Here is a 50,394-nt window from a genome sequence, read left to right as displayed (position 1 = left end):
GCCGCACACCATCATCGATGCGACCTACAAGTCCAAGTACCTGTGGTGGAACACCCTGGCCCAGGTCGAGCGCTACCAGGACTGCTCGGGCAAGAGTACGTACTACCGCTATGACGAACGCCAGCACCTAGTTGCAGTAACGGACGCGCTGAACCAGACCACCACGCTGGCGCGCAAGCCCGACGGCGAAGTGCTGCGCATCAGCCACCCGGACGGCACCACGGAAAGCTTCACCTACAACGTCTACGGTCAGGTGCTCAGCCACACCGACGGCAAGGGCCAGACCACCCGCCTGATGCGCACGGCCCGCGGCCTGCCGAGCAGCCGCCAGGATGCCAAGGGCCAGCGGGTTCGCTACGAGTACGACAAGGCCGCCTGACCGCACTGTTCAACGAAAACAACGCCACGTACAGCTTTACCTACGACTCCAGCTCCACACCCATTCCGCTTCTCCCCCCGACTGGTTCCGCTGGGCGGAACCACATTCGTTTGTGATCCCGCGTCACTCGCGCTTATCTGTGAGCCAAGCACGACCTGCCTCACCTGTCGTGACCTGAAGGCGAACAACAAGAACGGGAAACCACCCGCGCGAGGAGACTCCACATGTCCCGACATCAGCATATCCAGGCCTGGCTCGCTGACGTGGCCAGCGACCTGCACGCGATTCGTCACGATATCCACGCTCACCCGGAACTGGGCTTTGAAGAAAGCCGCACCTCGGCATTGGTCGCCCGACTGCTGGAGGCATGGGGCTATGAAGTGCACACCGGTATCGGCAAGACCGGCGTGGTCGGCGTGCTGCGCAACGGCAGCAGCCCCCGCCGGCTGGGCCTGCGCGCCGACATGGACGCGCTGCCCATCCACGAAGCAACGGGTGCGGCATACAGCAGCCAGCACCCAGGCTGCATGCACGCCTGTGGTCATGACGGGCACACCACCATGCTGCTTGGCGCCGCGCGCTACCTGGCGGCCACCCGGCAGTTCGACGGCACGCTGACACTGATCTTCCAGCCGGCCGAGGAGGGCCAGGGCGGTGCCGAGGCGATGCTGGCCGACGGCCTGTTGGAGCGCTTCCCATGTGATGCGCTATTCGGCATGCACAACATGCCAGGGCTGCCGGCCGGGCACCTGGGGTTTCGTGAAGGGCCGATGATGGCTTCGCAAGACCTGCTGACGGTGACCCTGGACGGGTTGGGTGGCCATGGCTCGATGCCGCACCTAGCCGTCGACCCGCTGGTGGCGGCCGCCAGTGTGGTGATGGCGCTGCAAACCGTGGTGGCGCGCAATATCGATGCGCAGGAGGCGGCAGTGGTCACCGTCGGCGCGTTGCAGGCCGGCGAAGCGGCCAACGTGATCCCGCAACAGGCGCTGTTGCGCCTTAGCCTGCGCGCGCTGAACGCCGAGGTGCGGGCGCAGGCCCTTGAGCGAGTGCGGGCAATCATCGTCAGTCAGGCCGAGAGCTTTGGCTGCCGCGCCAGCATCGAGCATCGCCCGGCCTACCCGGTGCTGGTCAACCATGCCGCTGAAAACGCCTTCGCCACCCAGGTAGGGGTCGAGTTGCTGGGCGCCCAGGCAGTGGATGGCAACACCCGCAAGCTGATGGGCAGCGAAGACTTCGCCTGGATGCTGCAGCGCTGCCCGGGGGCCTACCTGTTCATCGGCAATGGTGTATCGCGGCCGATGGTGCACAACCCGGCCTACGACTTCAACGACGACATCCTGCTGACCGGCGCCGCCTACTGGGGCGCGCTGGCAGAGCGCTGGCTGGCACCTGCCTGATTGTCCCTTTTTGACCACTGCCGCTGGAACCCGGGCGCGACTGCGCCTGGGCGATCACCCAATCATTGTGTGGAGTGTTCCCTATGCAGACTTCGAGCACCGGCGTGTCGCGTACCCGGCAAGTGGTGGCCGCCGTTATCGGCAACGCCCTGGAATGGTATGACTTTATCGTGTATGGCTTTCTGGCCAGCATCATCGCCCGGCAGTTCTTCCCGTCCGACGACGCGTACGCCTCGCTGCTGATGGCCCTTGCCACCTTCGGCGTCGGGTTTTTCATGCGCCCTGTGGGCGGCGTGCTGCTGGGCATGTATTCCGACCGCAAGGGCCGCAAGGCGGCCATGCAGATGATCATCCGCCTGATGACCGTGTCCATCGCCATGATCGCCTTCGCACCCGACTACCTGGCCATCGGCATGGCTGCGCCGCTGCTGATCGTGGTGGCGCGCATGCTGCAGGGCTTTGCCACCGGTGGTGAATATGCCAGCGCCACGGCGTTTCTGGTGGAAAGCGCGCCTGCCCACCGCAAGGGCCTGTATGGTTCGTGGCAATTGGTAGGGCAGTGCCTGGCGGTGTTTTCCGGGGCGGCAATGGTGGCGTTGGTTACCCACCTGTGCTCGCCTGAGGCGCTGGAAAGCTGGGGCTGGCGCATCCCGTTCGTGCTGGGCCTGCTGATCGGGCCGGTCGGGCTGTGGATTCGCAAGCATATGGAGGAGCCTGAGGCGTTTGTCGAGGCGCGTCGCCATGCCAAGGGCCAGTCGCCCAGCCTGTGGCAGGTGCTGCGTGAACACCGGCGCAGCCTGCTGGTGTCGATGGGGTTGGCCTGCGGCGCGACGGTTTCGTTCTACGTGGTGCTGGTGAACATGCCGACCTTCGCCCACAAAAGCCTAGGCCTGCCGCTGGACCAGGTGCTGCTGGTGCAGATGCTCGCCGTGGGGCTGATGACCCTCGTGATTCCGTTGTCCGGGGCGCTGTCTGACCGGCTGGGGCGGCGCCCGGTGCTGATGGCCTTCACCCTGGCGTTCTTCGTGATGGTTTACCCACTGTATGTGTGGGTGGCCGCTGCGCCTTCCCTGGAGCGCCTGTTGGTCATGCAACTGCTGTTGTGCACGGCCATCGGTGGTTTCTTCGGCCCGGCACCTACTGCCCTGGCCGAACAGTTCCCGGTCCAGGTGCGTTCCACCGGCGTGTCGGTGGCCTACAACGTGGCGGTGATGGTGTTCGGTGGCTTTGCCCCGTTGATCGTGACCTGGCTCACCCAGGTGCTCGGCACCCCAGTGGCGCCGGCGTTCTACGTGCTGTTTGCCTGCCTGCTGACATTGCTGGGCACCTATTGCCTGAAAGAAGCACCGCGGGCAGTCAAGCCTGCCGCCTTCAACCTTGGAGTAAAACCGTGAAGCCGCTAGCCATCGACCCCATTGTTGCCCTCGATGCCGAAGCACTGTCCCAGGCCATCCATGCCCGCCAGTTGTCATGCCGGGAAGTGATGCAGGCTTACCTGGGGCATGTCGAGCGCTTCAATCGGCAGGTCAATGCACTGGTCTCGCTGCGCCCGGCCGAAGTGCTGCTGGCCGAGGCCGAGACGCGTGACCGCGAACTGGCCTGTGGCCATTCGCGCGGCTGGATGCATGGCATGCCGCAGGCAATCAAGGACCTCGCCGCCACGGCCGGGCTGCGTACCACGCTCGGCTCGCCGCTGTTTGCCGAGCAGGTACCCGAACAGGATGCGATCAGCGTGGCGCGGGTGCGGGCGAGCGGGGCATTGATCATGGGCAAGAGCAATGTGCCTGAGTTTGGCCTGGGCTCGCAAAGCTACAACCCCTTGTTTGGCACCACCACCAACGCCTACGACCCGTCGCGGGTGGCGGGTGGCAGCAGCGGTGGGGCTGCAGCGGCGCTGGCCATGCGCTTGCTGCCGGTGGCCGACGGCAGCGACATGATGGGCTCGCTGCGCAACCCGGCGGCGTTCAATAACCTGTTCGGCCTGCGCCCATCGCAGGGCCGCGTGCCGCATGGGCCGGCGCCCGAGCTGTTCGTGCAGCAGCTGGCCACAGAAGGGCCGATGGGCCGCAGTGTGGTCGACGTGGCGCGGCTGCTGTCGATACAGGCGGGTGTTGATGCCCGGGCGCCGCTGTCGCTAAGCGAAGGCTGGCGCGATTTTACCGTTGGCTTGCCGCGCGATTTTCGCGGTGTACGGGTGGGCTGGCTGGGCGACTACAACGGCTATCTGCCGATGGATGACGGGGTAATGAGCCTGTGCGAGTCGGCGCTGGCCGACTTTGCCGAGCTGGGCTGCCGGGTCGAGGCCTGCCAGCCGGCATTCGACCTGGCGCGCTTGTGGCAATGCTGGCTGACCCACCGCCACTTCCTGGTGCATGGCAACCTCGGCGCAGCCTATGCCGACCCTGGCAAGCGCGCATTGCTCAAGCCCGAAGCACAGTGGGAGGTGGAAGGTGGCTTGCAGCTGAGTGCGGCGGCGCTGTACCAGGCTTCGTTGGACCGCAGCGACTGGTACCGCGCCATGGGCAAGCTGTTCGAGCGTTACGACTTCCTGCTGTTGCCCTCGGCCCAGGTGTTCCCTTTCGATGCACGCCAGCCATGGCCGGCGGTGGTCGGGGGGCGGGCAATGGACACCTACCACCGCTGGATGGAAGTGGTGATCGGGCCGACCTTGGCCGGCTTGCCGAGCATCAGCGTGCCGGTGGGGTTCAATGCCGCCGGGTTGCCCATGGGCCTGCAAATCATCGGCCCGGCGCAGGCCGACCATGCCGTGCTGCAGTTGGCATATGCCCATGAACAGCTCACCCGCTGGGTGGCGCGCTGCCCGCCACAACGCCTGCTTGCGCCATGAAAGCATGGGCAGGCGCGGATCTTGCTGGCTATCCTGACCATCCCGCTACAAGGAGGTCATACCCATGGGCATCACGGCAGACAGCGGCGGCGTGCGTTCGGTGGAGCGGGCGCTGGCCATTGTCGACCTGCTGGGCGAACACCAGGCGTTGGGCCTGGAAGAACTGCACTACCTGACGGCGCTGCCCAAGGCCACGGTGTCGCGCATGATCGCCACCTTGCAGGCGCAAGGCTGGGTGTACCGCGGCCTTGCCGACCGGCGCTACCGGCTGTGCGCGCGACGCCTGTTCGGTGACCGCCAGTTGCGTTTCAAGCGGCGCCTGGTGGAAAGCGCAGCGCCCATGCTGCTGGAGCTGAGTGAGCGCACCGGGCTGGTCGCTGACCTGTCGTGTTTCGACGGCCAGCGGCTGGAGGTGATGGAAAGCGCCATCCCCCAGGTGCTGCGCAAGCGCTATCCGCTCACCAGTCAGATCGTTGGGCAGCATGCCAGCCTGTTTCATTCGGCGATGGGGCGGGCGTGCCTCGGGGAGCTGGCGGTGGACGAAGTGCAGCGCCTGGCGGCCCATGAGCGGCTGGGTGACGACGGGTTGTTGCGCGATATCGAAGAACAAGCGCACAAGGGCTTTGGTCAGCGCACCGAAGGCTACTGGGAATACCCGGTGCGCCTGCCGTTCCTGATCCGCGCCATTGCCTTGCCAGTACATGCCGAAGGGCGCCTGGTCGGCAGCATTGCCTTGCAATGGCCGCTGGATCAGGCGCCGGTGGAGCGGGTGTCGAGCCTGCACCTGAGCAGTTTGGCGACCACGGTGGGGGAAGTGCAGCGGGCCTTGGCTGTTTGATGTTTCCTGCACGGGTTTCTTCGCGGGTAAGCCACAGACGCGTGCATTGCCAGTACCGCCCACAGAACCTGCGGGCGTTACTGGCCCTCCCGAAATCCGCTAGGGCTCACCCCCGCCTGCTTGCGAAAGAACCGGCTGAAATACCCCACATCGGCAAACCCCAGCTCATGGGCGATCTCTTTCACGCTCAGGCTCGAATGCCCGAGCATGCGCTTGGCCTCCAGCACCAGTCGGGCATTGATCACATTCATCGGCGTCATGCCCAGGTGTTCCTGGCACAACCGCCCCAACGTCACCAGGGTCATGCCCAATTCGGCGGCGTATTCCGCCAGTGGCCAGTGCGCGCGGTAGTGCATGTCTACCAGCTCGCGAAAAGCCGTCAGTTGCTGGCTGCGTCTTGATACTGGGCGCTGCTCACCTGCGGGCATGTACGGCTCATGGCGCAGGACATGGATCATCAGTGCCAGCAATAGCGCCATGCTGCTGGCCACATGCTCGCGGGCGCGGTTGTGGTATTCCTCGCGCAGGGCCCGAAACAGGGGCAACAACGGGTCTTCATCGGCGGCCCAGTGGGGCAGGGCAATTACCTGTGGTTTGCGCAGTTGCACCCGCACGCTGGGTGCCAGCACCTGGGCGATGCTATCCAGCGGGTGCTGTGCAGCCGTGATTACCTGGCCTTCTACCTGGCTGGCCCAATGAAATCCATGCACCACCTGCGCCGGGACGTACACCACGCAGGGTGCATGAACCTGAAACCGGTCACTGTCGAACAGCACCTCGCCGCCACCGCTTTGCAGGTACAACAGCTGCAGCAAGCCTTCGTGACGGTGTGCGGCAATCTCCCAGTTGTGCGCGCCAGAGCGCTGGGATATCTGCTCCACATGCAAGGCTTCGTGCCACACCGGCTGCGCGGTTTCACCGTACAGGGCGTAATTGGGGATCTTGTTCATGGTGTTGTAATTGTTCTGTTCACTGCCCGCTACTGTGCCATAGCTGCACGCAGGCTTCAGGGCGCAGTGGGCAAATTGACGGGAATGTGGGGCTGGTTGCAGGTTTTGTCCATTCTGCCGGTGGGCCTGCCGGCCATAGCCTGTTGCCCAGAACAAGCAACGCTCTGGAGAGCAGCATGCACAACAACAAGATCCTTTCTCAGTGGCTAGGCCTGGAGTCGGCCGTATGCGTGGTGACCGGCGCGGCCGGCGGCATTGGCGCAGCGTTGGCCGCAGCCTTGGTGGAGCAGCAGGCCCACGTGGTGCTGCTTGACCGCGACCTGGACAAATGCCGCGAACTGGCGGCCACCCTGGGGGAACACAGTGCAGGCGAAGTCATTGCCCTGGCCTGCGACATTGCCGACCCGGCCAGCGTGGAGCAGGCTGCGGCCCAGGTACAGGCGCTGCATGGGCGCTGCGATGTACTGGTCAACAATGCCAGCGTGCTGCGCCCCGGTGCGCTGGACACGCTAAGCCTGGAACAATGGAACCAGGTGCTGGCGGTCAACCTCAGTGGCTACCTTTTGTGTGCCCAGGCCTTTGGCCGTTCCATGCTGGACTGCGGCCAGGGCCGTATCGTGCATGTGGCCTCGATTGCAGCCCATTACCCGCAACCCAACAGTGGCGCTTACAGCGCGGCGAAGGCAGGCGTCAGCATGTTGTCGCGGCAGATCGCCGTGGAATGGGGGCCGCGTGGTGTGCGCAGCAACGCCGTATGCCCGGGTTTGATCCGCACGCCATTGTCGGCGGCGTTCTATGCCGACCCACAGGTGGAGCGCCGGCGTAGCGCCATGACCGCCAACCAGCGCATCGGTGAGCCGCAAGACATCGCCGAAGCCGTGCTGTTTCTGGCCAGCCGTCGCGCCGACTATATCAACGGCGCCGAGCTGACCGTGGATGGCGGATTGGAAAGCATGCCCATGGCATTGATCCCGCGCCCTGGCTTCGAGGGGGCAGGCCAATGAATACGCGTAGCTGCGATGTACTGGTCATCGGTGCGGGTGCTGGCGGCCTGGCGACAGCCATCACGGCGAAAAAGCTTGGCCTGGATGTGATCGTCATCGAAAAGGAGGCGTGCTTCGGCGGCACCACGGCGTTTTCCGGCGGCGTGCTGTGGGTGCCGGGCACCCGGCACGGGGGCAATGACAGCCAAGCAGCGGCCATGACCTACCTGCGCAACGAAACCGGTGCCTGCTTCGATGCGGCCGGGGTGGAGGCATTCTTGCGCTACGCGCCGCAGATGGTTGAGTTTTTCGAGCGCGAGACGGCAGTCAAGTTCGTGCCCACGCTGTACCCCGATTATCACCCGCAGGTGGAAGGCGGCGTCGATGTGGGCCGCTCGATACTGGCCGCACCTTACGACATCCGTGGTCTGGGGCCCGACATGGCGCGGCTGCGCCCGCCGCTGAAGACCATCACCTTCATCGGCATGATGTTCAACTCGTCGAATGCCGACCTCAAGCACTTCTTCAATGTCACCCGTTCGTTGACCTCGTTCGCCTACGTGGCCAAACGCCTGCTGACCCATTTGAAGGAGCTGGCCTTGTACCGACGCGGCACCCAGGTCACCAGTGGCAATGCCCTGGCGGCACGGCTGGTACGCTCGGCACTGGACCTGGGCATTCCGATTCTCACAGGCACCCCGGCGCGGCAGTTGCTGCGCGAAGGGGCGCGGGTAGTGGGGGCGGTGACCGGGCAGGCCGGCAGCGAGCAGCGCATCGAGGCCCGGCGTGGGGTGGTGCTGGCCTGTGGCGGTTTCTCCCATGACCTGCAACGGCTGCGCCAGGCCTACCCGCATGTACGGCGTGGCGGCGAGCATTTTTCACCGGTGCCAGCGGGCAACACCGGCGATGGTGCGCGCATGGCCGAGGCGCTGGGAGCAAAGGTCGATATCTGCCTGCAGGCACCTGCAGCCTGGATGCCGGTATCGAAGGTGCCGGTGGGTGGTGGGCGGCATATTGCCTTTCCGCACTTGCTCGACCGCTACAAGCCGGGTGTGATCGGCGTGCTGCGTTCGGGGCAGCGATTCACCAATGAGTCGAATGCCTACCACGACGTGGGCGCAGCGCTGATCGAGGCGTGTTCCGACCAGGCAGAAACCGCCATGTGGCTGGTATGCGACCGCCGCACCCTGGCCAAATACGGGCTGGGCTTTGCCAAGCCTGCGCCGATGCCGCTGGGGCCATTGCTGCGCAACGGCTACCTGCTCAAGGGCCAGACCCTGGCGGAGTTGGCCGGCAAGGCCGGTATCGATGCGCAAGGGCTGGAGCAGACTGTGCGCGAGTACAACCTTGGCGCTGTCCACGGCGAAGACCGTCAGTTCGGCCGCGGCAGCACCAGCTTCAATCGCTACCTGGCCGACCCGCAGCAACAACCCAACCCGTGCGTAGCGCCGGTTGGCGAGGGACCGTACTTTGCCGTGAAAGTGATCATGGGCGATCTGGGCACTTTCGACGGGCTGCGCACCCGTGTGACCGGTGAAGTGTTGGCGGCCGACGGGCAAGTCATCGACGGTCTGTATGCGGTGGGTAACGACCGCGCCAGCATCATGGGCGGCAACTACCCCGGGGCGGGCATCACCCTGGGGCCGATCATGACCTTTGCCTACATCACCGGGCGCCATCTGGCGGGTGTCGAGCAGGGGCTGGCGGCGGGCAACGCACGGGAGGTGGCGTGATGGACAAGCCTGTGGTCGACCACCGCATCTACACCATTCGCCCGCGCGGCATGGCGGCCTTTCTCGAGGCGTTCGACCAGCTGGCGATGCCGATCCTGCTGCGCCACCTCGGTGCACCCCTGGCGTTTTACACCAGCAGCATCGGGCCGTTGAACCAGGTGGTGCACTTGTGGGGCTATGACAGCCTCGATGACTTCGAGAAGCGCAGCGCAGCGCGGGATGCCGACCCGGACTTTGCCGCGTACCTGCATGCCACCCGCGACCTGGTAGTGGCTCAGGAAACACGCATCATAAGGCCTGTGCGCTTACCCAGCCTTTTCCACTAGGGCTGCGACAAACACCGTCATAAAAACAACAACAGGTGATACCTATGAACAACACACTCGACGTGCGCCAACTGATCGACCAGCAACCCATCGGCCGTTACCAGAAATGGGTGGTGTTCCTCGGCTTTCTCATCATCGCCCTGGACGGCCTGGACGTCGCCATCATCGGCTTCATTGCCCCGCAATTGAAAAGCGATTGGGGCCTGGATGCGCAAAGTCTGGGCCCGGTATTGAGCGCCGCGTTGATCGGCCTGGCACTTGGCGCCTTGATTGCCGGCCCCTTGGCGGACCGTTATGGGCGCAAGGCGGTGTTGCTGTGCAGCGTCCTGCTGTTCGGCCTCTGGACACTGGCCTCAGCCTTTTCACCCAACCTGGAAGCCCTGGTCGCGTTGCGCTTTCTGACCGGCCTGGGCCTGGGCGCAGCCATGCCCAATGCCAGCACCCTGGTCAGCGAGTATGCCCCGGCACGCAGCCGCTCGCTGCTCATTACCCTGGCATTCTGCGGGTTCTCCCTGGGCGCGGCGGCAGGTGGCTTCGTCAGCGCCTGGATGATTCCGAACCTGGGCTGGCGCAGTGTCCTGGCATTGGGTGGGGTGTTGCCGCTGATGGTCCTGCCGTTGCTGTATTGGCGCCTGCCGGAATCGGTGACGTTCCTGGTCAGCAAAGGGGCGGACCGCAAGCGCATTCTGGCCATTGTCCGTCGCCTGGCACGTGAGCATGTCAACGCCGACACGACCTTTGTCTTGCCTGGTAAAGCCCAGGCTGCAGGCGGTGCAATCGGCACCATCCTCTCTGCGCGGTATCGCTTTGGTACCTGCATGCTCTGGGGTGGGTACGTGCTGGCGCTGTTCCTGGTCTATCTGTTCAGCGGCTGGTTGCCGACGCTGGTAAAGGAGGGGGGCGGGTTTTCGGTGGCCGAAGCGGCCATCGTCACCGCCTGTTTCCAGATTGGCGGCCCGTTGGGCGCGATTTCGGTGGGTTGGGCCATGGATCGCTACCCGGCGCAGCGCGTGCTGGTACTGACCTTCCTGTTCAGTGGTGCGGTGATTTTTGCAATTGGTCAGGTCGCTGCGGACTTCGCCTGGTTGTGTGCGGTTGCGAGCGCTGTGGGCTTTGGCCTTAATGGGGCAAGTGTTGGCATGAATGCACTGGCGGCGGCTTTTTACCCGACTGAAGCACGGGCGACCGGCGCCAGCTGGATGAGCGGCATCGGGCGCCTGGGTGCGATTCTCAGTGCCTTTGCCGGGGCACAGATGCTGGCACTGGGCTGGAGCTTTGCCCAGGTATTCGCTTCGTTGTTGCTACCCGCAGGGTTGGCGGCTTTGGCGGTATGGCTGCAAGGGCGAAATGCGGCGTCACGGCTTAGCGTTCCCGGTTGTACATCCGGCACCCCGGCTGCAGCGCCAGCAGGTTCGGCTCCCACTCCTTAGCCTTCGGGAACACAGCCCCTGTCTGAAGCCATACGCTCGATCAACGCCCATAACGCCGCATCATTGAAATCGTCGACAACCAGCCTGGCGCCCGCCGCCAGCAACCGCTCCGGGGTCTGCGTCGTGGCTACGCCCACGGTAAAGATCCCCGCGCCACTGGCCGCGGCCGTCCCCGGCAATGAGTCCTCGAAGGCCAGCGCTTGCCCGGCCTCGGCACCCAGGCGCTGCAGGCCGGTGAGGTAGGGCAGCGGGTCCGGTTTGGGCCGTGCCAGTTCTTCGGCCACCAGCACATGTTCAAAGTGCTGGCCCAGGCCCATGGCGTTCAGCATGTGCTCGGCGTTCAGCCGCGGTGCGTTGGTCACCACGCACATGCCGATGTCCTGGGCCTGGGCATGCTCCAGCAGGCGCAACAGGCCTGGCATTGGCTCAAGCGACGGCGACATCGCGCGAAACAGCGCTTCCTTGCGGTCGGCCAACGCCTGGCACTGTTCGACGCTGGCGCCGCTGAACAGCTCGGCGAACAGCTCGCCGTTGGCGCGGCCGCTGACCTGGGCGTCGAACTGCGCCTGGCTCAGCTCGCGGCCGTCGTGTTCACGCAGCAGTTGGCGAAAGGCCTGCAGGTGCAGGGTGTCAGTGTCGGTGAGGGTACCGTCAAGGTCGAACAGCAGGGCGGTCAGCATGGGATATCCAGATGAAAAAACACAAGCCAGGGGATCATAACCAAAGCTGACGACGAAGGGGGCTGTTCAGCGTGCTCCGAAAAGAGTACAAATGTGCTCCATGGACACTCTTACCCCCAAACGCCGCGCCATTTTCGAATTCATCCGTGAGCGCATTGCCGAGCATGGTCAGCCGCCGAGCCTGGCCGATATCGCCACGCGCTTCGGTTTTGCCTCGCGCAGCGTTGCGCGCAAGCACATCACCGCCCTGTGCCAGGCCGGTTACATCGATGTCACGCCAAACCAGGCCCGGGGCATACGCCTGGCCGAACCGCTGCGCCGGCCAGAAATCCTCGAAATACCCGTGCTGGGCCAGGTGGCGGCGGGTGCCCCCATCGGCCCGGACCTGGACATCCACGAGCAGTTGCTGCTCGACCCCAGCCTGTTCCGCCGTACCCCCGACTACCTGCTGAAGGTGCGGGGCGACTCGATGATCGACGACGGCATCTTTGACGGTGACCTGGTCGGCATCCTGCAACAGGCTGACGCCCGCGACGGGCAAATCGTGGTTGCGCGCCTGGACGGCGAAGTGACCATCAAACGCCTGCAACGCCAAGGCGGCACTTACCGGCTGTTGCCACGCAACCCGGCCTATGCGCCGATCGATGTGCAGCCCGAACAGGACTTTTTCATCGAAGGCGTGTTCTGCGGCTTGCTGAGGCGCGACTGATGGGCGCCGTGGTCGACCTCGACAGGCTGCTGGAACAGCGCCGGGTATGGCGCGGCCGGCAGGCCCAGGCGCGGCCACTCGGGCTGCAGCCCACCGGCCATGCGGCCCTCGACGAACGTTTGCCGGAAGGTGGCTGGCCGGCGGCAGCACTGAGCGAGCTGTTGCTGGCCAACCCCGGCTGTGGCGAATTGCAGTTGCTGTGGCCAACCCTGGCCCGGCTGAGTGCAGAAGCCAGCAGAGTGGTGCTGGTGGCTCCACCCTTCATCCCTTTTGCACCGGCCTGGCAGGCAGCGGGGGTGGACCTGCGCTGGCTGGTACAGGTGGATGCCGAGCCTGCCGATGCCCTCTGGGCTGCCGAACAGTGCCTGCGCTCGGGCAGTTGCGCGGCGGTGCTGTGCTGGCCGGAACGTGCCGATGACCGCGCCCTGCGGCGCTTGCAGGTAGCGGCCGAAACCGGGCAGGCACTGGCGTTCGCCTGCAGGCCGCAGCAGGCGTCGCACAACCCTTCACCCGCAGCGCTGCGCATTGCAGTCGACACGCGCCCGGCGCAATGGCGCGTGCTGAAAAGCCGGGGTGGCATGCCTCCAGCGCTGCCTATTCCCTGCCCGGGGCGGGGCTGATGCACCATGCTCTGGGCCTGCATCCTGCTCCCGCAGCTTGCGCTGGACACCGTCCTGCGGGAGCGTGACGACCCTGATACACCCTTGGTGCTGATTGGCGGGCCGACCCAGCGTCGCGTGTTGCAGGCAGTCAACCCGGCGGCCGCTGCACTGGGCCTGCGGGCCGGGCAAACCCTGACCGCAGCGCGTGCCCTGGCCGATGGCTTCACCTGCGTCGAAGCTGACCCCAAACGCATCGATCAGGTGCAACAGTTGCTGGCGGCCTGGGCCTACCGCTTCAGTGCCCAGGTCAGCCTGCATTACCCTCGGGCGCTGCTGCTGGAAGTGGGCTCCAGCCTGCAACTGTTCGGGCCCTGGCCCTTGTTCGAGGCACGTCTGCGTCAGGAACTGGCAGATCTGGGCCTGCGTCAACGCATTGTCCTGGCCAGCAACCCGGTGGCTGCTCGCATGCTCGCCAATGGCCACGATGGCCTGGCCGTGGGCGATGTCGACGCCACCCGAGCGGCGCTGCTTGGCATGCCCATCACGCGCGTCGGCCTGCCGGCAGAGGCGGCCGAAGCGTTTGCCCGCATGGGCTTGCACCAGCTGGGCCAGGTATTGGCCTTGCCGCGCGATACCTTGGCCAGGCGCTTTGCGGCCCAGGTGCAGCTGCACCTCGACCAGTTGCTCGGCCTGCGCAACCTGGGGCTGGATTTCTACCAGCCACCGGACCGTTTCGAAACCCGGCTGGAACTCAATTTCGACGTCGAGTCGCACCAGGCGCTGTTGTTCCCGCTGCGGCGCATGCTCAACGACCTTGCTGCATTTCTGGCCGGGCGAGACTGTGGCGTGCAGCGCTTCTGCCTGCATCTGGAGCACGCCGAGGGGCCGGATACCCTGCTCAAGGTGGGTTTGCTGGCGGCCGAACGCGATGCTGCGATGCTGTTCGAGCTGGCCCGTGGGCGCCTTGAGCCGCTGCGCATACCCGCACCGGTGCGCAACCTGCGGCTGGTTGCCGAAGACTTGCCACCCTTTGTGCCACAGCATCAGGCGTTGTTCGACCCGCGGGCGCAACAGGCGCAACCCTGGGCGCAATTGCGCGAGCGGTTGCGCGCCCGCCTGGGGGATGAGGCCGTCAAGGGGCTTGGCGCAGCCGCCGATCACCGCCCCGAATGCGCCTGGCAGTTGGCGGAGCAGGGTGCCCAAGGCAACATGCCGGTTGCACCGGGCAGCCGCCCGGGGTGGCTGTTGTCGGCACCGATCGCGCTGGATGACGCCGCCTACCAGGTGCAGGGCTACGCCGAACGCATCGAATCAGGTTGGTGGGATGGCGGCGATGTGCGTCGCGACTACTACCGCATCGAAACCCGTGACGGCCTGCGCGGCTGGGCCTACCGCGACCTGAGCCAGGCCGGCCCGCTTTGGCTGCAGGGTTGGTTCGCATGAACACCCCGGGTTATGCCGAGCTGCATTGCCTTTCCAACTTCAGCTTCCAGCGCGGTGCATCGAGCGCCGACGAGCTGTTCCGGCGTGCGCGCGAGCAGGGCTACCAGGCCTTGGCAATCACTGACGAATGCACGCTGGCCGGTATCGTGCGCGCCTGGCAGGCAGCCAAGGTGCACCAGTTGCGGCTGATCGTTGGCAGCGAGGTGCAATTGTGCGACGGGCCCAAGCTGGTGCTGCTGGTCGAGAACCTGACCGGCTACCAGAACCTCTGCGCGCTGATCACCCGTGCCCGGCGGCGGGCAGAGAAGGGTGCGTACCAGCTGTTTCGTGATGACCTGCTGCTGCACCACCAAGGCCTGCTGGCCTTGTGGGTGGCCGCTGACAGTGGCGATACCGCTACCGGCGCGTGGCTGCGCAGTGTGTTCGCTGAGCGCCTGTGGCTGGCCGTGCACCTGCACCGGGGCAGTGACGATGCCATGCGCCTGCAACGGTTGCGGGCACTGGCGGCTGATGTGGGTATCCGCGCCGTGGCCTGTGGCGACGTGCACATGCACGTGCGTGGTCGCCGTGCCTTGCAGGACTGCATGACTGCCATCCGCCAGCATTGCCAGGTGAGCGAGGCCGGGCGCTTTCTGTTTGCCAATGGCGAACGGCACCTGCGCAGCCAGGCGCAACTGGCCGAGTTGTATCCGCTCGACCTGCTGGCCGAGACCCTGGTCATTGCCCGGCGCTGCCAGTTTGACCTGAGCGAACTGAACTACCAGTACCCACGCGAACTGGTGCCCGAGGGGCATACCCCGGCAAGCTGGCTGCGTGAATTGTGCGAGCAAGGCCTGCCGCTGCGCTGGCCAGGCGGGCCGAGTGGCAAAGTGCGGGCTGTGCTTGCCAAGGAACTGGGGCTGATCGAAGAGCTGGGTTACGAAAGCTACTTCCTGACGGTGCACGACATTGTCGCCTTCGCCCGCAGCCAGCGCATCCTATGCCAGGGCCGGGGGTCGGCAGCCAACTCGGTGGTGTGCTTCGTACTGGGCATCACCGAGCTTGACCCCATGAAACACCACCTGCTGTTCGAGCGCTTCCTGTCGCGCGAGCGCAACGAGCCGCCGGACATCGACGTGGACTTCGAACACGACCGGCGCGAGGAGGTGATCCAGTATGTGTTCCGTCGCTATGGCCGGCACCGGGCGGCGCTCACTGCGGTAGTCAACACCTACCATGCCGCCGGTGCGGTGCGGGATGTGGCGCGGGTGCTCGGGCTACCTGCCGACCAGGTGGATGCCCTGGCCAAATGTTGTGGCCGCTGGAGCGATCGCATACCCGATGACCAGCGCCTGGCCGAGGCCGGTTTCGAAGCGGGCAGCCCTTCGCTGCGGCGGGTGCTGGTGCTGGCCGGCGAACTGATCGGCTTCCCTCGGCACCTGTCACAGCACCCGGGCGGTTTTGTCATCTCCCAGCAACCGCTTGACCAGCTGGTGCCGGTGGAGAATGCCGCGATGCCGGAGCGTACGGTGATCCAGTGGGACAAGGATGACCTGGACATGGTTGGCCTGCTCAAGGTCGACGTACTGGCGTTGGGCATGCTCAGCGCCTTGCGTCGCTGCTTCGACCTGCTGCAGCACCACCGTGGCCGGCACCTGACCCTGGCGACCATCCCCAGCGAAGACCCGGCCACCTACGCCATGATCAGCCGTGCCGAGACCATGGGCGTGTTCCAGATCGAGTCACGCGCGCAAATGGCCATGTTGCCGCGGCTGCGGCCCCAAAAGTTCTACGACCTGGTCATCGAGGTCGCCATTGTCCGCCCAGGGCCGATTCAGGGCGACATGGTCCACCCGTACCTGCGCCGGCGCCTGAAGCAGGAGCCGGTGACGTATCCGTCGCCGCAACTGAAGGAAGTGTTCGAACGTACCTTGGGCGTGCCGCTGTTCCAGGAGCAGGTGATGGAGCTGGCGATGGTCGCGGCCGACTATACCCCGGGCGAGGCCGACCAGTTGCGCCGCAGCATGGCAGCCTGGAAGCGCCACGGCGGTCTTGAACCGCACCGCGAACGGCTGGTGCAGGGCATGTTGCGCAATGGTTACACGCTGGCGTTTGCCGAGCGCATCTTCGAGCAGATCAAGGGGTTTGGCAGCTATGGCTTCCCTGAGTCGCATGCGGCCAGCTTTGCCTTGCTGTGCTATGCCAGCAGTTGGCTGAAGTGCCATGAGCCGGCGATCTTCACCTGTGCGTTGGTCAACAGTTGGCCGATGGGCTTCTACAGCCCTGATCAGCTGCTGCAAGAGGCTCGCCGCCAAGGTATCGAGGTGCGGCCGGTTGATGTCTGCCACAGCGACTGGGACTGCACCCTGGAGCCTGATGCTGAAGGCACCCTGGCCATTCGCATGGGCCTGCGACTGGTGCGTGGCCTGGCCGAAGCCGATGCCAGGCGCGTGCAGCAGGCGAGGGCGCAGCGGCCGTGGCGCAACGTCGAAGACCTGTGCCTGCGCGCCGGCCTGGACGCACGGGCCCGTGCCCGCCTGGCTGATGGCGGGGCGCTGCGCGCCTTGGCCAGCGATCGGCATCAGGCGCGCTGGCAGGTGGCGGCGGTGCAGCCGCAGCTGCCGTTGTTCGCCGATGTGCAGGCCTTGCCTGAAGAACCGGTGCAATTGCCCGTGCCAACCGTGGGCGAGGACCTGATGGCCGATTATCAAACCCTCGGCACTACGCTTGGCCCACATCCACTGGCGCTGTTGCGTTCTCGCCTGAGGGCACTGGGGTGTCGCAGCTCCAGTGAATTGCAGGGTGTGGAGCATGGCGACAACATTGCCGTGGCCGGGCTGGTGGTGGGCCGGCAACGGCCTCAAACCGCCAGCGGTGTGACCTTCGTTACTTTGGAAGACGAACATGGCATGGTCAACGTGGTGGTGTGGCGTGCGCTGGCCGAACGGCAGCGACGGGCGCTGGTGGGTTCGCAGCTGCTCAAGGTCAGTGGGCGGTTGGAGCAGGAGAATGGGGTGCGGCACCTGATTGCGCGGCGGTTGGAGGATGTGAGTCCGCTGCTGCAAGGGCTGGATGTGCGCAGCCGGGATTTTCACTGACCCCCAACGCTCGGTACTTGCGTGGTTCCCTGTGGGTGCGGGCGAGCCCGCGAAGCAGCCACCGCGTTGCAGGGCACCGGCCTTGCCGGTGTTCGCGGGCATGCCCCACATTGACCGCCTGCAACCTTGAGCCTGCCCCAACCATTCATTGGCCACGGTGCGTTATTCCTTGGTCGACGGCCACGTTTGCCACAAGGCCGCTCCCACAGGGATCGCGCCGCCTTTTAGAAATTGAGCAAGACAGTTGCTCCCAAAGGTCGCGTCCTGGTCCCGCTTGTGCTCGCCTACACCATCGCCAACCGCTGCTTGCGCGTCGGTGCAGGGAACGCCCGGTCGATCGCCCGCAGGTCTTCACCGGTCAAGGTCAGCGCTCCCGCCGCCGCATTGAGCCGCACGTGCTCGGGCGCCACCGCCTTGGGGATGGCGATCACGCCGTCATCGCGGGTCACCCAGGCCAGGCAGACCTGGGCCGGTGTGGCGCCATGGCGCTCGGCAATTTCCGCCAGTACCGGGTGCTGCAACAAGCGCCCGGCCTGAGCCAGCGGGCAGTAGGCCATGGTTGGCAAGCCACGTTTTTCGCACCACGGTAGCAAGTCGAATTCGATGCCGCGCTGGGCCGGGTTATACAACACCTGGTTGGTGGCACAATCAGGGTTGCGCAGTTCGCGCAGGTCGTCGACGTCAAAGTTGGACACGCCCCAACGCTTGATCTTGCCTTGCTCGCGCAAGCGCTCGAAGCCTTCGACGGTTTCCTCCAGCGGGTGCTGACCCCGCCAGTGCAGCAGGTACAAGTCGATGCAATCAGTGCCCAGCCGGGTGAGGCTGCGTTCGCAGGCAGCCGCCATGCCGCGCAGGCCGGCATTGTGCGGGTAGACCTTGCTGACCAGAAATACCCGGTCGCGGCGCCCGGCAATGGCTTGGCCAACGACCTCTTCTGCCCCCCCTTCGGCATACATCTCGGCGGTGTCGATCAGGTTCAGGCCCAGCTCGATGCCCTGTTGCAGCGCCGCGACTTCGGCAGCCTTGCGACCTGGGTCTTCGCCCATGTACCAGGTGCCTTGGCCGATGGCTGGAACACTCGTGCCTGCCAGATTTACGTAACGCATGTCACCTCCGGGATCCGGGTATTGGAAAGAAGCACCTCAAGCAGTGCTTGCGCTGCGGTGGAAAGCTTGTGCTCGCTGAGGGCAATCACGCCGATGCGCCGCTCGACAGTGGGCTCGACCAAGGTTACGCAGCGGGCACCCAGCTCCTGCATCTGGTTGATGCACAGCGCCGGCACAGCACTGACCCCCAGGCCGCTGGCCACCATGCGGCCGATGGTCGTCAGCTGGTGGCTTTCGAACGCGACTGCCAGCTTGCCGTGGCGGGCCGCCACATTCTGCTCCATCAGCAGGCGCACCGCCGAAGGGCGCTGCAGGGCCACGAAATCTTCGGCCATCAACTGTGCCCAGCTGACCTGGGGCAGCAGCGCCAAGGGCGAGTCGGCGGCCACTACCGCAACGAAGCGGTCCATGTACAACGGGTGGAAGTCCAGCCCATCGATGTTATCCGGCTCGAAGCCGATGCCCAGTTCGACGCGGCGATGGCGTACCAGTTCCTGTACCTGTTCGTTGATCACGTCGTGCACCGTGACGTTGACCTTGGGGTAGCGCTGGCGAAACACCTTGAGCGCGTGGGGCAACAGGTTGCCGGCAAAAGCCGGCATGGCCGCCACTGACACACGGCCCAATTGCAGGGTAAAGCGCTGGCGCAGCATCTCTTCGGTGTCGTCCCAGTCGGCCAGCAGGCGGCGTGCCAGTGGCAGCAGCACTTCGCCTTCGGCAGTCAGGCTGACGCTGCGCGTGGTGCGGCTGAGCAGGGCGCCGCCGAGGTTTTCTTCCAGCGCCTTGATGGTCAGGCTCAGTGCCGGTTGCGAAACGTGCAGGTGTTCACCGGCCTGGGCGAAGCTCTGGTACTTGGCCACGGCAACAAAGGCGCGCAATTGTTTGACGTTCATGTCGGGCCTATCGTTTGTTTTGTAAAAATTATCAATCGATGACGAAAACAAAATTAACAAATCAGTCGCTTGCGGTGAAGATGTCTGCACACGCTCACCGACAGCCTCGTCGGTTAAACAACTACAAAAGGCGGATCAGCATGGCCGGACTGGACAAGCGCGTTGCAACCTATGAACAGGCCCTCGAAGGCCTGACCGACAACATGACGGTACTGGCCGGTGGTTTCGGCCTGTGCGGCATCCCGGAAAACCTTATCAGCGAAATCAAGCGGCGTGGCGTCAAGGGCCTGACCGTGGTTTCCAACAACTGCGGCGTTGACGGTTTTGGTCTGGGCGTGCTGCTGGAAGACCGGCAGATTCGCAAGATGATCGCCTCCTACGTGGGCGAAAACGCCGAGTTCGAACGCCAGTTGCTCAGTGGCGAGCTGGAAGTGGAACTGACCCCACAGGGCACCCTCGCCGAAAAAATGCGCGCAGGTGGTGCCGGCATTCCGGCGTTCTACACCGCCACCGGCTATGGCACCCCGGTTGCCGACGGCAAGGAAGTCCGCGAGTTCAAGGGCCGCAAGTACATCCTGGAAGAGTCCATCACCGGTGACTTCGCCATCGTCAAGGGCTGGAAGGCCGACCACTACGGCAACGTGGTGTACCGCAACACTGCGCAAAACTTCAACCCGCTGGCGGCCACCGCCGGCAAGATCACCGTGGTCGAAGTGGAAGAAATCGTCGAACCCGGCGTGTTGCTGCCAAGCGAAATCCACACCCCGGGCATCTACGTGGACCGTGTCATCGTCGGCACCTTCGAAAAACGTATCGAAAAGCGCACCGTCAAGGCCTGAGCGCCATCCACCCGAACAATAAAGAGATCCTGACCATGGCACTGACCCGCGAACAGATGGCGCAACGCGTTGCCCGTGAACTGAAGGACGGTTACTACGTCAATCTGGGCATCGGCATCCCCACCTTGGTGGCCAACTATGTACCCGCCGACATGGATGTGATGCTGCAATCGGAAAACGGCCTGCTCGGCATGGGCGAATTCCCCACCGAAAGCACCCTCGATGCCGACATGATCAATGCCGGCAAGCAAACGGTCACCGCCCGCCGCGGCGCCTCGATTTTCGATTCGGCACAATCGTTCGCCATGATCCGTGGCGGCCACGTCGACCTGACCGTACTGGGGGCTTTCGAGGTGGACGTGCAGGGCAACATCGCCTCGTGGATGATTCCGGGCAAGCTGGTCAAGGGCATGGGCGGGGCCATGGACCTGGTGGCCGGCGCCGACAACATCATCGTTACCATGACCCACGCCTCCAAGGACGGCGAGTCCAAGTTGCTGCCACAGTGCAGCCTGCCGTTGACCGGTGCGGGCTGCATCCGCAAGGTGCTGACCGACCTGGCCTACCTGGAAATCGAAGACGGCGCCTTCATCCTGCGCGAGACCGCGCCTGGGGTCAGCGTCGAGGAAATCATCGAGAAAACCGCCGGCAAACTGATCGTGCCGGATGACGTGAAGGAAATGACCTTCTAAGGCATGACGTGATCTCACCTGTAGGCGCGGGTTTACCCGCGAATGCGTCGGTACATTGACCGCCGCATTCGCGGGTAAACCCGTTCCCACAGGTTTTTTGCGTTGCCTGGCAATACCGCTTCATCCCATAAAACCAATAAAAGGAATTCAACCGTGGCCGCTGAAATTCAAGACAGCCGCTCCGCGCGCTTTGCCTTGCGCTGCTCCAACTGGGCTGAACGCTGGTTCCCCGACTCCTGGGTGTTCGCCGCGCTGGCGGTGCTGCTGGTGTGTATCGGCGCACTGGCCATGGGCGCCAAACCGACCGACACCGCCAAGGCGTTTGGCGACGGCTTCTGGAGCCTGATACCGTTCACCATGCAGATGGCCTTCGTGGTCATCGGCGGTTATGTGGTGGCCAGCTCGCCGCCCGCCGCGAGGCTGATCGATCGTTTGGCGCGCATCCCCGGCAATGGGCGCTCGGCAGTGTGCTGGGTAGCACTGATCTCGATGCTGGCCTCCTTGCTCAACTGGGGGCTGTCGCTGGTGTTTGGAGGTTTGTTGGTGCGCGCCTTGGCAAGGCGCACCGACCTGAAGATGGACTACCGCGCTGCGGGTGCGGCCGCTTACCTGGGCCTGGGTGCGGTGTGGGCGTTGGGCCTGTCATCCTCGGCGGCGCAGCTGCAGGCCAACCCGGCCAGCCTGCCACCTTCAATCCTGTCGATAACCGGAGTGATCCCGTTTACCGAAACCATCTTTCTCTGGCAGTCCGGCGTGATGTTGGCGGCACTGGTGGTGGTCTCGCTGGTGATTGCCTATGCCACTGCGCCGGGCCCGAACAGCGCACGTAGCGCAGAAGACTGCGGTGTCGACCCCAGCTTCACAGCGCCACCCGCGCCGCAACGCACGCGCCCGGGGGAGTGGCTGGAACACAGCCCAATCCTGATCCTGCTGTTGGTGGCCTTGGCTGCTGGCTGGCTGTATCAGGAGTTTGCGACAAAACCTGCGATTACCGCCATCTCGGGGCTCAACACCTACAACCTGTTGTTCATCATGCTCGGTGCTTTGCTGCACTGGCGCCCACGCAGCTTCCTTGACGCGGTGGCACGCGCGGTACCGACCACCACCGGTGTGCTCATCCAGTTCCCGCTGTATGGTTCGATCGCCGCTATCCTCACCCAGGTGAAGGGCGTCGATGAACAGACGCTGGCCCACCATATTTCACTGTTCTTCACCCAGATTGCCACCCATGACACGTATGCCGTGCTGATGGGCGTGTATTCGGCGGTGCTGGGCTTCTTCATCCCTTCAGGCGGCGGCAAGTGGATCATCGAGGCCCCTTACGTGATGCTGGTGGCCAACGACCTGCAGTACCACCTGGGGTGGGCCGTGCAGATCTACAACGCGGCCGAAGCCTTGCCGAACCTGATCAACCCGTTCTACATGCTGCCGCTGCTGGGCGTGCTGGGGCTCAAGGCGCGCGACCTGATCGGTTTCTCGTTCGTGCAATTGCTGGTGCATGTGCCGTTGGTGCTGGTGTTGCTGTGGGCGCTGGGTACAACGCTGCAGTATGTGCCGCCCGTGATGCCTTGATTCAAGGCCCCTGGAGACTTGGCGTCAGCTTTCAGACGCGTATCATGGCTGCCTCAGCCTGGGAAACCCGCGTCACATGTCTATCCGATTGAAACTGCTGCGTAAGAAACTGGGGATGACCCTGGAAATGCTGGCCGAAAAGACTGGCATGACCAAAAGCTACCTGTCCAAGGTCGAGCGCGGCCTCAACACGCCCTCGATCGCTGCGGCGCTGAAACTGGCGAGGGCACTGAATGTCAATGTCGAAGAGCTGTTCGCCGAAGAACAGACCGGGCAGAGCCGCTACAGCCTGGTGCGCCGTACCGAGCGCCAGGCCTTGGTAGGCGATGGGCAAGGGCCGGGGTACGCGGCCCTCACCAGTCAGGTTGGCCAGCGCAGCCTGCTGCCGTTTCTGATTCAGCCGCCGTCCGAGTTCAGCGACCCCACGTTCAAGGAACACCAGGGCGAAGAGTTCCTGTTTGTTCACGCAGGCCAGGTGGAAGTGGATTTCATGAGTGAGCGGGTGTTGCTGGAGCAGGGCGACGCCCTGCATTTCAATGCCCAGACGCCGCACCGCCTGCGCTCGGTAGGTGCGACACCGGCGCAGTTACTGGTTGTGGTTCACCACGCAGACGAATGAAACCGCAGGGGGCAATCATGCCCCCCACGTGTTCTCAGCTGTGAAACGCCATGTTCATCGCATCATCCCTCCCTTGCATAATCTGCATGCCGTTTTTTTGACGAATGCGCCCATCGCTCATTGAATTTTATTATGGTGTCGGATCATTGACGTAGTGTCATTGTGCCCATAAGCTCAAGTCAACAACGAAACAACTCCCGCAGCACAGCGCCAATAACTAATTGATTTTCCTGTTTTTAGGAGGGGAGTATGCGCACGACTCTGATAATCAAATCGATGTTCTTGCTGGTGATGCTAAGTGGTGCTGCCCGCGCAGCGGATTCGTATATAAATCAGAACAGTATCATTCCTGTTTCAACTGCAGGCTGGTTCTTTGCCTTTGCTGTGGTCGGTTTTGTTGCCGTTGCCAACCGCAGAAAGATCTGAGCCGTATACCGGGTACCTAAAGTGACCCATTGCTGCGAGGCCACAAGCATGGCTTGTGAATTCTCCAACCGTTGCTATATTCCCAGTAGCCCGTAGGACCAACATTTACAAGGCGTTGCAGCCACGTCTGCAGCGTCAAGGCAAGGGCCTCCAGGAAGGTCGAGGCCATCGCGGCAGCTGTGCGCCGTGAAGCGGAGCGAGAGTTGGTGTGTTGTTCTCATTCAGTGCTCTTTGTCGGGCCATTTGGCCGGAGGGACCCTCATGGTGCGTTCAATGTTTGCCGCTTTCTGCATGCTGACGGTGTGGTCTGGTGCCGGTAACGCCGACCAGAGCAGTGCTGCTTACCTGCTCAGCCCCGGCGATGTGGTGATGGTATCGGTGTGGCAGGAAGACAGCCTGCGTCAAGAAGCCACCGTACTTCCCGATGGTAGTATCACCTTCCCCTTGGCCGGGCGCATCAATGTTGCCGGGCTGGACGTGACGGCAGTCGAAAAGCAGGTCGCTGCCAAACTCGAAAAATTCCTCCCCGACCCTAACGTCAGCGTTGTCGTCAAAAGCATTGCCGGCAACATGGTCTATGTACAGGGCAAAGTGATCAAGCCCGGGCCTGTGCAAATGGCAGGCCCCACGGCCGTATTGCAGGCGCTGAGCATGTCGGGCGGCCTGGACAAGTTTGCGGATGAAAGCGAAATCAAGGTGGTCCGCGGCACCGGTGCTTCCCAAAAGATCCTGCCCGTGCGATATAAGGACCTGGTGTCTGGGCGGGACATGTCCACCAACATCCAACTTCAGGCTGGCGATACGCTGGTCGTTCCTTGATCTTGCCTTTAATAAGAACATTTAATGCCTCTTCTTAGAACAACTCGCATTGCAACGGCAATCTTGGTCTTGCCGTTCACGGACGCGGTACTGGCGGCAAATTGGCAGTCTACGGTGGTGGTACCGACATCCGTCGAATACGACAGCAACCCATTGCTGCTGACCTCGGGGGAAAAGGGCATAACGCGCACGATCATCGCGCCAGATTACACCCTGATCGGCACTTTTGACCGCGACGAATTGAGGTTGGGGCTTGGCATGAATCTGCTGCGCTCGTCCGATACGGATATCGTCGATGACCGTGAAGACCCTGATATCAGCCTGGGTTGGCAGCGCACCACCGAGCGGGGGCGGTTCGGCCTGGTGGGGCGCTACAACGAAAGCTCGACGTTGTCGGGGACAGTACTGGATACCGGGGTGATTACCACCGACGGTACGCAGAAGCTTTACACCTTGACTGGCAACTGGAGCCAGGCGGTGACCGAGCGCAGTACCTTGAGCAACGAAACCACCTACAGCCGTGCCCGTTACGACATCAGCACGCTGACGGGCTACGACGAACTGGCGAACGTCTTCACCTGGACTTACGCCTGGAGTGAGCGGGCTGACCTGTATACCCGTTTTGGTGCCCGGCGCTATGAGCCCGAAGAGGACCTTACCGCCACTGCTTCCAACAGCTACAGCCCGGCAGTCGGCATCAAATACCAGCTTGCCGAAGGCTTGAGCGCCGATGCCCATGTTGGCGTCAACCAAGTGTCAGGTGACGACGGCGGCCGGCGCGGGGAGGGTGGGGTTGCGTTGCTGTACACCGGCCCGCGTGCCGACGCCAGCTTCACCGCCGAGCGCAGCACGGTGGCAAGCGCTGAAGGCGGCTTCGCCGAACTGGACCAGGTGCGCGGTGTGTGGAGCTATGCGCTGACCGAGTTGTCCCGGGTCGGCGCAGACGCCGCGTGGCAAGACAGCAAAGGGCAGTCGCCCAACACGCTGCAGACGTACAGCGTATGGGCCAGCCGCCAGTTTTCGCCTTACTGGGACCTGCGCCTGTCGCTGATGTACAAGGAACGGCAGCAGGACCATGTACCGGATGCGACCGCTACGATCGTTGGTTTGACGTTGACGTACAGGTACCCCGACATCTGAACTGCAGGCAGGTGGCCCTATGAAGTCTGACTACGAGCTCTCCCTCAGAGATTACATCGCCATTATCAAGGACAGGGCCCTGGTGTTAGGGGTGAGTGCCGCAGTCATTCTCGCCGCGACCGTGGCCGTCGCGTTGATGGTGCCGCCGATCTACCAGTCGACCGGCACCATTCTGGTGGAGTCGCAGCAGATTTCGCCTGAACTGGTGTCGACCAACAACACCAGCTTTGCCGATGAGCGCATCGAGGTGATCCGCCAACGGGTGATGACCCGCGACAACCTGCTGCGCATCATCGGCAAGTACGACCTCTTCGCCGACAAGCGCTTCAGCGAAAGCGACAAGATCGACCAGATGCGCAACGCGATCGTGGTCGAAACCCTGACCACCTACGTGCGCGGTCGTGGTGAAGCGACCGTGGCGTTCAATGTGTCGTTCGAGCACAAACAGGCACAAGTAGCCAAGGAAGTCGCCGATGAACTGGTGACGCTGTTCCTCAATGAAAACCTCAAGCAGCGCACCGAACGGGCCAACGAAACCACCGAATTCCTCACCCAGGAAGCCAACAAGCTGGGTGCCGAGCTGGCCAGCCTGGAGAACCAGCTGGCCGATTTCAAGCAGGCCCATGCCAATGCCTTGCCCGAGCACCAGACCCTGCGCATGAACATGCTGTCGCGGGCGGAGCTGGAATTCCGTGAGGTCGACCGTGACTACAAGGCTGCCCAGGAAGAGCTGCGCTACCTGGAACTGGAGCTGTCTGCGGCCAATGCCGGCCTTGCCACCAAGGTTGTCGAGGGCGCCCGGCCAACCCGTGCCGACCTGCCCGAAGACCTGCCAAGCCTGAAAGCCGAATACGCGCAGCTGCTGACCCGCTACAAGGACGCCCACCCGGATGTCGTGGCGGTCAAGCGCAAGATCCAGGCGCTCGAAGCCAGTGGTGGTCGCACTGCGGCAGCGTCCACGGTCAGCCTCGACGCGGCCCGTGTCCGCGCCAAGATGAGTGCCGCGCAGGTGCGTATTGCCTCGCTGGCAGAGCAAAAGCGTGAGCTGACCCGGAAAATGGAAGGCTATGAAGCCGAGATCCTCGAGGCACCGCAAGTCGAGCGTGGCCTGGTGACCTTGATGCGTGACCACGACAACGCGCGCAAGAAATACGAAGAGATTCGTGCCAAGGAAATGGGTGCAAAGATTACCGAAAGCCTCGAGCAGGAAAACAAGGCTGAACGCTTTGTGCTGCTGGAGCCTCCTCTGTTGCCTGAGAAGCCGATCAAGCCTAACCGCAAGAAAATCGCTGCGCTGGGCCTGGTACTGGCACCGGCCGGTGGCGGTGCGCTGGTGATGCTGCTGGAAATGCTCAATCAGCGCGTGCGCGGCGTTGGCGCCCTGGAAAACCTGCTGGGCAAACGGGTGCTGGTGGCACTGCCCTATATCGATACCCGGGCCGACGTGGCCCGCCGCAAGCGCTGGCGCAATCGCCTGATCCTGGCGGCACTGGCGTTGGCAGCTATCATGATAGGGCTGGTGCACGTGTTCTACATGCCACTGGATGTGCTGTTGTACAAAGTCATGTCTCGGTTTGTATAGGGAAAGCAGTGATGGACAGGATCAAGCCGGCTGTTGGCAACAATATTCATCAGGTTACCCCGGGTACTCCCCAGGCACTGTCTCCCGCACCCGGTACGGCGCTGACCGAAGTGCCGGGTCAGTTCGATTACGTGAACACCAAGGTGGTGCCGCTGCGTGCAGACCACCTGGAGCGTAACCGCATCGTGGCGTACAACAAGAACTCCAACATGAACGGGCCGATCGACCTGTTGCGTACGCAGGTGCTCAGGGCCATGGACGAGAACGGCTGGCGCACCTTGGCCATCACCTCGCCAACGCCGGAAGCGGGCAAGACAATGCTGGCGATCAACCTGGCCATGAGTATTGCCCACCACACCACCAAGACTGCGTTGCTGGTGGACTTCGACCTGCGTCGGCCCAAGGTCGGCAGTTACCTGGGGCTGCCCATGGAGCAGGCACTGAACGAGTTTCTGACGGACAAGGCCGAGTTGCAGGACTGCCTGGTCAACCCCACCTTGCCGCGCTTCGTGGTGCTGCCAACGCGGGTACCTGTGCCCCTGTCGACCGAGATGCTGTCCTCGCCCAAGGTGAACAACCTGATTGGTGATTTGCGCAACCGCTACGAATCGCGCATCTGCATTTTCGATTTGCCACCGCTGCTCAGCTCGGACGATGCGATCACCGTGTTACCCAAGTTCGACTGCGTGTTGCTGGTGGTGGCCAACGGAATGAACAACAAGAAGGAAATCGAGGATTGCCTGCATCACCTGGGCACGGTGAACCTGATCGGGACAGTGTTGAACAAGGCTGACGAACAGCCGCGCACCTATTACTGAGCCTTCTGGCAATGCGCCTGTAGACGCCGCCTTGTGCTGCGCCTACAGGAAGCCGAGGGCAACTCAGCGCTCCCAGGGATACTGCAACTCCCACTGCCACGCATGCCGAACAATCTGCTCCAGCGAGGCGAATGCCGGACGCCAGCCCAGCACCTGCATGGCTTTGCTCGCATCCGCCACCAGCCGTGGCGGGTCGCCGGCGCGACGCGGTGCGTCAAGGGCATTGATCTGTCGCCCGGTCACTGCCCGGGCCGTATCGATCACCTGCTGCACCGAAAAGCCCAGGCCATTGCCCAGGTTGAACGCGGCACGCTCGCCACCGTCCAGTAAATAATCCACTGCCAGTGCATGGGCCGCCGCCAGGTCTGCCACATGCACGTAGTCGCGTATGCAGGTGCCATCCGGTGTGTCGTAGTCGCGACCAAACACTGTCACCGCCTCACGCCGGCCAGATGCAGCCTGCAGGATCAACGGGATCAGATGGGTTTCCGGTTCATGACGCTCGCCTAGCTGGCCTTCCGGGTCAGCGCCCGCTGCATTGAAATAGCGCAGGCATACCGACTTCAAACCATAGGCCCGGTCGAAGTCCTCAAGAATCTGCTCGACCATCCATTTGCTCAACCCGTACGGGTTGATCGGCCCCTTGGTGTGTGCTTCATCGATCGGCACGTACTGCGGGTTGCCGTATACGGCGGCACTCGAAGAAAACACCAAGTGCCTGATGCCGGCATTGACCATGGCCTGCAGCAGGGAAAGGGTGGCTGCGACGTTGTTCTGGTAGTACTTGCCGGGGGCACTGACCGACTCGCCCACTTGAATGAACGAGGCGAAGTGGAATACCGCATCGAAGCGGCACACGCCAAACAGCACATCCAGTGCGGCTTCGTCGGCGATGTCGAGCTTGGCCCACTGGATACCGGGGCCAGGTGAGACCAGGTCCGCCACCAGCACTTCATGGCCGGCGGCGAGCAGGTGCTTGACCATGTGCGAGCCAATGTAGCCCGCACCACCCACAACCAGATATTTCATCCCCACCTCCTGGAATCTGCTGTTTACAGACGCAGTGAACACTCCCTGACACGTGCAGGTGGGATGATCAGCTACAGGTGACCTGAGCGTAGATGGCCATATGCTCTATTTCAAGAATAGCCAATTGGACATGTAGGTTCCCTCGAAGGTAATGGTGTATTGCCCATCCTTGTAGGCCACTGGCAGCGGCTTCAGCTGTTCCCGTGCATCGCGGGCGAACAGTTTCAGGCCGGCGGGTGCCTTGATGTCCAGGCGGCCTTCAAGGGGCTCGACATTGAACGGCGTCTTGTCATCGGCCTTGGGCATGGCACGGGTGCCCAGAGACAGCAGAAGCTCGCGCGACTGGCCCAGTGGCTTGCCGTCCAGGCTCTGGACCACGACGCTGGCGTAAGGCGTTTTCGCTTGTACCTGAATGGCACCCAGGTTGACCGGGCGGCCGCCCAGCCAGCCGCTGGCGGCCTGGGTCAGTGGCGTGTCGATGGTGTAGATGCCTTGTTGCCAGTTGCGCCTGAGCTCGCCTGTATCGGTCACCGACTCGGTGGCATCTGCGGCCAGCAGCGATTGCCCCGGGTCATGCAGCACTTGCGCGCCTGCCGGGATGGGCGCGGGTTTTAGCCAGGGCAATTGCGGCGTGTGTGGCAGGGCGATCTGCAACTGGCCCTTTTCCATGGCCGTGCGCAGCAGCGGTGAGTTACGCGGGGTGATTTCCTGGTTGTACAGGGTGTCTGGTGTTGGTGCGAACACGTAGCGAGTGGTGGCGGGTTTTACGTCCGCACGGCGATAGAGCAGGGCAGCGGCGGGCAGGGTGGCGATCATCGCCGGGTCGTTGTACGCGTGCCAGTTGTCCGCCGTGCGCCAACCTGGGTTGAATGCTTGTTGGCTGTAGGCGTATTGCAGCATGGCGTCCCAGCCTTGGTGGCTGGCAGTGCCGGCGATGTAAATGGGGAGCGAGTGACGGTCCGGCAGCGGGAAGGGCTCGGCGTTCCACTCGGTGACGGTCAGCGGTTTGCCGACGACCTGGGCGGCAGCAATCCAGTCGATCATGCCGTCGCTGGTCAGCGGGTTCTTCTCCAGTTGGCCTGCGTCGCCGTAGCTGTGGGCGTCGATGACATCACCAACGCTCAGTGCCGGCAGTGCGCTAAGCCCATTGCCGCCCCAGGTGCTGGTGGTCGCAATGGGGACTTTCACGCCCACGCTGCGCAAGTGGGCGATCATGTCGGCATTGAAGCGTTGTTCCAGCTCGTTGAGCAACAGCTTCGACGGCCCATGCTCCCAGGCACGCCAGGTCAGGTCGGCGGGCAGGTCAAACTGTTTGGCAAAGGCCTTGGCCGCCGTCATGTAGCGTGCGCTGTGGCGCGGTACATCCTTGTTCGGCATCAGGGCGTTGCCGTAATGCTGGGTCAGGTCATTCTCGTTGGTGATCAGCACGGCGGCGATGGCCGGGTCGTCCTTGTAGGCCAGGCCCGTGTATTCGTTCACATGGGTCAGGTACTGCTCGGCGAAGCGTTTCATCGCTTGCTGGATACTGTCGTTCACGTAGGCGTAACCCTTCAGGTCGACGCGACCATCCTGCTCGGGCAGCTCCTTGAAGTCTTCGATATTGTCGTTGGCGGTAAACGCACGCTGCACATGCATGTCCAGCCAGATGTAGATGCCTTCGTCCTTGAGTGACTTGATCCACAGGTCGAGCTTGCGCAGCGATTCGGCGCTGAGCTGCTGGGTATCGCGCACCAAGGTGCCGTCGCCAAAGACGTTGGGGCTGACCCAGGGCGAGTCGTGGTGATGCAGGCGCACCAGGTTGAAGCCCAGTGCCGAAAGGCGTTTGGCCTGTTGGCGTATTTCGTCGTCGGGGCTTTTGAACAGCGAGTAGGCCGACAGGTTGGTGCCCCAGAAGCGTATCGGGGTGTTGTCGGCAAACATCAACTGGTCGCCGACCGCCTTGACGAAGCCACGCTTGCCGGCGGGTCTTTCCGCTGCGTTGAGAAACGACAGGTCCACCGGCGAGGTGCGCCAGTCCAGTTGGTCATCAGGCCACTTGGCGGGGTCTGCCAGGCCGAAGCGCTCGGTGGGCGTCGGGCCGAGTTCGATGTCGCCGGTCACGTTGAGCACAGCCTTGAGCTGCTGGCGGCCGGCGCTGATCGGGTCCTTGTAGAGGAATGCGCGCAGCTCGGACGGGTTGCCGCGCTCGAAATAGACCTTGGCCAGTGGCGGGTCGAAGCGCATTTCGATGCGTCGACCCTGGTCGGCCTTGCCCCACGTCCAGCCGCGGTTGTCGGGCAGCAACTGCGGGGCCCCCATGTCGCCGGCGATTTGTGCCGGATCGAACTGGAACACCATGCCGCCACCCATGACACCGTTCTGGCGGCTGTGGGCGTCGAGGTCGAAGGCCCAGCTCAGGTTTTGTGCCTGTTCCTTACGGATGTCAGCCTGCAGGTCGAAGTCCAGTTCCTTGTTCTTGCCCCGCAGCGTGTAGTGGTCAGGGCCATTGACCTTGAAGTCGGTATAGAAACCGGTCCAGCTCCAGTTGGCAGCCCAGAAATCGAATTTGGCCTTCATGACCGGGCCACCGCCGTGTGTCACGGTAGGCAAGCCATTTTGCTCATCGACACTGACCTGCCAGTCTGAAGCCCCGCTGGCCAGCGGCAGCAGGGCCAGGCCGGCAATGGCCGAAAGGCGCACGTAGTGACGCAGGGACAGCCTATTCATGAACATTACCTGGGTTGTAGGTCGGGTTCTGCCAGCTCCACGGCCGGGCTGTTGTGCAGGCGGCGAACCATCTGGATGTAGGCCACGCCCAGCCCTGCGATAGACCAGTACACCACCGGGATGAAGGTGATGCTGCTGACGGTGAAGATGATGACCAGAATGCCGGTCAGCGTTGCCAGCAACACCCGGCCGAGCTGTCGTCGCTCGTCATCCTTGTCGGCAAAACTGAGCATGGCCCTGCGGATACCCAGCAGCAGCACGGCAAAGAACGCCACGAACAGGCCTAGCCCGACCAGGCCGGCCCGCAGCGCCAGGTTGATGTAGGTGTTGACGATATCGATGATACCTTCGCCCTGGATCATCGCCTGCATTTCGGGTGTGTTACGGAAATCGAAGGAGCCGAACAGCGGGTTGCGCTGGATGACGATCCAGGCGTTGTCCATCAGCCGCTCGCGGTAGGTGATGTTCTCTTTCTCGAGGTTGCCGATGAACGGCAGCAGGTCCAGCACCTTGTCGCCGCCTGGCACGACGGTCAGCAAGGGCAACGCCAGCATGCCAGCCGCACCCAGCAGCGCCAGGCGCTTGACAGCGCCTTTGCCCAGGGCAATGAACACCACCACGATGACCACGGCGCCGATCCACGGGCCACGCGACAATGGCGCGAACAGCCCGGCGGCCAGCAGCAGGGCGCCCATGGCCCTGTGCAGCGGACGTTGCACATAGCCTTGCACGAACAGGAACAGGCCGATGGCCACGCTCATCACGTAACCCAGTACGATCGCCTGGCCGGTGGTGACGCTCGCCCGCAGCGCACCGCCGCGGCTCAGGTAACCGGACATGCTCCATGGCACGCCCATGGCGTCGACCAGCGCGCTGTACAGTAACCAGTGGCGCACATACTCGGCCACAGCGATCAGCGCCATGACGAAAGAGACGAGTACGAAGGCCAGCAGGGTGTCCTTGAAGTCGCTGATCTGACGCAGGCCACGGCTGGCCACGTAATACGGCAGGAGTACGTCGACATACAGGTACAGCGCCTGGCGCAGCGTGTCGGTAGGGGTGGTTTCGCGCAAATAGAGCACGCTCAGCAGCAGCAGGCCGGCCGCCAGCAACTTATCAGTCCAGGTGCGGCCAAAGCGCAGGGTGTCACCTTGGCGGCGCAGGTGCAGCGCGGCCGGCAGCAGCACGCACAGGCTCAGCAGGCGAATATGGTTCAGGTCAACGAGGTAATTGACCACGCCAAACCCGGGCACCTGTACCGACGCTGGCGGGATCAGGAACAGCAGCATGTAGAACAGCGCCATGGGGTTGTGCTCGCGGCGCCCGGCCAGCAACAGGACGACCGCGCCCACGCCCAGGTACAGCCAGAAGCTGTGCGAGAAAAAAGCCAGCAGGGTCAGCAGGAACCACAGATTACGCCGGCGCTTGTAGTCACTGAGCGGAATCAGGTCGGTGGCAGGCCGCCGGGCCATCAGGAAGACCACGCTCGCCAAAAACAGGATGACGATCAACGCACGAAAATGTTCAGGCATCGGCTATGTACACCTTTCCCTTGGTGGGCAACGGCTAGCATCGTGGCTAATTGAAACTATAGTGACTTTTAGCCAATCAGTCAGAGATTGAAGTCATGCCGTCGATTGATGTGTCAGCCGCCGCGAGCCTGCGCAAGCGGGCCCTGAGGGCCGGGTCATGGAACCTGGTCTCGCAGGTGGCTTCACAGGTGATGCGCCTGGGCGGCAATCTGATCATGGCCCGCTTGCTGCTGCCGGAAATGTTCGGCGTGATGGTCATTGCCACCACTGTTTCGATACTGCTGCATTTGCTTTCCGATGTGGGCCTGCGGCAGAACATCATCCAGAGCCACCGTGGTGACGATCCAGATTTTCTCAATACCGCCTGGACCGTGCAGATCATCCGCGGTTTCCTGCTGTTTGCCCTTACCCTGCTGCTGGCCCTGGGGGCTTGGTTGGCGCAACTGGCTGAGCTTTGGCCGGCAGACTCTACCTATGCCGCGCCCGTACTGCCGATGGTACTGGCGGTCACCGGCCTGTCGGCGGCCATCTGGGGTTTCCAGTCCACCAAGATAGATGTGGCGGTACGAACTTTCCAACAAAAGCGCGTGGTGTTGGTCGACCTTGCCTCGCAGTTGGCTGGCCTGGTGGTGATGCTGGTGCTGGGCTTGCTGACCCATTCGATCTGGGCGCTGGTGTTATCAGGCCTGGTTTCGGCGGTCGTCTGGACCGTGCTGGGGCATACCGCCCTGGAGGGGCCCAACAACCACCTGCGCTGGGACCGTTCGGCGCTGACCGAGCTGATTGTGTTTGGCCGCTGGATCCTGTTGTCGTCGATGGTCGGCGTGCTGGCGATGTACGGCGACCGCATATGGTTTGGCGCCAGCATGTCGGCGGCGCAACTGGGTGTGTATTCGATCGCCGTGCTGATCCTGGGTGCGGTGCAGACCGCGCTCATGAAAATTGTCGGCGCGGTGGCGCTGCCTGCTTTCAGCGAGGCGGCCAGGGCCGACGACAGGCCGCGCCTGAAAGCGCTGTATTTGCGCTTTCGGCTGCTGGTCGACCTGCTGGTGCTGTTCATCTGTGGCGGTTTCCTGACCGCCAGCCCGCTGCTGATCGGCTGGATGTATGACGATCGCTACCGCGAAGCCGGGCCGATGCTGGCGATTCTCTCGCTATCGTTCATCGTATTGCGCTATACCTTGGCTCATCAGGTGTGGATTGCCTTGGGCCTGACCAAGTACCAGGCCATGGACAACATTATCCGCCTGGTCTCGTTATGGGGGCTGTTGCCGCTGTTACTGGCGATTGGCGGGGTGGAGTGGGCTATCTGGGGGGTTGCCCTGCATGCTGTGCCAACGCTGGTGCTGGTTGTGTATGTGAACTGCAAACTGGATATCTTCAGCCTCAAACGTGAGCTGGTGGTACTGCCGATGTTGCTGGTCGGGGCGCTATGCGGGGCACTGTTGACGGCCTTTTTCAACTGGCTGTAGCGCAGTTTGCCGAGTGTAACTTTCATGGCTACAGGTCACGGGATCATGGGGAAGCTCACTTTTTGTACTGCGCAGTTGGGTCGTAGAGGTTTTCTCCAGAGTTGTGTCTTGCTTAGTGTGGGGGGCGCGGTATTTGGCGCCTCGGCGGCCGTTGCCAGCAAGACGGTCGAAAAGCCTGGGTTTGTGGTAATCAACGGTTGGGTATTGCCGTCCCGTTACTTCCGGAACGCGTCAGCATGATCAAGGACTTTCAGCAGCAGAAGGCGCTGCGCGACGACTATGATTTCTGCATCATCGGCGCCGGCCCGGCGGGTATAACCCTGGGCTTGCGCCTGGCAGCCGCCGGCTGGAGCGTCATGATCGCCGAAGGCGGGGGGCGCGAATATGCGCCGTATTCGCAAGACTTGTACGCGTGCTCATCCACCGGCCTGGAACTGTATGCCGAGGAAACCCGCCTGCGTTACCTGGGTGGCACCTCCAATCACTGGGCTGGCCGTTGCCGTCCATTCACCCCCTCGGATTTTGCCGTCGCCCCGCCAGGCGACTTGCCGGGTTGGCCAATTCCCTACTCGGAGATCGAAGGCTTCCTGCCGGCAGCGATGGAGATCGTCGATCTGGCGCCTGGCTCGGATTTTCGCGCGATGAATGCCGGCCTCAATGGTGGTGACTTCGAGGCGGACCGTTTTCTGCTCAGCACGCCGACACGCTTTGCGCAAAAGTACGCTTCAGCACTGGAGCAGACGCCAGGCCTGGACGTATTCATCCACTGTAATTGCGTTGACCTGGAGTTCGACAAGGCTTCCGGCCACCTGGCTGCGGTGGTGTTGTCCGACTATGAGCGCAATCGTCAACGCCTGGTGGCTGGCAATTTCATTCTGGCCACAGGTGCCATCGAGAATGCCCGGCAGTTGCTCAACAGCGAGACCTTGGTGGCCGCAGGCGTGGTGGGCAAGGAAGGGCTGGTCGGCGGGTGTTTCATGGAACACCTGAATATCGAAATGGGCACATTCATCCTTAAGTCCGGGCAGGACCCAGAGCCGCGCCAGTACTACACCACCGATGCTTTCGTCGACGAGTACAAGGCCGGTAAAGGCAATGTCACTGCTGTTTTGCTGGCCGATGTGCAGACCTATGGCCGCACTGCCGAGGTGAAGTATTTTCTCGAGAGCCTGGCCTGCGACATGGGGTTTGCCAACAAGGTCGCCTTCGTCGCCAAGTTCAGTTGCCCTGGTGACGGCGTGATCAGCACCATGATCGAGCAGTTCCCCAACCTGCACAGCCGTATTTCGCTGCTGGACGAGAAGGATGCGCTGGGCGTGGCCAAGGTCAATGTCAATTGGGTGCTGAGCGCCGAAGATCGGCACACCATCAAGTGCATTGGTAGCGAACTGGCCAAGCAGTTCGCCGACATGGATCTGGGGTTCGTCAAACTCAACGATTTCGTCTACGACACCTCGATTCCGCTGAAAATGGCGCCTCATGCCCATCACATGGGCACCACGCGTATGGCCGCCTCGCCACAGTTCGGTGTAGTCGATGCCAATTGCAAGGTGTTCGGTACCGAAAACCTGTATGTCGCCGGCAGCAGCATTTTTGCCAAGGGCGGCGCCTCCAACCCGACCATGCCGCTGTTGCAATTTGCCTTGCGGCTGGCCGACCACCTCGATAACAAGATGAAAGCGGCCAGCAGCGCCGCTGCTTGATGCAGGTTGTACACGGGTGAGTGCGATGCGGTCAGCACCTAGAAGAACGAGACCGGAACGCCTCAGGATACTCCAGATTGTTCAGATCGCGAGGCCAGGCAGTATGAAGGGATGGATACGCAAGGCAGTGGCGCACTACGCCCATGCAACCGGGCGAGGGGGCAAATTTTACAGGAGGTTCTGCAACCCTTCTGGTCTCGAATGGGGGGCGTATCTGGCCCGATGGGGCAACTTTCATTCGGTCGGCAGCAATTTCTACGTCAATACAGGCTGTAAGTTTCTCGACCCGTCGCTGGTCCGTATCGGTAACAGCGTGGGCTTGTCCGACTGTACGTTGATCGGTCATGACGGGGTGGTATTGCTGATCGAGCATCGCTTTGGCAAGCACCTGGATTCGGTCGGATTCATCGACATCAAGGACAATTGCTTCATCGGCCATGGTGCGATCGTGATGCCTCGCGTGACCATCGGGCCCGAATCCATCGTGGCCGCAGGGGCGGTCGTGACCAAGGACGTGCCGCCAGGCACCGTCTATGGTGGCAACCCTGCGGAGTTCATTTGTACCACCGAGCAGTTGATCAAACGGGTCGAGGCACGTTGCGAAGCCTACCCATGGATCGATCTGGTGAAGCAGCGCAACGGTGCCTACGACCCGGAAGTGGAGCCGTTACTGATGGCGCAAAGACGCCAGTATTTCTTCGGGGACAGCTGAAATGACTAGCAAACCTGTGGATGTCATGGTGGTCAACTTCAACACCGCTGGACTGCTGCAGCCGATGTTCGATGCACTGCGCCGGGCCGACAGCGAGCGGCTGGCCAGTTACCTGGTGGTCGACAATGCCTCGCGCGATGACTCGGTGCAGCGCATGGCCCAGGTATGCCCCGAGGCTCTGCTGCTGAGCAACAAGCAGAACGTAGGGTTCGGCCGGGCCAACAACCAGTTGTTGGCGCACCTCAAGGGCAAGTACGCCTTGCTGCTCAATACCGATGCCTTCGTTGCCGCCGACTCGCTGCAAAAAACGCTCGACTACATGGATGCCCACCCGGAGTGCGGCGTACTGGGGGTGCGCCTGGAGGGTCGCGATGGCGACCTGCAACCAAGCTGTCGCTACTTCCCCACGCCGCTCAATGTGTTCGTTGGGCGTACCGGGTTGGGGCGGTTCTTCCCAGGGGTGAAGATGGTTGACGACATGAACTGGGACCACGCCTCGGTGCGCGAGTGTGACTGGTTGCCCGGCTGCTTCTACCTGGTGCGCCGCGAAGTGCTCGACAGGGTGGGGCTGTTCGACCCGCGCTACTTTCTTTATTACGAAGAGGTGGACCACTGCAAGCGGGTGAAGGAGGCTGGCTGGAAAGTGGTGTTCTACCCGCATACCACGGTGGTGCATATCGGTGGCGAAAGCTCCAAGTCGGTGGCGGAGCTGGAGGCTGCCAGCCGGCAGATCTCGTCCTATCAGATCGAAAGCGAGTTGCTGTACTTTCGCAAGCATCACGGGGTGGCGGGGCTTGCCCTGCACATGCTGCTGGTGACGCTGGGCGACTTGGTGCTGGCACTCAAGGCGCTGTTGAAACGACGCGGCTGGGGCGCCATACAGGCCTGCTGGCGTCATTGCCGGGCAACCTGGTCTTTGCTGTTCAAGACCCGGTACGCCAGCCAACCGACAAGGTAGGTGGAGCCATGTTCGAGAATATTCGCGCCGACCTGCGTGCCCATGGCGGGGACTGGGGCGCCCAGGGCTTCTGGGTATTGCTGGTGTACCGCTTTGGTCGCTGGCGCTATACGCTGCGCCCGGCACTGCTGCGCAAACTGTGCTCGCTCATCTACAAGGTGCTGTTCAAATTCGTCCAGATCATCACCGGTATCGAACTGCCGTGCGAAGTGGTGATCGGGCGCAACTTCGTCATCGATCATTTTGGCGGCATCGTTGTCAGCGGCTATGCCCGCTTCGGCGATGACTGCCGTATCCGCAACGGCGTGGTGGTGGGCCTGAAGAATGTCGACGAGCCGATTGCCCCGGTGTTCGGCAACAACGTCGACATCGGCACCGGGGCCAAGGTGCTGGGCAGTATTCGCATCGGCAACAACGTGATCATCGGCGCCAATGCCGTCGTGCTGGTAGATGTGCCTGACAATTCACTGGCAGTGGGGGTGCCGGCCATCATCAAGGCCCGGCAACCGGCCGCCGTGGCATCGGTCGAGTGAGGCCTATGGCAACGGTGATCGGGGTGGTGGTAATCGGCCGCAATGAAGGCCAGCGCCTCGAGCGCTGCCTTGTTTCGCTGGCGCACGGGGCGGACAAGGTCATGTACGTCGACTCGGGCTCCACCGATGGTTCGCTGCAGTTGGCCGCCAACCTTGGCGTGGCGGTGCTGGCGTTGGACATGAGTATCCCGTTCACCGCCGCACGCGCCCGCAATGAAGGTTTTGCCGCCTTGCAGCGCCTGTTGCCATCGATGCAACTGGTACAGTTCGTCGATGGCGACTGCGAGGTGAATGCCACCTGGCTGGCCACGGCGCAGGCTTTTCTTGAGCAGCACCCCGCCGTGGCAGTGGTGTGTGGTCGCCGGCGTGAGCGTTTCCCGCAGCGTTCGGTGTACAACTTGCTGTGCGACCTGGAGTGGGATACCCCGGTCGGTGAGGCCAAGGCCTGTGGCGGCGATGCGCTGATGCGGGCAGACGCCTTTGCTGCTGTGGGTGGCTTCCGGCCTGACCTGATTGCCGGAGAAGAGCCTGAACTGTGCGTGCGTTTGCGGGCCAACGGCTGGAAAGTCTGGCGACTGGCTGCCGAGATGACCCTGCACGATGCCGGCATGACCCGTTTCAGCCAGTGGTGGCGGCGTAGCCTGCGTGCTGGGCACGCCTATGCCGAGGGCGCCTACCTGCATGGCCAGCCACCCGAGCGGCATTGGCTGCGTGAGTCACGTCGGGCCTGGTTGTGGGGCCTGGGCATACCCTTGGTGATCGCGCTGGCCTGCCTGCTGCTGGGCGGCTGGGGCCTGCTCTTGCTGTTGATCTACCCCCTGCAGGCCGTGCGCCTGGCCCGCCGCGGCGGCAAGTCGACGCGCGAGAACTGGCTGCAGGCTGTGTTTCTGGTGTTGGGCAAATTCCCGGAAATGCTCGGCCAGCTGAAGTTCCTGCGCCACCGCCTTGCGGCTGGCAAATCGGCTTTGATCGAGTACAAGTGAGAGAAACCCATGATGCTCGGCACCCTCGTGAAAAGCGTGTTTATCTTGCAACCGGGTTACTCGTTGCGGGCGATGCACAACAAGTACAAGTTGGCACGGCAGATCGCCAGGCAGTGGCCTGAGCTGAACGGGTTCATGCAGCGCATGACGGCGGCGCTGGGCCCACATGGTTTGCAGCGCCTGGGTGTGGATTGTATCGGTGTCGTGCAATGGCCTTACATCAGCCGATGCTGGGAGGCGCCACAGCGTCTGGATGTGGTGGCTTCGCACTTTGAACAGGTGGCTGGGCAGTTCCCGGCGTTGCTGTTGCTGGGGCGCGACGAAAACCTGAAGTTGTGTGACCTGTCCAGCCACTCGCCGGGCTGTTGCCTGGTACTGGACCGGCCAATCTGGTTCAAGCGCGAAGGCGAGCTGGTGCTGAACCTGTTCCAGGCCGACCTGCGTGTGGCATCCCTGGCCTTCACCCTGGGCTGCAGCCAAGGTGAGACCAGCCTGTTCATCGGTGCGGTGCAGGGTATTCACAAAGGTATCGACAGCGAAACCTCACTGGCTATCTACCGTGACCTGACCAAGGACTTCGAAGGGTTGCGGCCACGCAGCCTGTTGCTTGAAGCGTTGAAATGCCTGGGCAGGACCCTGGGTGTGACGCAGCTGTATGCCGTCAGTGACGCCTGCCGGCACCATCGCCATCCCTATTTTGGCAGCGACAAGGGCCAGGACCTGGCGGCCAACTACGACGCGATCTGGCAGGAACATGGCGCCACAGCGTCTGACCGTGAGGACTTTTTTACCCTGCCTCTAGCGCCGGCTCAACGGGCGGAAGCTGACATTCCGGCCAAGAAACGGGCGATGTACCGCCGCCGCCAGGCATTGCTTGACGATGTTTTCACCCGCTTGCAGGCAGCATTGCCAAGCAGCAACCACAACCTTGGACTACAAGGAAAACAGGGGGATGCATTTGCTGTGAGTGCATCGGCAGTAGACAGGCCGCCCGTAGTCGACAGCCTGAAGTGAAGGTTGCCAGGGAAGGTTGGTCATCAAGCGGGTTTGGATCTGGATTCGTATGCATATTGCTTACTTCATCAATCAGTACCCGAAAGTCAGCCACAGTTTCATCCGTCGCGAAATTCTGGCGCTGGAGCGCCAGGGGGTTGAGGTGCAACGTATAGCCCTGCGTGGGTGGGACGCCGAGGTGCAGGATGCCGAGGACGCAACCGAACGGGGCAAGACCCGCTACGTATTGCAAGGTGGGCTCAAGGGGTTGTTGGCACCGACGTGGCAGGTACTGCGTACGCAGCCGCGGCGGTTTTTCCAGGCGCTGGGGCTGGCCATGCGCCTTGGCCTGCGGGCCGACCGTGCCTGGCCCTACCACCTGGTCTACCTGGCCGAGGCCTGCCTGGTGCTGCAATGGTTGCAGGCCGGGGAGGCGACACATGTGCACGCGCATTTCGGCACCAACTCTACTGAAGTGGTCATGCTGGCCAACGTCCTGGGCGGGCCGGCATACAGCTTTACCGTGCACGGGCCGGAAGAATTCGACAAACCACAGTTCTTGCACATGGGTGAGAAGGTGCAGCGCGCCGCCTTTGTCGCGGCGGTGAGCTCGTACGGGCGCAGCCAGCTGTACCGTTGGGTGGCGCACGAGCACTGGGGCAAGGTGAAGGTGGTGCATTGCGGACTGGAGCGTGGTTTCCATGAGGTGGCGCCAGTCGATGTGCCATCGGCGCCACGGCTGGTGTGTGTTGGGCGCCTGTGCGAACAGAAGGGCCAGCTGCTGTTGCTCGAAGCGGCGCGCTGTCTCGCTGCCCGGTCGATCACCTTCGAGCTGGTGCTGGCGGGTGACGGTGAAATGCGCGAGCAGATCGAGGCCTTGATTGCCCGGCACGGCTTGCAGCAGCAAGTGCGTATCACTGGCTGGATCAGCAGTGCGCAGGTACGTGAGGAAATCCTGGCCGCCCGTGCGCTGGTGCTACCCAGTTTCGCCGAGGGTTTGCCCGTGGTCATCATGGAGGCCATGGCCTTGCGCCGGCCCGTGCTCACCACCTATGTAGCGGGTATCCCCGAGCTGGTGCGGCCTGGCGAGAACGGCTGGCTGTTCCCTGCCGGCGCCGTGGACGAGCTGGCAACAGCCATGGCCGACTGCCTGGCGCAACCGGCCGAGGTACTGCAGCGTATGGGCGAGGTGGCCTACCAGCGTGTGGTGCAACGGCATGACATCGACACCGAGGCGGCCAGGCTGGCCAGCTATTTCAAGGCATACGCATGATAAGTGTATTGGGTTGGTTACTGGGCCTGTTGGCGATCATCGTCCTGGTACCGGTGTTGGTGCTGGTGCTGCAAGTGTTGCTGGCTTGCCTGCCGGCGCGGTCGAGGCCCAAGGGCATTGGCGAGCGCCCGCGAGTGGCGGTGTTGGTGCCCGCCCACGATGAGGCATTGATCATTCGCGCGATGCTGGCGAGCGTTACGCCGCAACTGCTGGACGGCGACCGCTTGCTGGTCGTGGCGGACAACTGTTCGGATGACACGGCCCAGTTGGCACGTGAGGCCGGCGCCGAAGTGGTAGAGCGCCACAATACGCGGTTGCGCGGCAAAGGTTACGCATTGGATTTCGGCGTGCGCCATCTGGCTCAGCGGCCGCCCGAGGTGGTCATCGTGGTGGATGCCGACTGCCAGGTGGGCGAGGGGGCGATCGATTGCCTGGCGCGCCGCTGCCACGCACTTGCCCGCCCGGTACAGTCGCTGTACCTGATGCGTGCACCGGCAGGTGCCGGGTTGCGGGTGCAAGTTGCCGAGTTTGCCTGGCGGGTCAAGAACCTGGTGCGGCCACGCGGCTGGGCGCGCCTGGGCCTGCCATGCCAGCTGATGGGCGCGGGCATGGCGTTCGGCTGGCACGATCTGAGCCTGATCAACCTGGCCAATGGTCATCTGGTCGAGGATGTGAAGCTGGGCCTGGACCTTTGCCAGCAGGGTAAACCGCCTGCTTTCTGCCCCGAGGCACTGGTCACTAGCCAGTTCCCGCTCAGCCAGCAAGGCCTCAACAGCCAACGCACCCGCTGGGAGCATGGCCATCTGGGCTTGATGCTTGCCGACGCACCCAAACGGGCGATGGCTGCAATCACCCAGCGCAACGCTAGCCTGGCGGCCTTGACCCTGGACCTGCTGGTACCGCCCCTGGCGTTGCTGGTACTGACCTTGCTCGGGCTTAACCTGGTGACCTGGCTGGCGTACCTGCTGTTCGGCCTGGCGGCGCCCGCGTGGCTCGCCTTTGCCGGTTTGGCCTTGCTGGCCTTCGCCGTGATGTTGGCCTGGGCGCGCTTCTGCCGTGAAGTGATACCGTTCTCGGTGTTGTTGTACGCGCCGTTTTACGCGGCCAGGAAAATGCCCTTGTACCTGAGTTTCCTGATCAAGCGCCAGGTTGAATGGGTGCGTTCAAAACGGGATGACGACTGATGGATCAGTGGCAGAATCGCTGGAAGCGTGTGATCGACCAGCTGGAAGTGATCGCTGATGACGCCGCTGTGCAGCGCCTTCTCGACCGCCTGGCTACGCCGGATACGGGCACCGTGCTGGGCTTCGTCAACGCCCATGCGATGAACCTGGTGGTGCGCGATGGTGGCTACAGCCAGGCACTGTCGGCCGCAGATGTGCTGCTGCGCGATGGCGCCGGCATGGCGATTCTGTATCGCCGCCTGGGCCTGGAACCCGGGCTGAACATGAACGGCACTGACTTCATTCCCAGGCTCATGGCTGCTTACCGAGGGCGCAAGGTCGCCTTCTGGGGCACCCGGCAACCCTACCTGGACCAGGCCGTGCGGCGCTGTGAAGCCGAGTTTGGCATCGTGCCGGTGTCGGTTCACGATGGCTTCGCCAGCCTTGAAACCTATTTGCAGCTGGCCCGCGAGCAGCAACCCGAGCTGATCGTGCTGGGCATGGGCATGCCCAAGCAAGAAGCGGTGGCAGCGGAGTTGGCAGTCACTGGCGGGCCATGCCTGATCGTGTGCGGTGGGGCGATCCTGGACTTCCTCGGCGGCAAGGTCAGCCGTGCCCCTGAATGGCTGCGGCGTTTGGGGGGCGAGTGGCTGTACCGCCTGCTGCGCGAACCCAAGCGCCTGTTCATGCGATACGTGGTGGGCAATCCGCTATTCCTGTTGCGCACCCTGCTGTACCGGCGGGCGGCGGTTTCGGCCAGGCGGGCCCTATGAATCGGTCAACGATCGCACAAGCGGTGATTCCGGGTACGCCAGCAGCGGGTGGCTGCTACAGTGATATCAATCGCTTGAGGGCGCCACGCGCCTGCTGCACGGGCTTTGCGTAACCTGTTTTCAAGACTTGCTGTTTGATGGAAGGCACTTGCTACGCTCATTTTGATGAGGTCTGAAATGGTTTTCGAACCCAGAAGCAGTCGTTCCTTACTCCAGAGAAGAAGCAGTGTCAGTAACGCCATTCAGGCCGGCCTCGATGGTATTGCCGTCACCGGTATTGCCTGGTACCTGATCTACGACCAGTTCGGCTATATCACATCCGATTACGTGATCATGCTGCTGTTGCTGATTGGCGCACTGGCAGTCATTTATGATCATTACGCCATCTACCGCACCAACGTCGGGCTTTCGATCAAGGCGTTCCGCCTGTTCAAGGCCTGGTCGGCAACGTTTTGCTTCCTGGTCGTCATGGCGTTCCTGACCAAACAGAGCGAAACCTATTCACGGCTATTGGTGGTGCAACTGTTCGTCATTGGTTATGTCGCCCAGCTATTCTTGCATTTTGCCGTGCGCGAACTGCAAAAGCGCTTTAGCGCGCATGCGCGCCTGGACAATGCCCTGATCATCGGCAACGGTGACCTGGCCAACTTCCTGTATCAGAAAATCAGCAACAACCCGTGGTTTGGCGAGCGGGTGCTGGGCTGCGTGCTGCTCGACAAAGGCGATGGGCAGGGGTTGGAGAGTGCCGAGGGCAAGCAGCGCCTGCCAGTGCTGGGGCATATTGGCGACCTCGACGAGCTGGTGGCCCAACACGGCATTCGTACGGTGTACCTGGTGACGCCACTGGGTGGCTCCGAGGTCATCAACGACGTTTACTTCAAGTTGCTCGACAAGTGCATTGCGGTGAACTGGGTGCCGGATATCTTCTCGTTGCGCCTGATCAACCACAGCGTGCGGGAAATTGCCGGCATTCCGGTGCTGACCTTGTCGGAGACACCCTTGACGGGCATGAGCCTGTTCTTGAAAAACCTTGAGGACCGGGTGCTGGCCGCGTTGATTTTGCTGTTTGCATCACCCGTATTGCTGGCTGTTGCGCTGGCCATCAAGATTGACAGCCGCGGGCCGGTGTTCTTCCGCCAGGAACGTACCGGCTGGACAGGAGAATCGTTCCGTATCTGGAAGTTTCGCAGTATGCATGTTCACCAACCGGAAGCAGGTGTGGTCAAGCAGGCGCAGAAGAATGACCCACGGTTGACACGGGTCGGCGCCTTTATCCGGCGGACAAGCCTTGATGAACTGCCACAATTGTTCAATGTGCTGACCGGGGAAATGTCCCTGGTAGGGCCGCGGCCGCATGCCTTGCAACATGACACCTTGTATTCGCAGGATATCGTTGACTACTTTGCCCGCCACAATATCAAGCCCGGCATGACAGGTTTGGCGCAGGTGCGCGGGTTCAGGGGGGAGACCAAGGATATCGAGCAAATGATCCAGCGAGTCGACTCGGACATCGAGTACATCAACAACTGGTCGTTGTGGCTGGACTTCGTGATTCTGGTGCGCACGCTCAATGCCTTCACCGGTAAGCAGGCCTATTGAGCGAAGCGCTCCTGCTCAAGCGCGCCCAGGTGGCTATTCCTTGTTCAACGGATGCAACGCCCTGAACCCCCGCGCTTCTTCCACCAGCCAGTCATGCACCGCCCGCGCACCTGGCTGGTTCAAGCCGCCTGGCGGGTAATGCACCACATAACGCTTGTGGTTGGCGATCGGTACACCAAAGGGCACGATCAGTGCGCCGCGCTCCAGTTCGTCATTGAGCAGCGTGCGGCGGGCAATCGCCACGCCGATACCGGCAATCGCCGCCTCGATGGTCAGGTGGTTGCGGTTGAAGGTGTGCCCGCGCCGTACATCCAGGCCGGCGGCGCCGATGCCTTCCAGGTAGAACTCCCACTCGGCATATTCCGAACTGCCACGCCAGGCGGTGATGTCGTGCAGCAGTGGGTAGTGCGCCAGGTCAGCGGGGCCGTGCAGCGGCGGTCGCCCGCGCAGCAGGGCAGGTGAGCACACCGGGAAGATCTGCTCGTCCAGCAGCGGCGTCGAGAGCATGCCTGGGTAGCTACCATCGTTCAGGTCGATGGCCAGGTCGAAGTCACCCGGGGTCAGCGCCTGGGCGCTGTCTTCGGCGACCAGGCGTAGTTCGATATCCGGGTAGCGCTGTTGAAAACGCGGTAAGCGCGGCGTGAGCCATTTGGCCAGGAACGAGGGGATCGAACGCACACGCAATGTGCCGCGGATTTCCCCCGCGTCCAGCCGCAGCAGTTCGGCTTCGATACTGCCGTAGGCTTCCGCCACCGTCTGGGCCAGGCGTTGCCCCTCGGCGCTCAGCTCCACGCCGCGCGCCCGGCGCAGGAACAGCCGGTAGCCCAGGCGCTCTTCCAGTTGGCGCATCTGCTGGCTGACCGCGCCCGGGGTGATGTGCAGCTCTTCGGCACAGCGGGTGAAGGACAAGTGCCGGGCTGCGCAGGCAAATACATGCAGCCAGACGAACATCTGACCATTGAGTTGTCGTCGCATCGTTTAGTACCACTAAAGGCTTGCTTAGGAGGTTTCGTTGGTCATCCGTGAGCCAGCGCGGCAGTATCGCGCAAGTTCGCAATAACGCTCAATTTCTTCAGACAACCGTACCCTGGATGCATATCAGGGTAGGGTCAGGCATTAGCATGGCTATCAGTGTTTTCGACCTTTTCAAAATTGGCATCGGGCCGTCCAGTTCCCATACCGTGGGCCCGATGCGGGCGGCGGCCACCTTTGCCCAGGCCTTGCGTGAGCAGGGGGTGCTGGCGCGGGTAACGCGCGTGCAAGTGCGGCTGTATGGCTCGCTGTCGGCTACCGGGGTTGGCCATGCCACCGACCGCGCGTGCCTGCTAGGCTTGATGGGCCAGTGGCCGGACCGTATCGACCCGTCCACGATCGAGTCGCGCATCGGACAGGTCCTGCAAGAGCACTGCCTGATGCTCGACGGTAGCCATCCGCTGGCCTTCGACTATGGCCGTGACATGCTGCTGCTCGACGAGAGCCTGCCTTATCACCCCAATGCCATGAGCCTGGACGCCATGAACGGGCAGCACAGCCTGTTGAGCCAGACCTATTTTTCGGTGGGCGGCGGCTTCATCGTCGAGCAAGCCGAGATCGATGCGCCGGCAAGCGACACGAATGCCGTGATGCTGCCTTATGAATTCGACAGTGGTGCCCAACTGCTGGCTTTGTGCAAGGCCCACAACCTGAGCGTGGCGCAACTGATGATGGCCAACGAGTGCGCCTGGCGCCCGGAGGCCGAGGTGCGCGAAGGCTTGCTGCGCATCTGGGCGGCCATGCGTGAGTGCGTGGCGAACGGCCTGCGCAACGAGGGCGTCCTGCCGGGCGGCTTGCACGTCAAGCGCCGCGCCGCGCGGTTGCATCGCAGCCTGCAGGAGCTGGGCAAGCCCAACGTGATCGGCTCGACCCTTGGCGCCATGGAGTGGGTCAACCTGTTCGCCTTGGCGGTCAATGAAGAGAATGCCGCCGGTGGGCGTATGGTTACCGCGCCCACCAACGGGGCAGCCGGCATTATCCCGGCGGTGTTGCACTACTACATGAAGTTCAACCCCGGTGCCTGCGATGCTGATGTGGTGGACTTCCTGCTTGGCGCAGCGGCGGTTGGCATCCTGTGCAAAAAGAACGCCTCGATTTCCGGTGCCGAGGTGGGTTGTCAGGGGGAGGTGGGCTCAGCCTGTTCGATGGCTGCTGCCGGCTTGGCGCAGGTACTGGGTGCTACGCCGCCCCAGCTTGAAAACGCCGCCGAAATTGCCCTGGAGCACAACCTTGGGCTGACCTGCGACCCGGTGGGTGGCCTGGTGCAGGTGCCGTGCATCGAGCGCAATGCGATTGCTGCGGTCAAGGCGATCAATGCTGTGCAGATGGCGCTGCGGGGGGATGGCGAGCACTTCATCTCGCTCGACCGGGTGATCCGCACCCTGCGTGATACCGGGGCGGACATGCATGCCAATTACAAGGAAACCTCGCGCGGCGGTTTGGCGGTCGCTTTTGTCGAGTGCTGAGTTTTAACGCGGTCAACTGGAGCGGCCTTGTGTCACGATGGGCCGCTCCTGAACCCGGTTGCGACGGACTCAGCGGCCTTTCTGCTTGGCTGCCAGGAAGCTCGCACGCATGTCTTTGGCCCAGCCATCGAGCACCGGCTTGACGTCATTCAAGGTCAGCTTCTGGGTATCGTTCTCCAGTTCCTGGCCCGCGCCCTTGCGGACCACCTGGGCCAGTACCTTCTGGCTGGCGCCGTCCAGGAACGCTGCCTCCACACCGACATCCACGTCCTGGTCACGTCCACCCATGGCGGTATTCACTCCCGCCGCGATAAGCGCGATAGGGATCACCTCGTAAGGCTTGAGGCCCTCGTTACTGGTGGACACTGCCGTGATCGCCGGGCGTACCACGATCACGCCCGGGCCAGGCCCCTTGGCCAACGGCATCACGCTGCCCATTTCGCGGCGCAGGGCCTCGTTGAAGTAGCGGGTGATTTCCTGCAGCGTCTGCTGCGAGATAACCGCTGTGGGCTGCGGCTTGGGGTAGAACTGGCTTGGCTCGACGAATACCTGGCTGTATTGATTGATATTGACCTTGGGGTCGATCCAGCGCATGACCGGGTCACCCGACGGGCTCTTGGCCTCTTGCAGCCGGCTGTAGTCTTTGAGGAAGCCGGAGTAATCCTTGGGGTCCACGCGGTTGCTGGAGCAGGCGGCCACGGCAAGCAGCGCGGCGCACAACAGGGTAATGCGAGGCAATGATTTCATGATGAAAAGGCATCCGTGAGAGGTCGGCCTCAACAACGCTAGCAGGTGCGAGGCAGTTGGCCAGTGGACGGGGCAATCCTCTTTGAAAAGAACACAGTGCGTGGCTCGCCCTGAGGGGCGCTGCAAACGTTGTGGCCCACTCAACCCAGGGCCTCACGCAAGCGGTACCACAACATGCCCAGTGCCAGCAGGGGTGAGCGCAGGGCCTTGCCGCCGGGGAAGGTCAGGTGCGGCACGGCGCTGAACACATCCAGGCCGTGGCTGTGGCCGAGGGCGATGCTTTCGGCCAGCAGTTTCGCCGTCCAGTGCGTCACGTTCAGCCCGTGGCCTGAATAGCCCTGGGCGTAATACACGTTGGGGTGCTGGTTCAGGCGCCCGACCTGGGGGAAACGGTTGGCGGTGATACCGATCATGCCACCCCACTGGTAGTCGATACGCACGTTGGCCAGTTGCGGGAACACCTTCAATACCTTCGGCCGCATGTACGCACCGATGTCTTTAGGGTCGCGCCCGGAATAGTGGCAGGCGCCACCGAACAGCAAGCGGCGGTCTGCGGTGAGGCGGTAGTAGTCCAGGCCGACCTTCTGGTCGCACAGCGCCATGTTCTGCGGGATCAGGCTGCTGGCCAGCGCTTCGGGCAAGGGTTCGGTGGCCACCACATAGCTGCCGGCCGGCAGTACCTTGCCGCTCAGGCGCGGTTCCAGTTCATCGAGGTGCGCATTGCAGCCCAGCACCAGGCTGCTTGCGCGCACCTTGCCGCGCGCCGTGTGCAGCGTCAACCTGGGCCCGTGCTCAATACGCAGCACCGGGCTTTGCTCGAAAATGCGCACGCCCAGGCTGTGGGCCGCACGGGCTTCGCCCTGGACCAGGTCAAGTGGGTGCAGGTGGCCCGAGCCCATGTCGACCAGGCCGCCAGCGTACTGGTCGCTGGCGACGATCTCGTTCAACTGCCCGGCGCTGACCAGGCGTGTTTCATGGCGATAGCCCAGGGCGGCCAGGTCGTCCTGTTCCTCCTTGAAGGCCGCGAACTGCGCCGTGGTGTTGGCCAGTTCGCAGAAGCCCCAGCGCAGGTCGCAGGCAATGCCGTAGCGGGCGATGCGCTCGGCCACCAGTTCCACTGAGTCGATGCCGGCCTGCTTCAGGTAGCGCACACCGTCCTGGCCGACATGCCGGGCAAAGCCGCTGACATCATGGCCGATACCGCGAATCAGCTGGCCGCCATTGCGCCCACTGGCGCCCCAGCCGATGCGTCGGGCTTCCAGCAGTACCACCGAGAGGCCGCGCTCGGCCAGCTCCAGGGCTGTATTGACCCCAGTCAGTCCGCCGCCGATCACGCATACGTCGGCCGTCAGTTCACTGTCCAGGCTGGGGTAGGGTGCCGCGTCGCGCGCGGTGGCGGCGTAGTACGAGGCGGTGTGTTGGGTATTGAAAGACATGAGCGTTCTCGACTCAGCGGTTGGACTTGATCTTGCTCCAGGAGCGGGTCATGACGCGCATGATTTTTGGGCTCGGGGTGCTAGAGATGTACAGCTTGTCCAGCACCTCCTGGGGTGGGTAGATCTCGGGGTTGTTCACCAGCGATGCATCCATGTAGGCCTTGGCGTCCGGGTTGGCGTTGGCATAGCCGACCGTGGCGCTGACCTTGGCGATCACTTTGGGGTCGAGCAGGTAGTTGATGAACGCCAGGGCCTGCTCGGGGTTGTTGGCGTCCTTGGGGATGGCCAGCAGGTCGAACCACAGGTTGCTGCCTTCCTTGGGAATGCTGTAGGCAACCTTCACGCCGTTTTTCGCCTCTACGGCGCGATTGGCGGCCTGG

Annotated in this window: 44 protein-coding genes and 1 pseudogene (1 of these 45 only partly in view); 34 read left to right on the top strand and 11 right to left on the bottom strand. The window is 62.9% G+C overall.

The window, feature by feature from the left end; genetic code table 11:
- From ACTJJN_RS07710 to ACTJJN_RS07690, 5 genes and pseudogenes are all read left to right on the top strand, one after another.
- Positions 1-432: pseudogene (locus ACTJJN_RS07710) on the top strand (type IV secretion protein Rhs); the annotation flags it as partial.
- Positions 433-603: 171 nt separating this feature from the next.
- Positions 604-1,779: a M20 aminoacylase family protein gene (locus ACTJJN_RS07705; RefSeq protein ID WP_047604857.1), complete on the top strand. Its 1,176-nt coding sequence runs from the start codon at positions 604-606 to the stop codon at positions 1,777-1,779.
- A gap of 83 nt (positions 1,780-1,862) precedes the next feature.
- Positions 1,863-3,173 carry a citrate-proton symporter gene (locus tag ACTJJN_RS07700; RefSeq protein WP_440781177.1) on the top strand — a complete coding sequence of 437 codons (1,311 nt, stop codon included), beginning with the start codon at positions 1,863-1,865 and terminating at the stop codon, positions 3,171-3,173.
- Positions 3,170-4,627, top strand: a complete 1,458-nt coding sequence (locus ACTJJN_RS07695) for an amidase (protein ID WP_088513225.1) — start codon at positions 3,170-3,172, stop codon at positions 4,625-4,627. Before ACTJJN_RS07700 ends, ACTJJN_RS07695 begins: the two co-directional genes overlap by 4 nt.
- Before the next feature lie 64 nt (positions 4,628-4,691).
- On the top strand, positions 4,692-5,465 hold the full coding sequence (locus ACTJJN_RS07690; protein ID WP_004576295.1) for an IclR family transcriptional regulator: 774 nt from the start codon (positions 4,692-4,694) through the stop codon (positions 5,463-5,465).
- Positions 5,466-5,542: 77 nt separating this feature from the next.
- On the opposite strand, the gene ACTJJN_RS07685 is transcribed toward ACTJJN_RS07690, so the two are convergent.
- On the bottom strand, positions 5,543-6,415 hold the full coding sequence (locus ACTJJN_RS07685; protein WP_274094748.1) for a helix-turn-helix domain-containing protein: 873 nt from the start codon (positions 6,413-6,415) through the stop codon (positions 5,543-5,545).
- A gap of 176 nt (positions 6,416-6,591) precedes the next feature.
- Here ACTJJN_RS07685 and ACTJJN_RS07680 point away from each other — a divergent pair, with 176 nt between their 5' ends.
- The 4 genes from ACTJJN_RS07680 to ACTJJN_RS07665 are packed head-to-tail and all read left to right on the top strand — an operon-like array spanning position 6,592 to position 10,887.
- Positions 6,592-7,419 (top strand): SDR family NAD(P)-dependent oxidoreductase, encoded by an 828-nt coding sequence (locus ACTJJN_RS07680; protein WP_440781176.1) that lies wholly within the window; start codon positions 6,592-6,594, stop codon positions 7,417-7,419.
- The gene (locus ACTJJN_RS07675) at positions 7,416-9,131 is read left to right on the top strand and encodes an FAD-dependent oxidoreductase (RefSeq protein ID WP_019751676.1); all 1,716 of its coding nucleotides are present in this window, start codon (positions 7,416-7,418) and stop codon (positions 9,129-9,131) included. The genes ACTJJN_RS07680 and ACTJJN_RS07675 overlap by 4 nt, the downstream gene beginning before the upstream one ends.
- Positions 9,131-9,457 (top strand): NIPSNAP family protein, encoded by a 327-nt coding sequence (locus ACTJJN_RS07670; RefSeq protein WP_004374204.1) that lies wholly within the window; start codon positions 9,131-9,133, stop codon positions 9,455-9,457. Before ACTJJN_RS07675 ends, ACTJJN_RS07670 begins: the two co-directional genes overlap by 1 nt.
- Positions 9,458-9,501: 44 nt before the next feature.
- Positions 9,502-10,887 (top strand): MFS transporter, encoded by a 1,386-nt coding sequence (locus tag ACTJJN_RS07665; protein WP_012052396.1) that lies wholly within the window; start codon positions 9,502-9,504, stop codon positions 10,885-10,887.
- On the opposite strand, the gene ACTJJN_RS07660 is transcribed toward ACTJJN_RS07665, so the two are convergent.
- Positions 10,884-11,567, bottom strand: coding sequence for an HAD family hydrolase (locus ACTJJN_RS07660; protein ID WP_012052395.1), 684 nt, complete (start codon positions 11,565-11,567; stop codon positions 10,884-10,886). The two genes, ACTJJN_RS07665 and ACTJJN_RS07660, sit on opposite strands and share 4 nt — an antisense overlap.
- 91 nt (positions 11,568-11,658) lie before the next feature.
- On the opposite strand from ACTJJN_RS07660, the gene lexA reads away from it, so the two are divergent.
- From lexA to ACTJJN_RS07640, 4 genes are read left to right on the top strand one after another with little or no spacing between them, the layout of a single operon-like run.
- Positions 11,659-12,276 carry a transcriptional repressor LexA gene (gene lexA / locus ACTJJN_RS07655; RefSeq protein WP_012052394.1) on the top strand — a complete coding sequence of 206 codons (618 nt, stop codon included), beginning with the start codon at positions 11,659-11,661 and terminating at the stop codon, positions 12,274-12,276.
- The gene (gene imuA / locus ACTJJN_RS07650) at positions 12,276-12,896 is read left to right on the top strand and encodes a translesion DNA synthesis-associated protein ImuA (RefSeq protein ID WP_004374214.1); all 621 of its coding nucleotides are present in this window, start codon (positions 12,276-12,278) and stop codon (positions 12,894-12,896) included. Before lexA ends, imuA begins: the two co-directional genes overlap by 1 nt.
- A gap of 6 nt (positions 12,897-12,902) precedes the next feature.
- Entirely contained in the window at positions 12,903-14,321 is a 1,419-nt protein-coding gene (locus ACTJJN_RS07645; protein ID WP_012052392.1) for a Y-family DNA polymerase, read from the top strand.
- A complete protein-coding gene (locus tag ACTJJN_RS07640) occupies positions 14,318-17,398 on the top strand; it encodes an error-prone DNA polymerase (RefSeq protein WP_440781175.1) in 3,081 nt (1,026 codons plus the stop codon). Before ACTJJN_RS07645 ends, ACTJJN_RS07640 begins: the two co-directional genes overlap by 4 nt.
- 284 nt (positions 17,399-17,682) lie before the next feature.
- Here ACTJJN_RS07640 and ACTJJN_RS07635 read toward each other — a convergent pair whose 3' ends face one another.
- Positions 17,683-18,504 carry an aldo/keto reductase gene (locus ACTJJN_RS07635; protein WP_221100396.1) on the bottom strand — a complete coding sequence of 274 codons (822 nt, stop codon included), beginning with the start codon at positions 18,502-18,504 and terminating at the stop codon, positions 17,683-17,685.
- Positions 18,492-19,397, bottom strand: coding sequence for a LysR family transcriptional regulator (locus ACTJJN_RS07630; protein ID WP_004374224.1), 906 nt, complete (start codon positions 19,395-19,397; stop codon positions 18,492-18,494). The genes ACTJJN_RS07635 and ACTJJN_RS07630 overlap by 13 nt, the downstream gene beginning before the upstream one ends.
- Before the next feature lie 140 nt (positions 19,398-19,537).
- On the opposite strand from ACTJJN_RS07630, the gene ACTJJN_RS07625 reads away from it, so the two are divergent.
- The 9 genes from ACTJJN_RS07625 (at position 19,538) to ACTJJN_RS07585 (ending at position 27,904) form a co-directional block, all read left to right on the top strand.
- Positions 19,538-20,236 carry a CoA transferase subunit A gene (locus ACTJJN_RS07625; protein ID WP_004374230.1) on the top strand — a complete coding sequence of 233 codons (699 nt, stop codon included), beginning with the start codon at positions 19,538-19,540 and terminating at the stop codon, positions 20,234-20,236.
- A gap of 35 nt (positions 20,237-20,271) precedes the next feature.
- Positions 20,272-20,928, top strand: a complete 657-nt coding sequence (locus ACTJJN_RS07620; protein ID WP_004576290.1) for a CoA transferase subunit B — start codon at positions 20,272-20,274, stop codon at positions 20,926-20,928.
- A gap of 153 nt (positions 20,929-21,081) precedes the next feature.
- Positions 21,082-22,500, top strand: a complete 1,419-nt coding sequence (locus ACTJJN_RS07615) for a short-chain fatty acid transporter (RefSeq protein ID WP_004576289.1) — start codon at positions 21,082-21,084, stop codon at positions 22,498-22,500.
- 76 nt (positions 22,501-22,576) lie between these two features.
- Complete coding sequence (locus ACTJJN_RS07610) at positions 22,577-23,119, top strand: helix-turn-helix domain-containing protein (protein ID WP_012052388.1); 543 nt, start codon at positions 22,577-22,579, stop codon at positions 23,117-23,119.
- A 249-nt stretch (positions 23,120-23,368) separates the two neighbouring features.
- Positions 23,369-23,545, top strand: coding sequence for an EPS-associated small membrane protein EppA (gene eppA, locus ACTJJN_RS07605; RefSeq protein ID WP_004374238.1), 177 nt, complete (start codon positions 23,369-23,371; stop codon positions 23,543-23,545).
- A gap of 261 nt (positions 23,546-23,806) precedes the next feature.
- The gene (locus ACTJJN_RS07600; RefSeq protein ID WP_004374240.1) at positions 23,807-24,364 is read left to right on the top strand and encodes a polysaccharide biosynthesis/export family protein; all 558 of its coding nucleotides are present in this window, start codon (positions 23,807-23,809) and stop codon (positions 24,362-24,364) included.
- A 24-nt stretch (positions 24,365-24,388) separates the two neighbouring features.
- Positions 24,389-25,504 (top strand): hypothetical protein, encoded by a 1,116-nt coding sequence (locus ACTJJN_RS07595; protein ID WP_012052387.1) that lies wholly within the window; start codon positions 24,389-24,391, stop codon positions 25,502-25,504.
- Between the two features lie 19 nt (positions 25,505-25,523).
- Positions 25,524-27,086, top strand: coding sequence for a GumC family protein (locus ACTJJN_RS07590; protein ID WP_012052386.1), 1,563 nt, complete (start codon positions 25,524-25,526; stop codon positions 27,084-27,086).
- Positions 27,087-27,097: 11 nt separating this feature from the next.
- Entirely contained in the window at positions 27,098-27,904 is an 807-nt protein-coding gene (locus ACTJJN_RS07585) for a CpsD/CapB family tyrosine-protein kinase (RefSeq protein ID WP_012052385.1), read from the top strand.
- 63 nt (positions 27,905-27,967) lie between these two features.
- Here ACTJJN_RS07585 and galE read toward each other — a convergent pair whose 3' ends face one another.
- The 3 genes from galE to ACTJJN_RS07570 all read right to left on the bottom strand — a co-directional run bounded on the left by galE (position 27,968) and on the right by ACTJJN_RS07570 (position 33,171).
- Positions 27,968-28,933, bottom strand: a complete 966-nt coding sequence (galE, locus tag ACTJJN_RS07580; protein ID WP_012052384.1) for a UDP-glucose 4-epimerase GalE — start codon at positions 28,931-28,933, stop codon at positions 27,968-27,970.
- A 105-nt stretch (positions 28,934-29,038) separates the two neighbouring features.
- Positions 29,039-31,639: a glycosyl hydrolase family 5 gene (locus ACTJJN_RS07575; protein ID WP_440781174.1), complete on the bottom strand. Its 2,601-nt coding sequence runs from the start codon at positions 31,637-31,639 to the stop codon at positions 29,039-29,041.
- 5 nt (positions 31,640-31,644) lie between these two features.
- Positions 31,645-33,171: an O-antigen ligase family protein gene (locus ACTJJN_RS07570; RefSeq protein ID WP_012052382.1), complete on the bottom strand. Its 1,527-nt coding sequence runs from the start codon at positions 33,169-33,171 to the stop codon at positions 31,645-31,647.
- A 95-nt stretch (positions 33,172-33,266) separates the two neighbouring features.
- Between ACTJJN_RS07570 and ACTJJN_RS07565 the strand changes: the two genes are divergently transcribed.
- The 11 genes from ACTJJN_RS07565 to ACTJJN_RS07515 all read left to right on the top strand — a co-directional run bounded on the left by ACTJJN_RS07565 (position 33,267) and on the right by ACTJJN_RS07515 (position 45,333).
- Positions 33,267-34,643: an oligosaccharide flippase family protein gene (locus tag ACTJJN_RS07565; protein WP_012052381.1), complete on the top strand. Its 1,377-nt coding sequence runs from the start codon at positions 33,267-33,269 to the stop codon at positions 34,641-34,643.
- A gap of 236 nt (positions 34,644-34,879) precedes the next feature.
- Positions 34,880-36,346, top strand: a complete 1,467-nt coding sequence (locus ACTJJN_RS07560) for a GMC oxidoreductase (RefSeq protein ID WP_012052379.1) — start codon at positions 34,880-34,882, stop codon at positions 36,344-36,346.
- 103 nt (positions 36,347-36,449) lie between these two features.
- Positions 36,450-37,058, top strand: coding sequence for an acyltransferase (locus tag ACTJJN_RS07555; protein WP_014756650.1), 609 nt, complete (start codon positions 36,450-36,452; stop codon positions 37,056-37,058).
- Between the two features lies 1 nt (position 37,059).
- A complete protein-coding gene (locus ACTJJN_RS07550; RefSeq protein ID WP_012052377.1) occupies positions 37,060-38,016 on the top strand; it encodes a glycosyltransferase family 2 protein in 957 nt (318 codons plus the stop codon).
- An 8-nt stretch (positions 38,017-38,024) separates the two neighbouring features.
- The gene (locus ACTJJN_RS07545) at positions 38,025-38,549 is read left to right on the top strand and encodes a serine O-acetyltransferase (protein WP_004374263.1); all 525 of its coding nucleotides are present in this window, start codon (positions 38,025-38,027) and stop codon (positions 38,547-38,549) included.
- A gap of 5 nt (positions 38,550-38,554) precedes the next feature.
- Positions 38,555-39,532: a glycosyltransferase family 2 protein gene (locus ACTJJN_RS07540; RefSeq protein ID WP_014756651.1), complete on the top strand. Its 978-nt coding sequence runs from the start codon at positions 38,555-38,557 to the stop codon at positions 39,530-39,532.
- A 9-nt stretch (positions 39,533-39,541) separates the two neighbouring features.
- Entirely contained in the window at positions 39,542-40,546 is a 1,005-nt protein-coding gene (locus tag ACTJJN_RS07535; RefSeq protein ID WP_440781173.1) for a VirK/YbjX family protein, read from the top strand.
- A gap of 49 nt (positions 40,547-40,595) precedes the next feature.
- Positions 40,596-41,798 (top strand): glycosyltransferase, encoded by a 1,203-nt coding sequence (locus ACTJJN_RS07530; protein WP_017147615.1) that lies wholly within the window; start codon positions 40,596-40,598, stop codon positions 41,796-41,798.
- Complete coding sequence (locus ACTJJN_RS07525) at positions 41,795-42,982, top strand: glycosyltransferase family 2 protein (RefSeq protein WP_014756654.1); 1,188 nt, start codon at positions 41,795-41,797, stop codon at positions 42,980-42,982. The genes ACTJJN_RS07530 and ACTJJN_RS07525 overlap by 4 nt, the downstream gene beginning before the upstream one ends.
- The gene (locus ACTJJN_RS07520; RefSeq protein ID WP_004374277.1) at positions 42,982-43,734 is read left to right on the top strand and encodes a WecB/TagA/CpsF family glycosyltransferase; all 753 of its coding nucleotides are present in this window, start codon (positions 42,982-42,984) and stop codon (positions 43,732-43,734) included. The genes ACTJJN_RS07525 and ACTJJN_RS07520 overlap by 1 nt, the downstream gene beginning before the upstream one ends.
- Positions 43,735-43,911: 177 nt before the next feature.
- Complete coding sequence (locus ACTJJN_RS07515; RefSeq protein ID WP_004374281.1) at positions 43,912-45,333, top strand: undecaprenyl-phosphate glucose phosphotransferase; 1,422 nt, start codon at positions 43,912-43,914, stop codon at positions 45,331-45,333.
- Between the two features lie 33 nt (positions 45,334-45,366).
- Here the strand turns inward: ACTJJN_RS07515 and ACTJJN_RS07510 are convergent, their stop codons facing one another.
- Positions 45,367-46,308: a LysR substrate-binding domain-containing protein gene (locus ACTJJN_RS07510; protein ID WP_012052371.1), complete on the bottom strand. Its 942-nt coding sequence runs from the start codon at positions 46,306-46,308 to the stop codon at positions 45,367-45,369.
- Between the two features lie 146 nt (positions 46,309-46,454).
- Between ACTJJN_RS07510 and ACTJJN_RS07505 the strand changes: the two genes are divergently transcribed.
- On the top strand, positions 46,455-47,831 hold the full coding sequence (locus ACTJJN_RS07505; RefSeq protein ID WP_440781172.1) for an L-serine ammonia-lyase: 1,377 nt from the start codon (positions 46,455-46,457) through the stop codon (positions 47,829-47,831).
- A gap of 69 nt (positions 47,832-47,900) precedes the next feature.
- Here the strand turns inward: ACTJJN_RS07505 and ACTJJN_RS07500 are convergent, their stop codons facing one another.
- From ACTJJN_RS07500 to ACTJJN_RS07490, 3 genes are all read right to left on the bottom strand, one after another.
- The gene (locus tag ACTJJN_RS07500; RefSeq protein WP_004374288.1) at positions 47,901-48,578 is read right to left on the bottom strand and encodes a DUF3313 domain-containing protein; all 678 of its coding nucleotides are present in this window, start codon (positions 48,576-48,578) and stop codon (positions 47,901-47,903) included.
- Between the two features lie 140 nt (positions 48,579-48,718).
- On the bottom strand, positions 48,719-50,014 hold the full coding sequence (locus ACTJJN_RS07495; protein WP_047602864.1) for an NAD(P)/FAD-dependent oxidoreductase: 1,296 nt from the start codon (positions 50,012-50,014) through the stop codon (positions 48,719-48,721).
- Positions 50,015-50,027: 13 nt separating this feature from the next.
- Positions 50,028-50,394, bottom strand: partial view of a polyamine ABC transporter substrate-binding protein gene (locus ACTJJN_RS07490; protein WP_192907413.1) — the final stretch only. Its footprint extends 725 nt past the window's final position; the window shows 367 of its 1,092 coding nt (coding positions 726-1,092); its start codon lies beyond the right edge, outside the window; its stop codon occupies positions 50,028-50,030.

It is taken from the genome of Pseudomonas sp. 22515 (genome assembly GCF_052044625.1).
GTDB lineage: Bacteria > Pseudomonadota > Gammaproteobacteria > Pseudomonadales > Pseudomonadaceae > Aquipseudomonas > Aquipseudomonas alloputida.
Note: the sequence above shows the minus strand (reverse complement) of the source record. Positions and strands in the feature narration are given on the sequence as shown.

Excerpts from the sequence above, each read along its gene's own strand:
- ACTJJN_RS07705 (WP_047604857.1), top strand. The coding sequence starts at position 604 with ATGTCCCGACATCAGCATATCCAGGCCTGGCTCGCTGACGTGGCCAGC.
- ACTJJN_RS07700 (WP_440781177.1), top strand. The coding sequence starts at position 1,863 with ATGCAGACTTCGAGCACCGGCGTGTCGCGTACCCGGCAAGTGGTGGCC.
- ACTJJN_RS07690 (WP_004576295.1), top strand. The coding sequence starts at position 4,692 with ATGGGCATCACGGCAGACAGCGGCGGCGTGCGTTCGGTGGAGCGGGCG.
- ACTJJN_RS07685 (WP_274094748.1), bottom strand. The coding sequence starts at position 6,415 with ATGAACAAGATCCCCAATTACGCCCTGTACGGTGAAACCGCGCAGCCG.
- ACTJJN_RS07680 (WP_440781176.1), top strand. The coding sequence starts at position 6,592 with ATGCACAACAACAAGATCCTTTCTCAGTGGCTAGGCCTGGAGTCGGCC.
- ACTJJN_RS07675 (WP_019751676.1), top strand. The coding sequence starts at position 7,416 with ATGAATACGCGTAGCTGCGATGTACTGGTCATCGGTGCGGGTGCTGGC.
- ACTJJN_RS07670 (WP_004374204.1), top strand. The coding sequence starts at position 9,131 with ATGGACAAGCCTGTGGTCGACCACCGCATCTACACCATTCGCCCGCGC.
- ACTJJN_RS07665 (WP_012052396.1), top strand. The coding sequence starts at position 9,502 with ATGAACAACACACTCGACGTGCGCCAACTGATCGACCAGCAACCCATC.
- ACTJJN_RS07660 (WP_012052395.1), bottom strand. The coding sequence starts at position 11,567 with ATGCTGACCGCCCTGCTGTTCGACCTTGACGGTACCCTCACCGACACT.
- lexA (WP_012052394.1), top strand. The coding sequence starts at position 11,659 with ATGTGCTCCATGGACACTCTTACCCCCAAACGCCGCGCCATTTTCGAA.
- imuA (WP_004374214.1), top strand. The coding sequence starts at position 12,276 with ATGGGCGCCGTGGTCGACCTCGACAGGCTGCTGGAACAGCGCCGGGTA.
- ACTJJN_RS07645 (WP_012052392.1), top strand. The coding sequence starts at position 12,903 with ATGCTCTGGGCCTGCATCCTGCTCCCGCAGCTTGCGCTGGACACCGTC.
- ACTJJN_RS07640 (WP_440781175.1), top strand. The coding sequence starts at position 14,318 with ATGAACACCCCGGGTTATGCCGAGCTGCATTGCCTTTCCAACTTCAGC.
- ACTJJN_RS07635 (WP_221100396.1), bottom strand. The coding sequence starts at position 18,504 with ATGCGTTACGTAAATCTGGCAGGCACGAGTGTTCCAGCCATCGGCCAA.
- ACTJJN_RS07630 (WP_004374224.1), bottom strand. The coding sequence starts at position 19,397 with ATGAACGTCAAACAATTGCGCGCCTTTGTTGCCGTGGCCAAGTACCAG.
- ACTJJN_RS07625 (WP_004374230.1), top strand. The coding sequence starts at position 19,538 with ATGGCCGGACTGGACAAGCGCGTTGCAACCTATGAACAGGCCCTCGAA.
- ACTJJN_RS07620 (WP_004576290.1), top strand. The coding sequence starts at position 20,272 with ATGGCACTGACCCGCGAACAGATGGCGCAACGCGTTGCCCGTGAACTG.
- ACTJJN_RS07610 (WP_012052388.1), top strand. The coding sequence starts at position 22,577 with ATGTCTATCCGATTGAAACTGCTGCGTAAGAAACTGGGGATGACCCTG.
- eppA (WP_004374238.1), top strand. The coding sequence starts at position 23,369 with ATGCGCACGACTCTGATAATCAAATCGATGTTCTTGCTGGTGATGCTA.
- ACTJJN_RS07600 (WP_004374240.1), top strand. The coding sequence starts at position 23,807 with ATGGTGCGTTCAATGTTTGCCGCTTTCTGCATGCTGACGGTGTGGTCT.
- ACTJJN_RS07595 (WP_012052387.1), top strand. The coding sequence starts at position 24,389 with ATGCCTCTTCTTAGAACAACTCGCATTGCAACGGCAATCTTGGTCTTG.
- ACTJJN_RS07590 (WP_012052386.1), top strand. The coding sequence starts at position 25,524 with ATGAAGTCTGACTACGAGCTCTCCCTCAGAGATTACATCGCCATTATC.
- ACTJJN_RS07585 (WP_012052385.1), top strand. The coding sequence starts at position 27,098 with ATGGACAGGATCAAGCCGGCTGTTGGCAACAATATTCATCAGGTTACC.
- galE (WP_012052384.1), bottom strand. The coding sequence starts at position 28,933 with ATGAAATATCTGGTTGTGGGTGGTGCGGGCTACATTGGCTCGCACATG.
- ACTJJN_RS07575 (WP_440781174.1), bottom strand. The coding sequence starts at position 31,639 with ATGAATAGGCTGTCCCTGCGTCACTACGTGCGCCTTTCGGCCATTGCC.
- ACTJJN_RS07570 (WP_012052382.1), bottom strand. The coding sequence starts at position 33,171 with ATGCCTGAACATTTTCGTGCGTTGATCGTCATCCTGTTTTTGGCGAGC.
- ACTJJN_RS07565 (WP_012052381.1), top strand. The coding sequence starts at position 33,267 with ATGCCGTCGATTGATGTGTCAGCCGCCGCGAGCCTGCGCAAGCGGGCC.
- ACTJJN_RS07560 (WP_012052379.1), top strand. The coding sequence starts at position 34,880 with ATGATCAAGGACTTTCAGCAGCAGAAGGCGCTGCGCGACGACTATGAT.
- ACTJJN_RS07555 (WP_014756650.1), top strand. The coding sequence starts at position 36,450 with ATGAAGGGATGGATACGCAAGGCAGTGGCGCACTACGCCCATGCAACC.
- ACTJJN_RS07550 (WP_012052377.1), top strand. The coding sequence starts at position 37,060 with ATGACTAGCAAACCTGTGGATGTCATGGTGGTCAACTTCAACACCGCT.
- ACTJJN_RS07545 (WP_004374263.1), top strand. The coding sequence starts at position 38,025 with ATGTTCGAGAATATTCGCGCCGACCTGCGTGCCCATGGCGGGGACTGG.
- ACTJJN_RS07540 (WP_014756651.1), top strand. The coding sequence starts at position 38,555 with ATGGCAACGGTGATCGGGGTGGTGGTAATCGGCCGCAATGAAGGCCAG.
- ACTJJN_RS07535 (WP_440781173.1), top strand. The coding sequence starts at position 39,542 with ATGATGCTCGGCACCCTCGTGAAAAGCGTGTTTATCTTGCAACCGGGT.
- ACTJJN_RS07530 (WP_017147615.1), top strand. The coding sequence starts at position 40,596 with ATGCATATTGCTTACTTCATCAATCAGTACCCGAAAGTCAGCCACAGT.
- ACTJJN_RS07525 (WP_014756654.1), top strand. The coding sequence starts at position 41,795 with ATGATAAGTGTATTGGGTTGGTTACTGGGCCTGTTGGCGATCATCGTC.
- ACTJJN_RS07520 (WP_004374277.1), top strand. The coding sequence starts at position 42,982 with ATGGATCAGTGGCAGAATCGCTGGAAGCGTGTGATCGACCAGCTGGAA.
- ACTJJN_RS07515 (WP_004374281.1), top strand. The coding sequence starts at position 43,912 with ATGGTTTTCGAACCCAGAAGCAGTCGTTCCTTACTCCAGAGAAGAAGC.
- ACTJJN_RS07510 (WP_012052371.1), bottom strand. The coding sequence starts at position 46,308 with ATGCGACGACAACTCAATGGTCAGATGTTCGTCTGGCTGCATGTATTT.
- ACTJJN_RS07505 (WP_440781172.1), top strand. The coding sequence starts at position 46,455 with ATGGCTATCAGTGTTTTCGACCTTTTCAAAATTGGCATCGGGCCGTCC.
- ACTJJN_RS07500 (WP_004374288.1), bottom strand. The coding sequence starts at position 48,578 with ATGAAATCATTGCCTCGCATTACCCTGTTGTGCGCCGCGCTGCTTGCC.
- ACTJJN_RS07495 (WP_047602864.1), bottom strand. The coding sequence starts at position 50,014 with ATGTCTTTCAATACCCAACACACCGCCTCGTACTACGCCGCCACCGCG.